Raw genomic sequence first — 53,987 nt, forward strand, 5'->3', positions numbered from 1 at the left:
CCGGGATGGCGACCGGGACCTGGGGCGAGCAGAGCGTGGACACCAAGGGGAACACCGTGGTGAAGGTATACGACCAAGCCGGCCGCCTGAGCCAGGTGAAGCACGCGAGCCAGACGACGACATACACCTATCTGGACAACGGCGCGCTGCAGAAGGTGACGTACCCCGGCGGGGCGTACGAGGAATACACCTACTACGACGACAACAAGCTGCACACGCTCACAAACAAGAAGGCAAACGGAAGCATCATAGACGCGTACAACTACGCCTACGACGGCGCGGGCAACCGGACACAAATCCTGGACGGACACGGGACGACGACGTACACCTACGACGTGCTGAATCGTCTGCTCACCGCGACGGAACCGAACGGACGCGTGACGGCATACACCTACGACGGCTCCGGTAACCGAACCATAGAGACGGTGACGCAGAGCGGCCAGAGCACCGTTACAACCTACCAATACAACGAACAGAGTCGGCTGACGGCCACGGAGATGGAACAGCCGGACGACACCGTGCGCCTTGTGGACTTCTACTACGACAACAACGGCAACATGGTGGGCCGCACAAGCGCCCTGCTGACGGACGGCACATCCGCCGCGGTTCTGTCGCTCTCCGAGACAGAGGACGAGGCGGCTCTGTACGACTACGACGTCTGGAACAACATGGTTTCCTCCACCGTGGACGGAGAGACGACGACGCACACCTACAACGGCGACGGCCTGCGCGTGAGCAAGACGGCAAACGGCTTGACAACACGGTATGCCTACGAATATACTGAGGTTGTACTGGAACTGGACGGCAGCGGGAACCAAAAGGCACTGAACGTCCGCGGGCACAAGCTGCTGTCGCGCGTAACCTCCGCCGGTTCGTCGTGGTTTATGTACAACGGACACGGAGACGTGACGGCGCTGGTGGATGGGGCGAACACGGTACAGGCGACATACTACTACGACGCGTTCGGCGTACACAAGGAACAGACCGGCACAGCGGACAACCCCTACCGCTACAGCGGGTATACATTCGACGAAGAGAGCAGTTTGTATTATCTGAAGTCACGCTTCTACGACCCAGAACTGGCCCGGTTTATGCAGGAGGACACGTATCGGGGGAACTCCGCAGACCCGTTGAGTTTGAATTTGTACACCTATGTGAGCAACAATCCAATCCGATATTGGGATCCTACGGGACACGTTTTAACGGAAACGGATAAAGCTAATCTATCATTAGCTAATCAAACAAAGATTGAGAATGCAACGATTGCCTGGAACACGGCGAACGAAGATTACAAAAAAGCTACCACTCAGGCTCAAAAAGATGCCGCCACCAAAGCCATGGCAAACGCCAATGCGGCGGCCAATGCCATCCGAGCCTCTGCGGGTTACTCCGGCGGCACTAACGGCAGTACGGTCACTGTGAGCAGCGGCAGTACCGTGAAAGCTGTGGTTGTCACCGGTATTACAAGCTTAAACAATAAAGGCACTGTAACTACAGTGAGTGTGACCACTGGCGCTGCTTCTACTATAACCAACAGCGGTACTATTGGAACGGTAAACAACCAAGGAACGAGCATAATAAACAACACTGGTTCTATCAGGACAGTGAACAACAGCGGCACTATCGGGAGTATAAACAACGGCGGCACTATCGGGACACTGAACAATAGCGGCGCTATCGGGAGCATAAATAACAGCAGTATTATTGGCATTATCAGCAATAGCGGTACAATCGGGAGCGTAATGAATAGCGGCACCGTCAGAACGACAAACAACAGCGGCACGATTATCCGCATAAATAGCACCAATGGTGGTACTGTTGGCATAATCCAAAATAGCAATATGATCAGCAATATAATGTTGTCGAAAAACACTACCATCAGAAACGAAGGCTCAATTAAAAGCATTGTTACAGGTATAGGCACCACTGCCAAAGTATACAACACTGGCTTGATCAACAGCATTGCGGTTGGTGGAGATGGAATTCTCGATGGCGATAATGCTGGATTTGTAGAGAAAGCGACTTGCGGTCCTCGCAGTAAAGCCACGATTCAATGGGATAACAGCTCAGCGGAAACTTTGCTCTTGATGCAGAATCAATTTATCTTGGACCATCTTGTAACAACTGCGGATCGCAATGCAGGTGTTGCTGTTTCAAGAATAAACGGAATGCTGTATAAAGATTTCACAAATCCTATAGACAAAGCTTTAATAAATGCAGAGCCAGAATTCAAAAAACATCGGTTAGACTTTGGTTGGTTCAAAGATCAAGTCAATCATGGAAAACCTTGGGATATTAAAGTGCCCGAAAGTTGGAATAAAACTATTGCAGATGATACCTTCCCCGGTAGATATGATACAAAAATAGTGGTGGACGGAGCGCTCAGAACTCCCGAAGAATTAGGTAATATGACATATGGATATTTAGGCACAGCGGCAGGATTTCGACAATGGGTTTTACTTGCCGGTGGTGATTATGCGGATGGTGGAATTTGGGGTGTAATCACAAGTTCAGACTCCGCGACAGACAAAGAATTTATAAAATTAGGTGTCCAGTGGTATAAAAACAAATAGTGGGGTGTAATAATTGAAAATATTTGTTAAAGTAACACTTATTATTTTAGCACTTATCGCTTTAATCTTAATCGCAGTGGTGATATTCTTGCGCATTCTGTTTCCAGCACCGCTTTCAAAAGAAGCAACAGAAAAAGATTTTGTAAAAAATCAAGATAATATTTCATTAGTTACTCGCTACTTGATTAATTGTAAAGATAGCATATATATTCCTGTTGCCGATTCAAAAGAAGTTGCCAATATTGAAGACTCGCAAGTCGTTAACGCAATAGAAATATTGTTTAGCAAAGGCTATAGTGTAATTTCTAAGGATAAGAATACCATTCAGTTTCAGCGTTCTACAAGATTTATGGACTTTGGAAGTGGAATCGTCTATTCCATTGATGGCAGTGAACCGCAGTTGCCATTTCTCACAAAATTGGATTCATTGTCAGATCCGAATTGGTATTATTATGAAGCGGATTTTAACGAATTTAAGAAGAGGGAACAATCGCAGTAGATGGATCGCCGCAACACCTGTGCTTTGCACATTGCTCATGACTTTTGATTATGGTGTGCCTTGTTGCAGTGGTTTTTTCGAGACCAGCGGAGCGGTTGAGGATGTGAAGAGCAACGGACGCATCTTACGATCTGAACGGGAACAAACTATCGAAGACGGATTGGCGCGGGAATAAGTATGAATACGTGTACGACGAACGGGACCGGCTAGTGGAGAAACGGGATCCGTTTAAGAACAGATTATGTACTCAACCTGGATTTCAACCTGGACTTTTACAGCAAAAATTAATCTTTCAGTTTGAGTTATTCAGCAAGGAAGGTCTGAGTTTCAATGAAAAAAGTGTGGAAAAAGATGGGACACATCTTATACAGTTCCCTGGCGATTTTGCTCTTTCTGGCCCTGTGGGAGGTGTTGGGGCGGACGGGCGTGTTGGTCAATCCGCTGTTTTTGCCTCCGTTCACCGGGGTGCTGGCCGCCCTCGTCAAAGAGACGGCCAGCGGGGCGCTGTGGCGGCATGCGGCCATCAGTTTGCAGCGATCCCTGCTGGGGTTTGGCCTGGGGTTGGTGGTCGCCATCCCGCTGGGGCTGGCGATCGGCTGGGTCAAGAAGTTCGGGCGGTTTTTAAACCCGTTGCTGCAGCTTTTCCGCAATATGCCCGTGCTGGCGCTGCTGCCCGTGTTTGTCATGTTTTTCGGCATCGGCGAGGTTTCCAAGGTGGTGGTCATCTTCTGGGGCGTGCTCTGGGCGGTGCTGCTGAACACGGTCTCCGGCGTGCGAAGCGTGGACCCTCAGCTCATCAAGGCGTCCCGATCGATGGGGACGAAGCCGATCCGGCTGTTCGCCAGTGTGATTTTGCCGGCCGCGCTCCCACATATCTTCACGGGCACGCGGATCAGCGCGACGAACTCAATTGTCATCCTGATCGCGGCGGAGATGATCGCCGCGAACCGAGGTCTTGGGTACGCGCTCTATTTCTACCAAGCCAACATGAAGGTACCGGAGATGTTTGCGTATATTGTCGTGATGGCCGTGATGGGTGTGCTGCTCAACTACTCCCTGGAGGCCCTTGAGCGGCGCAGCTTCCGATGGCGCGACGAGGCGGGCACCACGGCGGCCGAACCGGCGGCCTGAAAAGGCGACCGGAAAAGAGCGGGCACAGGTTGACCGGAAGACCGGAAACCGACACCTTTGATTGGGGTGTCGGTTTTTGTTTTTATGGTTCAGGTGTCAGAAGTGCGCCTGACGGCGGGCGAGGCTTTTGACACCCAAACCATTCACAGGTCGGCGCCGCGGGAAAGCGGCGCAAAAATTATGAAGGAGGCGACAGAAATGGAAAAAACAGGGAAATATAGGAGAGGCGGGGTGAGGTTGCCGTGTCTGTGTTTGGCTGCCTGTCTACTGCTGGCGCTGACGGCATGCGCGACCGGTGCGCCGGCGCCGACCAGGAATGGTGCGGCGGACAAGACGACAACACAGACGCCGCCGGCGGCCGGCCGGTCGGCGGAGACGGGGGATACCGGCGGCGCGCCGGCGGAAAAGACGCCTTTTACGCTCCGCGTCGTTACACAGACGGGCTTCAACGAGATCAACGTGGCGGACGAGCTGGGTTTCTTTTGGGAAGAGGGCATTGAGCTCGAATACATCGGCGCGCTGGCCAAGGGCGTCACGGAGTTTCAGCTCATCGAACAGGGCGAGCTCGACGCCTTCACGACCGTACACCCGCCGACCATCGCGCAGGCGCGGCTGGCGGGCATCCAAACCAAGGCGGTGGCGCCCGGCATGGTGGACAACGAGGAATACCCGCATGTGCGCTACCTTGTGAAGGTGGACAGTCCGATCCAATCGCTGGAGGAGGCGGTCGGCAAAAAGGTGTCCATCACCAGCATCGCGCCCTGCTCGGACGGGTATGTGAAGTACTATCTGCAGAGCAAGGGGCTGGATCCCGAACAGGTGGAATTTGTGACATTGAGCACGCCCGGCCAGCAGGAGCAGTCTCTGGTGCAGGGGCTCGTCGACATCACGACGTCCCACCCGCCCTTCGCCGGCCCGGTGGTGGCGAGCGGCGAGGCGCGCGAGATTTTGAACACATGGGAGATCTTCCAAAGCCCGGGGGCGGGGCTCTCGACGCGCGGTTTCTCAGAGGCGTTCATCGCGGAGCACCCGGACGTGGTGCAGGGCTTTGTGAACGCGATGTACCGAGCGCGGCGCTGGATCAACGAACATTTTGACGAGGCCAAAGGCATCGTCGCGAAGTATCTGGACCTCGCCCCGGAGGACCTCAGTTCCTTCTATTACGACGGGAACAAGAACATCACGCCGGCCTATGTCGACAAGTGGTTTGAGATCTCGGAGACGATAGGACTCTGGAACTCTGGCGACGTGCAGCCGGAGGATGTCTATACGAACGACTTTGTACCGAAGGACGCGCCCGCGTCCGACGCCGCGATCACCTGGAACGGCTGACCGGCGAGTCGGGGCGGACCTGGCCGCGTTGCCGGGCCGACGCGGCCAGGTCTGCCCCGGCGCGCGGCAAAAATTGTTGTCTATAAAACGGTAGCAGAGAAACAGAACGTGTTGGGGAAACTGGCCCACTCCAGCAAACAGGATAAGGTTCTAAAGCGCCAGGACAATCAGAAGGTCGATCTGCTTGTGTACAACAGGGATGTGGAGGAGCAGCAGGCGGTGGAGGATCTGCAAGAAGACGGGTCATGGTGGACTATGTGCAGTTAGACTACGAGGTGTTCATGTCCTGCTGACGGACAGCACATCCGCCGCAGTCCTATCGCTCTCCGAGACAGAGGACGAGGCGGCTCTGTATGACTACGACGTGTGGAACAACATGATCTCCTCCACGGTGGACGGAGAGACGACGACGTATGTATACAACGGCGACAGCCTGCGCGTGAGCAAGACGGCAAACGACTTGACAACACGGTATGCCTACGAATATACTGAGGTTGTACTGGAACTGGACGGCAGCGGAAACCAAAAGGCGATGAACGTCCGCGGGCACAAGCTGCTGTCGCGCGTGACCTCCGCCGGTTCGTCGTGGTTTATGTACAACGGCCATGGAGACGTGACGGCGCTGGTGGACGGGGCGAACACGGTCCAGGCGACATACTACTACGACGCGTTCGGCGTGCACAGGGAGCAGACCGGCACAGCGGACAACCCATACCGCTACAGCGGGTACACATTTGCAGGAAGAGAGCGGTTTGTACTATCTGAGGTCATGCTTCTACGACCCGGAATTGGCCCGCTTCATGCAGGAGGATACATATTGGACAAATAAAGCGCTGAAGATGAATCAACTGAGCCCTGGGAATGAATGGTATAGGGATGAAGAATATTTAAGTTTGGCGGAAAGCCAAATGGAATGGGAACTGGGGAAAGGTTCCATACAAATGAACAACGGGATGAAGACGGAGTTCAATCAACTGTAAAATGAGGTTGGGATGGGAATGATTATACTATGAAGAGCAATTTAAAGCAATCTTTCTTAGCAGCTTTTCAAATTCTTGATGAAGTATTTGATGATACAAGAAATGAACAACTTGGCAACCTGCTTAGTGAGATGAATCCGTATTTATTTGCGGATTTGATGTCGGCTGACCCCGCCATTTGGAACGAATGGATTGATTGTGCGAAAAAAATAAATAAGGACGAAGTTTATAGTAGTGACGAAGTTTTTGAAACACTCAATATATTCCTGGAATTAAATAGTGAACAATATTACTATGACATGGATTTGCTTTTATGCTTAATCAACGATAAAATAACAAATGGAAGATGGGAGCGAATTTTTAAAAAGGCATTAACTATTTCATAGTATAAGGACGTAGAGGGATTCGGTCGAGTAAAATCCGCGCTTCACAACACGAAAGTCCTTGCAGAGCCAGACATGCAGTTTTCCGCATCCGACTCTTCGGCCGTTCTTCATATACGCATCAATCAGTCTTTGACTGTCAATGACAGCCACGTATCTCCCCTTTTTCGTCAGATGAAACGAATTTTTTCGAGTCTTTCCGATTCCTCCTACTACTCCATCCGGCCAGAAACTGTATCTCCATATAATGGGGCCATACACGGCGCACATCAGATGACGAATGACGGTCGCTTCAAAAACACACCGGATGGGGTACTGCCTCTGTGATTGACTTCGGATTGACTAAACCTTTTCGTTTGAAAACAATCTTAGTCAATCAAAAATCCAGTAACTACGCCGTTTTATGGTTTTTAATTGGTTTTGGATTGACTTGACGATTGACTAAAAAATCATTTTGCAGGATTCTTGTAGTCAATCGTCAATACCCAATAACCGGTTCGCTGATTGCCGTCGGCGCGTTCAATTATGCCGCCCTGCCTCATGTTGGTCAGGATATTTCTCACCTTATTCTCTTTCTGCTTTGCGTCAAGGACGTCGGAGAGCTTACTGAACAGCAGCTTAATAAAATCGCTTTTCCTGCCCCGCTGGTACTGACACAGATAGTTGATTATCAGTTGTGTGTAATAGTCGTCGTCCATTGCCTTGTTCTTGATGTACTGCGCCCGCTCATTTACGATATCGGCAATCCCTGCCGATACAAACACATTTGGCCTTTTGCCCTCGATAACGCCGAGCTTTTGAAGCTGTTTGTACTGTTCTGTTTCAAGCGGGATGCACTTCTGCACGCAGTCAAGCAGGAAAATCGTTTCCATATCCAAATCATCACGCCCGAACAACAAGCGCGTGTAGTTTTCGTCAAGCACTTTGCCGTAGACCCTGACGGCGACTTCCTTCGGCTTGGTCAAGTCGTAGTCCGGCATAGGGAAATAGCGCTGGCGCTGTATGTTGAACATCATTCTGATCCCCATTTGCTTGGTGTCAATCATATTGAAGTTCATCATCGCGTCCGCCAGCAACTGGTTCAGGTAATACGGCGCTGTGTAGCCGGGCTTCAGCACCTCGCGGATGTCGCCGGGCAGGAACGTGCCCGCATTGGAGATGACGACTGTATCCTCGAACTCGTCAAGGTAGATTCTGCGTCCGGCGGTATAGTCTTGATGCGCAATGCAGTTGTTCAGAAGCTCACGGAGCAGCTTTGCGTCGTATTGCTTGGTTTCTTTGGGAAACAGGGTCATCTGGTTCGGCATATAGCGGTAGGTCAGGTTGCGAATCTTCTCATAAACCTTATCGACCACAGTGATAAACGGAATGCGAAATTCTTCATAGTCCTTGTCCGCGCCGCTCTCGCTGTACAGCCGCCACATCACGCGGGGCGACCAGTCAAGCAGATAGTCAAAATCGGGATTACCGAGCAGCACCATTGCGGCGTTGGTCAACTTGCCGCCGATGGTGAGTTTCAGCTTGGTGAGGAACTGCTCATCGGTGAGATGGTCTATCTCTGAGCCTGTGTGCTCGTTCTTTTCCTTGAACTGTTCCCGTGCTATGCGGATGGCCTCGGCGTCCAAGTGCTGAATGCCGGAACCGTCTATCAACTGTTTTGACCAGTCGCGGCGGGCCTGCCCGCGCAAACGCCCCAGTTCCTCCGGCGACAACGCTCCAAGGGACTCGCCCTCGCGCCCGTACCAATGCCCTTTCCAAGCGGTAGGCACATTGGGGACGGCGGCGGGGATTTTGAACATCACGATACGGCGGTTTTCCTTATCATAGACCTCGAATATGTCAATGAAGGTGATTCTGTCTGTGGTATTGTCGGCAATCTCGTGTTTCAGGCTCTCTAATCCCTGCTTGTCGCGGTAGTCGCTGCCCTCTATCCTGCGGGTCTTATTGTGGACACCGAAAACAAGCCAGCCATATTGCAAACCTTTCAGATTCGCCTCATTGCTGATGGCGGAAAAGTATTGGCCGATAGTATCTTGCTTGTAGTCATTGCTCGCCTGTTTGAACTCTATGACCTCATTTTCCCAGTTGGCGATGAGTCCGCGCAGGGTCTGGAGCAAATCAGCGTTCAGGTCAATATCCCTCATTCCTCATCGCCCCCTTCCGCAGCGCCACTCAAGCTCATACGGTATTTTATTCTGCATTGGCCTGCCAATGGTCAACTGCTCCGCAAATTCTTCCGCGAGCCGCAGTCGCATTTCTTTTGCCCGCGCATTGTCCATCATGAGCCTTTCAGGGTCGGCAAATATCTCAATAATCTCCCGCCTTGGCGTTTTCGCCGTGCCAACCAACAAGCGGCAATAACGCTTGCGACTACATTGAAGCATACCACAAGCGTTAGCAAATGTCGAGATATTTTTTGCGATCAATTCCATAATCCTACGGAGATTGAAGTGAAATTTGACGGACTTATAAAACTAAATCTTGAGCCTGCTAATTTGGACGATACCTGCGAAGTGCATGACGTATCCTTCTTTTTCGAAAGCGGTATGTTTCATTGGGGGGACTCGAAATATTTTGAAAGCCAGCGAGACAAATATTTAGGAACTTGTGTGCAGGCAGAAGCAGCAAAGTAGTTTTTCTATCTATATGAATTGCGAATCGCCTGCACTGCAACGAGCTTTGGCTGTAGATTGAAACAGCTAAAGCAATGCTTTAAGTAATAAAGGTGCCTGTATGTTGGCTTTATGTGCCATCAGACGATTGAAAAGGAAATCGAGGCGATTGCTGTTCGGGACTGTAAAAAAGACGAAATACCGCCGAAAATCCACGACCTTTCTGTGGCGCCGCAAGGCTTGCGGCGGTTTTGTGCTGTCAAACGCGGGGAGGGAAAAGTATCCTCTTGCCAAAGGCGAAGTCATGTGGTATGCTATAGTCTGGGGGAGGAGTTGACGATATATCGCGCAACAAAAGCCCGAAGAGAGGTACGAGAAGAGGGAATCAGAAAAAATGTTTTCGGTTTTGAATCGGAAAGAACTGTATTGCACTTTTTCGCGCGAAGAATATGTCAAAGTCAGGGATTTGTTGGGGATACACAAGATCCACCACTATGTGACGACCGACGACCACCATCATCCGGTGGCCTACGCCGCCGGTGCGGAGGATGTCCACGCCCCGATGGGCGCGTTTGGGGAGAATCCGTCGGTGCCGCAGGAGTACAGGATCTTTGTGCCCCGCAAGGAGTACGCGCTCGCGCAGAGTCTGCTCGCGCTGACACCGCTCCGGTGAGGCGCCCGGCGCCGCTTGACGACTGAGACAAAAATTGTGGACCGACAAAGGAGCCGTGTCACACGAAGCGTGTGATGCGGTTTCTTTGTCGTGGACGGACACCTCCGTCATGATATGTAGCGGGACAAATGCCCCGTCGGTGCCCTGTTACTCGAAATCTTCGCGAAAAACATGGTTGAAGTTGTAAAACATTCATGATATGATAAAAAATAATAGGATGCTTACGCACTTCTGATACCTGAACCATCGATCGCCTGTTTGCGGCGGGCGAGGCTTTTGACACTTGAACCATCAATACAGGAGGAATCGGCATGAAGTGTCCGTATTGCAGCTTCCAGGAGAGCCGCGTCATCGATTCCAGGCCGACGGACGAGGGCGGGAGCATTCGGCGGCGCCGGGAGTGCTCTCATTGCGGCAAACGATTCACCACCTACGAGAACATCGAGAGCCTGCCGTTGATCGTGATCAAAAAGGACGGCTCCCGTCAGTCCTATGACCGCAACAAGCTCCTCAGCGGCGTCCTGCGGGCCTGCGAGAAGCGGCCGGTGAGCCTGCAGCAGATGGAAGCCCTGGTCGGCGAGGTGGAGCAGGTGTTGCAAAACAACTTGGAGCGCGAGGTCACTACATCACAGATCGGCGAACTCGTTATGGAGCGGCTGAGAAGACTGGACGAGGTCGCCTACGTGCGGTTTGCCTCCGTGTATCGCCAGTTCGCCGACATCAAGACCTTCCTGACGGAGGTCAACAAGCTGCTGATGGAACGACCGTGATTGTGAGAGGCGCCCCGTCACAGCACCGTCTCCAAACTGGGGCGGTGACCGCGGATCAGGGCGCGTAGCTGCGCCGCTACCACGGCGCTGTCCGCCAAATACTGCGCGCGGGCGGCCATGGCGGCCTCCGTGTACAGCCGGTATAGGCCCGCGTTGATTGCCTCAATGTCGGCGGCGGGGTAGAGCGCCTCAAACAGCCCGATCCGCGTTTCCCACAGCGATAGGGCGGCTTGCATGGTCTCACGCGCCTCGGCCCGGCGCTCCGCGCCGACGGACTGTGCGCCGCTCTCAAGCAGCGTCAGCAGTTGGCCGACGTCCGCCTCCGCGCGCGCGCTGACCCACAGCCCGGCGCCGATGAGCCCGGCCAGCAGTACGCAGGTCAGTAAGATCGGTTTCATCATTCCGGCTCCTTCACTTCGGCTCCTTCGGCAGGCAGTAGACGCGGTTTTGTTCGTCCACGATCAACAAAAACACATCTCGCACGTCCGTCAGCCCGTTTCGTCTCAGCGCGTCGGCCAGAAACGACGGCGAGAAATTTCGCAGCGCGCAGTTCTCGCGCAGCAGCGCGCCGTCGTTCACCAGAATAACAGGCAGACCCTGGGCGGACGTGGCGGCGCCGACGTCGCGGCGGGTGGCCGGCTGGTACACCGGGTAGAGGATCGTGCTCAGCGTCCCGTTGGTCTCTAAAATGGCGTACTGCACCGTCGAGAGGTCCGTGATGTTTTTGGCGCGCAGGGCCTCAATGAGTTCGTCGGTGGTCATCCGATTTTTGCGCAGTTCACGCTGAAGAATGCGCCCGTCCTTCATCAAAATGCTCGGTTTGCCGCACAGCAGCGCGCGAAACCGCAAACTGGCGACCAGGGCGCCCGAGACGACCAGTGAGAGGCACAGCAGCGTGGCGATGGGGACCAGCCCAAACACAAGCGGGCTGCCCAAGTCCTGCATCGGCACGGCGGCGAGTTCCGACATCAGCAGGGTCACGACAAGTTCGGACGGCTCCAGTTCGCCGATCTGCCGTTTGCCCATCAGGCGAAGGGCGGCGATGATGACGACATAGAGGATGACGGTGCGTAAAACGGCCACAAGCAAAGAAAAACACCACCGGTTTTGGCAGATAACAGTTTTTGGAGTGCGGGATTTTCCGAGGGTTCTGTGTGAGGCGCGGGGCAGACGGGCGGACCGCTTGCCGACAACCTTTCGATGACACAGCCTACTCGGTACTATGGGCGGAAATCGTTTGGATTATGCGTGCGGCTCGCCGCCGGCTTGCTTTTTGGCCGGCAATCGGTTATACTAGGTGCGTCGTAATAATGTGGGTTGCACCTGCAACCCACAACCCAAATTCTTGTTTTTGTTGCCGCTTCGCGGCAACAGCCTACTAGGGGACAATGGAAACACAAAACAGAGTAGGGGCCGGCGCGTCAAGTGTCGGGCGGACGGGGAGTTGCCGCTCGAACGAAGGGAGTCTTCCTGCGGTGCCGGTTCCGCATCCCGCTGTTGCCATGAAGTTTCATGCGCAAGAGCACACGGCCGGGGTGAACCCGGCGCCGCACCACGGGGCGGGCGGGCGTCAGGCGCATGGAGATCGGGACGACGGACTTAAACGCTTCTTAAAACGGGGCGCGATCTCTTGGGCCGTGCAGCGCCGGCCGTGCCCGTGACACACGGGAAGGAGAGGTCGCTTTTGTTGTCATTTTGGAGACTTCATGGGGTGTTTGCCCCCAGGAAACTGGCCCAGATGGGCTTGTTTGTCGCACTGACGGCGCTGTTTAGCCTTCTGTCGGTCTATGTGACGGAGAGTTTCCGCCTGGTGAGCTTTGTCTACCTGCCGGGCGCGCTGGGCTCCATGCTGTACGGTCCGTGGGCGGGGCTTGTTATGGGCTTCGCGGGGGACTTTGTCGCCTACATTGTCAAACCCATGGGGCCGTATTTTTTTGGGTATGCGCTCAGCGCGATGCTGCAAAATTTTATCTACGCGGTCTTTTTGTACCGGCGCGGGCCGTCGCTGTGGCGGGTGGCCGCGGCGCAGGCGCTCGTGGCGGTCTTTGTTTCGGTCGGACTCGGCTTCTTGTGGCTGCGGCTTCTGTACGGCGCCACGGCGGCGGAGTTCTTCTCTGGCGCGCGGATCGTCAGGACGCTTATCCAGTACCCCGTCGATGTGGCGCTGCTTTACGGCGCGTGCCGCCTACTGGCGCGCACCGGGCTGGCGGAGAAGGCCGGGGCGGGGGCCGGGCTGTAGTCGGGGCCGAAATGGGAGACGGGGAGAGGCCATGCAGGAAAACCCTTTTGACAAGCCGCTGCGTTTTTTGAAAGGCGTGGGAGAAAAGCGCGCCCAGCTCTTTGCCAAACTAGGTCTCGCGACGGTGCGCGACTTGCTGACGCATTTCCCGCGCGACTACGAGGACCGCACGGCGGTGCGCACGATCGCCCGGCTCGTGCCGGGGGAAGCGGCCTGCGTCGTCGCAATGGTGGCCGAGCCGCTGCGCCATGTCCGCGTGCGCGCCGGTCTGGAATATGTCCGCACGCGGGTGGTGGACGAGCGGCGTGGGCTGTCGCTGGTCTTTTTTAACGCACCCTACGTGAAGGACGCCCTGCGCGAGGGCGAGACCTATGTCTTCTTTGGAAAGATCGAAGAGGGCCGGCGGGAGATGCAAAACCCCGTCTTCGAGCCCATCGGGCGCGCCGGGCAGCTCACCGGGCGCATCCTGCCGGTGTACCGCCTGTGCGCGGGGCTCTCCCGCGGGCAGGTGCTCTCCGCCGTTCGGCAGGCCCTGGACGAGGTGCGCGAGCATTGGACGGAGACCTTGCCCGACCCCATGCGGGCGCGTTACGGGCTCTGTTATATCCGTTATGCGTACGAAAACATCCACTTCCCGGCCTCCTTGGAGGACCGGGAAGTGGCCAGAACCCGGCTGGTGTTTGAGGAATTGCTGACGCTCTCCCTCGGACTTCGCCGGCTGAAACAGCAGGTCGCGCACGCGGCGGGCGCCGTTATGTCGCCGTGTGGAATGGAAGAATTTTACAAATCTATCCCCTTCGCGCCGACGGCGGCGCAGCGGCGCACCGTCGAAGAGATACTCGCCGATATGGCCTCCGGCCGCCCGATGAGCCGGCTGGTGCAGGGAGACGTGGGTTCCGGCAAGACGATGGTGGCCGCGGCCTGCGCGGCGGTCGCCGTGAAAAACGGATATCAGGCGGCCCTGATGGCGCCTACAGAGCTCCTGGCGGAGCAGCACCACAGGACATGGCGGCCGCTGCTCGCACCGCTCGGCGTCGAGACGCTGCTTCTGACCGGCCGCCTGACGCCCGCCCAGAAGCGGGACATCCGGCGGATCCTCCGGAGCGAACTGCCGCTCTTTGTCATCGGCACGCACGCGCTGCTCTCGGAGGGCGTGGATTTCGGACGGCTGGGGCTGGTCATCGCGGACGAGCAGCACCGCTTCGGGGTGGCCCAGCGGAGCCGCCTGACGGAGAAGGGCGACGCGCCCCACCTGCTTGTCATGTCGGCGACGCCGATCCCGCGGACATTGGCGCTCATCATCTACGGAGACCTGAACGTCTCCGTCCTCGACGAGAAACCGCCCGGGCGGCAGAGGGTCGACACCTTCACGGTGGACGAGAGCTTTCGTCCGCGCATCGAAAACTTTGTTCGCCGGTTGGTGTCGGAGGGGCGTCAGGTGTACATTGTATGCCCGTTTGTCGAGGAAAGCGGCGGCGCGGAGGGCCCGCGCGCGGTGGAGGCGTACGCCGAGACATTGCGCGGGCAGGTCTATCCGGCGCTGCGGGTGGGTCTTGTGCACGGCAAGATGCCGCCCGCCCGGCGGGAGGCGGCGATGCGCGCGTTTGTGGAGGGCGCGCTCGACATCTTGGTGGCCACGACGGTCATCGAGGTGGGCGTCGACGTGCCGAACGCCGCGCTCATGGTGGTGGAAAATGCCGAGCGCTTCGGACTCTCGCAGCTCCACCAGCTCCGCGGCCGTGTGGGCCGCGGGCGGCATAAATCTTACTGCGTGTTGTTTTCCGAGGCGCTCACTGAGGCGACGCGCGCACGGCTGGCCATTATGGCGAAGACGGACGACGGCTTTGCCATCGCCGAGCGGGATTTGGCGCTGCGCGGTCCCGGCGATTTCTTCGGCCACCGGCAGCATGGGCTGCCCAGCCTGAAGGTGGCCGACCTTGCCACCGACATGACGGTGTTGTCTCTGGCGGCCGAGGCTGCTGGACAGCTTTTGGAAGAGGACGCCGCGCTGTCGCAGTGCCCCGCCCTGCGTGCGGCGGTCGACCGCCTGCTGACCGGACAGATCGCCGTCTAACGTGGGTTGCACCTGCAACAAACAACCTAAATTCTTGTTTTTTGTTGCCGCTTCGCGGCAACAAAAAACTGACGGACGCTCACGGGAGCTGCTCGGTCAGATAGTCGCCCAGCACGGCGGCAAACTGCCGGGCCGCGGCCAGTGCTTCGGGCAGGGTGTTGCCGCTGGCGCCCACCTCCAGGAGCAGCGCGCCGGGCGCGGCGTGCTGGTTAAAGCGCTCCCGGCGCAGGTTGATGGGGCGCATGAGGCCGGGGGCGTGCGCGTCGGCCGCTTTTTGCAGGTGTGCGGCCAGCGACAGATTCTGTTTCCAGTTCGGGTGGGTGAGGCCCGCGCCGTCGGTGCCGACGACCAGCATGAGCTGAGCCATTTTTTCCCCCGCCACGGTGACGACGGTTTTGCAGGTGACGTCGTCCGACGTGACGATCGAGTCCCGGTGTACGTCGAGGATCACAAGGAGAGACGGGTGCTCCGTCTTCGCCTTGGTGACGGCCTCCAGCGAGCGTCCGTAGGAGCCCGTGTAGCTGGGGAAGTCGTAGATCTCCCGGTCGTGGAGAACAGACAGGCCCCGGGCCGTGAGCGCGCCGGCAATCTCGTCGCCCACGCGCACCACGTTGTACCGGCGGTCCTCCGTGCGTTCCACGTCGCTGGGCGTATAAAGGTTCTGCGGGTCGGGGCAGTAGGCCTCGCTGCCGTGGGTGTGCACGATCAGCACCTGCGGCTTGCCGCGCACCAGCGGAAGCGAGGGGGTCTGCGCAAGGAGGGCTTCCATGTCAACGGACAGGCCGCTCTCGTTTTTTACATAGACCCCTTGGGCCGTGTCATAGCCCTCCGTACCGGCGGGCCGGAGGGTGATCTCCCGAATGTGGGCGGTTTCCGGCGCGGGGCCGGCTGGGGTTTCCGGCGCGGTCGGGCCGGTCGGCGTGATTTTCGGCGTGTCCGCCGGCGTCGTCTCCGGCGCGGTGTGCCTGCCGGGGGTCGGGGCCGCCGTGGGGGCGGCCGGCGCCGGGGTCTCCGGTAAGACGACCGGCAAAGCATCGACGCCGGCCGGCGTCGCTTGGTATGACAGCGCACGGACCGACAGCAGCGCCGACGGCTCCGCCAGCAGGGTGAGCAGGTCCGGCGGCGCGGCGGAAAATCGCCCGGTTTCGAAGCCCAATGCGGCTGCGGCAAAGGCGGGAGCCTGCCCGGCGCGGGTCAGCAGGGCGTCCAGCGACGCGCCCGCCCGAGAGACGAAGAACAGTCGCAGCAGCAGCGCGGCCGTCAGGATACGCAGGATTCGCCGGAGAGGGGACAGAGAAAAGCCCGTCCGCCGCCCGGCCGCTCGTGTCGTCGCCATAGGACTCCCTCCGGTTCGTTCAAAATTGGAATATTATAGAATTTTTATCATGCAAGGCCGGCCGCCGTGTCAGGGCCGACGGTCGTTTACACAGTCTATGTGCCGTCTCGTCCCGCTATGCCGGCGCGCGGACTGTTCGGCATATAAAGAGGGGGTTTGTGCGTGTCGATCGAACGGGCCCTGCAGGGTGTCCTGATGATTCTCGTCCTCGTCGGGACGGGGGTGCTGATGGCGCGCCTTGGCTATCTCACGGAGGAACTGGAGACGTCGCTGTCCCGTCTCACCATCCATTTCTCCGTCCCCGCGATGCTCTTCGGCAGTACTGTCTCCCATATCTCAGGGGCGTTTTTGCGGCGGGCCGGGTGGCTATTGCTGATCCCGCTCGTCTGCATGCTGCTGGGGTACGGGCTCGGGTTTGTGCTGCGCCTTCTGTGCCGCATTCCGCGCGGCGATACGGGCGTGTTCCTCGTCATGTTCGCGCTGTCCAATTCGATTTTTATTGGCCTGCCGGTGGCGCTGGAGATCTTCGGTGAGTCGGCCATGCCCTATGTCGTCGCCTATTTCCCGTTCAACACGACAATTTTCTGGACATTGGGTAACCTCGGTATCGCCGCCGACGGCGGACGGCGGCCCGCTTCGGTGGGGGCGACGATCCGGCAGATTTTCTCGCCGCCCTTCTTCGGTTTCCTTGCCGGGTTCGCCGTGGCGCTGACGGGGCTCACGCTCCCGCCGTTTTTGACGCAGGCTGTCACCTATCTCGGGAACCTCACGGTCCCGGTGACGTTGTTGACGACGGGTGCAGTGCTCTCGCGCATGGGCCGCGCGTCGCTGCATCTCGGCCGCGCCGGCTGGCTGACCCTCTTTGGCCGGCTCGTGCTCATGCCCGGCGTCACGATGGCCGCCTGCCTGCTTTGCGGCGCGCCGCCCATGATGACCGGCGTGTTCACGATGATTGCCGCCATGCCGGTCATGAACCAGTGCGTCATCATGGCGCGGCTGCACGGCGCCAACCACCGCCTGGCCGCCCAAATGTTGACGGTGTCCACGCTGTTTTCGCTGGCGGGGATCCCGCTGTGGGTCCTGGTGCTGCAGTGGCTGACCTGAGACCTGCCGTGACGTCCCACCCGCTTGGGTGGGGTATTTTTATTTTTGAGAAATGCCGCGCGGGTGGGCCGGCCCTGGCGGGGGCTATGTTTGGACGAAACAACAAATTCATTGCCCGCAATTGGGAAATAAATTGACATAAATTTTAAAGAGGGATATAATAAAATACAGAGAAGTGTACGCAAAGAATTCAGAAGAATCAGAGAAGAATTGGGGACCTTTCGTCATATCCGCCGGGTGCGGCGGCATGAAGAGGTGCCCGGTGAAAAGAAGCGAAGGAGAAATCACCGATGAAGAGGAAACTGAGTCTGCTGCTCTCCCTGTTGCTGACGATATCACTCGTTTTCCCGGGCGCGGCGCAGGCACTGGCCGCGCGTCGTCCGAGCGGACGTCCCGCCGGCGCGGCTGTGGTGCTGCCGGATCTGTCCAATCTCAAGCAGCTGCCGCGAACGACGAATCGGGGGCGGGTCCCGCCCGACAAGAGGGGTCAGCGTCTTGTCGTCTCGCGGCACGGCAGTGCGCTCGGCTGCATCACGCCCCAACTCTCGGCCGACCTGACGGAGAGCCCCCTTGCCGCCCCCGCCGCCCCTGGTCTGGCGAGCGCGCTGCGTTTGCAGAGCGCGAATGCGGACGACCCGGATATCGGAGATACGAAGGATTTCTATCTCGATGTGGACTCCGACTACAACCGGCCGAAGAAGACGGGCGAGCTCATCGCCATTGGAGAGCACTGCTACATATACGTCATTCAAGACGCCGCCGTTTTTGAGAACAACAGGGACCTCGCATGCGAGAACGCGGCGTACATCGCCGAGACATTTGATGAACAGATCTACCCCATGATGACGGACGAGGAGCGGGAGACCTATTTTGGGCAGCCGCGGGATGTGGATGGGAACGGCAAGCTGACCATCCTCTACTACGACATCAGCCCCGCCAGCACAGGCGGGTATTTCTGGGGCGGGGATTTCGCTGCGCCCGGCGGGAGCGGGGACTATCGAAATTCGAATTATGCGGACATCGTATATTTGCAGAGCGTATATCTGACCACCGGCCTTACTGTCGGATTGGGGACGCTCACGCACGAGTTTCAGCATGTAATCAACTACTCGGAGTACGCCGCGCACTACGCCACGCGGGCCATGGCGGACGACTGGCTCGACGAGGGTCTCTCCGAGCTGGCGCGGGAATTCTACGAGGGCGGGCTGGACACCAGCCGCATCCCCTACACCTGGGTCAGCAGCCAGATCGTAGGGCCCGGTCTGACACCGGGGTCCGGGTATATCAATTGGAATGGGACTCTCGGCAACTACGCCGCCGCCTCGCTGCTGCTCCACCAGTACTACTACCAGCAGAGCGGGCATGATCCCATCCGCGCGCTGGTGACGGACGGACGGGCGGCGAACCAGTATGTCAATTCTTATGTGGAGCACTACAAAGACACCGCCCTGCCGGACTTCAAGTCGCTGTTTCGCCAGCACGCTCTGCTGATGACTGTGGACAGCTATTATGAGACCGAGAGCGGCGTATACGACTACGACTTCCGGGGGCTGGACGTGTGGGGGACGATGGCCACGAACGCCAGCGCCTGGCCGACCACGACGGGGCTGGGGTCGATAGTCCGGCTACCGCTGCAGATCTCCAGTGGTTATTACAGCAACGGGCCGTACCGCTACCACGTCCGGCTGTTCCAGGCGCCGGCCGATGTATCCCATGTGAGCATCACCATCGGGAGCCCGGGCAGCGGCGAGTACTTTGTGGTCACGCCCTACAACGCGGCCAACATCGACACCCAGCAGGAATTCATCGCTGTGAACAAGATGGCGGCGCAGCTCGGCACGGAATCGGCCACCACGGTGACCGTCGGCAGCGGCAACCTATTCGCGGTGGTCGGCGTCGCCTACGCCTCCGCCATTTCCGCGACGGCACGGGCCACCGAGACCACGCCGCCCGCCGAACCGACACTGCAGAGTATCGCGATCACGGCGCCGGCGAATAAGCTGATTTACACAGTGGGCGACGCGCTGGATCTGACGGGACTTGCGGTGACGGGGACGTACTCCAACGGGACGACGAAGGCGGAGACAATCACGACAGCCAACGTGACGGGCTTCGACAGCAGCGCGGCGACAGCGTCGCAGACGCTGACGATCACAGTGAGTGGCAAGACGGCGACGTACACGATTGAGATTGTTGAGCCGACGCTGCAAAGCATCGCGATCACGGCGTCGGCGAATAAGCTGATTTACACAGTGGGCGACGTGCTGGATCTGACGGGCCTTGTGGTGACGGGAACATACTCCAACGGGACGACGAAGGCGGAGGCAATCACAACAGCCAACGTGACGGGATTCAACAGCAGCGCGTCGACAGCGTCGCAGACGCTGACGATCACAGTGAGCGGCAAGACGACGACGTACACGATTCAAATCGTCGAGCCGACGCTGCAAAGCATCGCGATCACGGCGCCGGCGAATAAGCTGATTTACACAGTGGGCGACGCGCTGGATCTGACGGGGCTCGTGGTGATGGGAACATATTCCAACGGGACGACGAAGGCGGAGGCAATTACGACAGCCAATGTGACGGGGTTCAACAGCAGCGCGTCGACAGCGTCGCAGACGCTGACGATCACAGTGAGCGGCAAGACGGCGACATACGTGATTCAAATCGTCGAGCCGACGCTGCAAAGCATCGCGATCACGGCGCCGGCGAACAAGCTAATTTACACAGTGGGCGACGCGCTGGATCTGACGGGGCTTGTGGTGACGGGGACATACTCCAACGGGACGACGAAGGCGGAGACAATCACGACAGCCAACGTGACGGGCTTCAACAGCAGCGCGGCGGCGGCGTCGCAGACGCTGACGATCACAGTGAGCGGCAAGACGGCGACATACGTGATTCAAATCGTCGAACCGACGCTGCAGAGCATCGCGATCACGGCGCCGGCGAACAGGCTGATTTACACAGTGGGCGATGCGCTGGATCTGACGGGGCTTGTGGTGACGGGAACATACTCCAACGGGACGACGAAGGCGGAAGCAATCACAACAGCCAACGTGACGGGATTCAACAGCAGCGCGGCGACAGCGTCGCAGACGCTGACGATCACAGTGAGCGGCAAGACGGCGACGTACACGATTCAAATCGTCGAACCGACGCTGCAAAGCATCGCGATCACGGCGCCGGCGAACAAGCTGATTTACACAGTGGGCGACGCGCTGGATCTGACGGGACTTGCGGTGACGGGGACGTACTCCAATGGGACGACGAAGGCGGAGACAATCACAACAGCCAACGTGACGGGTTTCGACAGCCACGCGGCGACAGCGTCGCAGACGCTGACGATCACAGTGAGCGGCAAGACGACGACGTACACGATTGAGGTTGTTGATGAGCCAGCGCCGCCGCCGGGGCAGGGACGCTTCACGGTCACGGCGGACAAGGCGGCCAAGATGGTTAGGATCGAGGGCGCCGGCTACGCCCCCGGACAGACGCTGACGCTGTGGATGGCGTATGACAGAGAACCCACACGGCAGGACAACGATTACGCCGCGCAGGTCACGGCGAACGGCCAGGGCCTGGTGGACTTCGTCCTGCCGGAGGAGGCCGTGCGGGATCAGCCTTGGCTCGGCGGCCATGTCTTCCAGGTGGCTCTGGATGGGGATGTGCAGTCGTCTGAGATGCTGCTTGCAACCCAGGTCAGGGCGCACTCCTCCGCGCGCGTCTCCCTTCGCATCAAAGGCAAGGCCATTCTGCACTTTGCGATTGACGGTGTCCTTTACGAGTTCGTCTCTAGCAATCCGACCATCGTAAAAGTGGATCAGAAAGGCGTGCTTACGGGTGTCAGAGGCGGTACAACCATCGTCACTCTGCGCGCTACAGACGGCAGCGATCTCATGCACTTGGTTGTGATCAGCGTCTCGTAAAGTATAAATACCCCGGCGGAGACGATGGTAAATGTAAAATATTGGAAAATCACGCCAGAGGAGAGGGCCTTGCTCTCTCCTCTGGCGTTTCGATTCGAGGATGCAAGTGTTGAAATGCCTCCGAAAGCGCCGGCAGACTGCGAAAGCTCACAGTTTCCTTCGCAGTCTGTCGGCGAGATAGAGGAGCGGCGGGAGACCGAAGGCGAGGAGACCGTCGCCCCAGGGCAGGAGAACGGTGGCCAGCGCCCGCAGGTCCGTGCTGCCGAGGGGGATGACCAGCGCGCCCAAAAATAGAAGGACATGGAGTGGGATCGCCAGCGGCCTCAGATTGGTACGCCCTGTGACGGCGCCAAGGAGAGACATGGCGGTCAGAGAGGTGAGCGCGAGGTGTAGAAAGTCACACAGACTCCAAAGAGAAAGAACAAACGGCGCGAGCCGCGCCGTACCGCCCGGGCCGGACAGACTCCCGGCCGCCGCCGGGAAAGGCTCCGGCATACGGGCCGCCAGTGCCGCGCCGAATACTTGGTAGCTGAACAGAAGGAGTAGAGCCGTCGCGCCCGCACAAAGGAGCAGCGGCGGTACGCTTCGCCGCCCTGTATTGGTGCGGTCGTCCACCTGCCCGGAGAGGAAGTTTGTGAGGACGGCAAAGCCAAACAGCGCCGCGAGCGGCCATGCGCCCTGCAGAAGCCGCGTTGCATCCGCCGGTTCCGCAGGCAGGAACGGCATGAGCCGCGCGCTGGGCAGCGCCGGGAGCCACAGGAGCAGGAGCCCCACCGAGACCAGCAGCAGACAGAGCACGCCGGCGCGGCTGAGTACACTCAGCCGGCCGCGGGCGGCCCGAAGGGTGACGAGCAGCAGAAGCAGCATGAGGCCGGCGGGGTGGGTGCGCGGAAACAGGAGCTCGACGCCGCGCGCGCCATGGAGCCGCAGCACCAGCGCGCCGCGCAGCAGACACCAGAGCGCGGCAAGCCCCAGAAAAGCGCGCCCGGCCACGGGACCCAGCGCCGAGAGGACGATCCGGTCCAGCGGCGCGTCGGGGTGCCGGCGATACAGAGCCTGCAGAAGAAACAGCGCGCCCAAGGCGGGCAGCACGGCCGGCAGCGGCGCCAGCCAGCCCGCGACGCCAGCCCGTTCGGCCGTCAGAGCGGCAAAGAGACCGCCGGCCTGGGGGAGCAGCGAAAACAGACTCAGGGCCGTGAGCTGCCGCGCCGTGATCATGTCCGGTTTCAAAAAATTCCCATCCTCCACGCCACACCAAATCAAACGCGTATAGTCCGCCTTGCCCGTCTCAGTTGACGACCGTCGTCACACAGATCTCCACCGGCAGTCCGGCAAATACGGCGTCCCAATCCCGCGTCCCCCGTTGCCCATGTTCCGTCAGATAGTCCACGCCCAAAGCCTGCGCCCGCGCGAAGGCCGCCCGCAGGCGCTGCGCGACCCAGACATTTTGGGCCCGCAGCAGCGCTTGCGTCTCTGCCGGGCGCGCTGTGTCCGACATCGTCTGGGGCGTGAAGCGCTCGCTTTCCAAGGTTACCTCCAGCCGTAGGACTGTGATCTGGCCGTCGGGGCGCCGGTGCAGGCGCCGGCGGACTGTGTGGTCGCGCAGACGCAGCGCCGCCGTGCCGCCGCCGGGCGCGGGAAACTCCAGGGTGTCTGGCGTCCGGCGGCCGGACGCTAGCAGGTTCACCACCCAGCTGTCCTCCGGGCTGAGCTTGGCCGTGAGTCGGCCGTCGAGAAGGACGGCATAGCCGGCGAAGACCGGGCCGGCGCCGCCGGACGGGAGAGGGGCGGCGCGCAGGAGAGGGGCCAGCAGCGGCGCGTGCGCGGCCAGTCGCCCGGCCGCCTCGCCGAGGCTCGGCGCCACGGCGGGCGACGACAGGAACCGGTCCGCCTCCATCGAGGCCAGCGCTTCCGCCGAATCAGCGCCGCCGATGCCCGTGAGCAGCGCGTGTGCGGTGGCGTCCTCCACGAGATAGAGGGCGGCGCCGCAGTGCGCGTCCGGCGCGCGGGTCAGAAAGTCGAAGTGGATGCCGAGACCGTCCCGCGCGGCCGTCTCCCCGAACAGATAATACTCGGTGTGCCCCAGAAATAGATAGCGCGTCTCGTACGCCTGCGCCTCCTGAATCGCCCGCGCGAGGGTGTCCGCCGTCCATGTCAGGACGGACGGCCCCTCGCCGGAGCCCCCGATCCGGCCGCTGAAGGTCACGGTGACGCGTCCGTCCGCCTCTCCTTTGTCGATGCCTACGACGCGAACAAGCTCATAGTCGCAGAGGCGGCGCGTGTAGGGCAGCGCCGTGCGGCCGTCGCAGCCCGTAAAGACGGTGATGAACGCCGCCAACAGGGCCGCCGCCCGGACCAGACGACCCCGCGGTCCCGCGGCCGTCCCGGGGGCGCGTCTTCGCCGGCTCATCGCTGGTTGCGCCGGTTGAGGGGGTCCAGCGCGTGGGAACGCTCCTTGACGAGCCACAGCGGCGGGCGCAGTATGCGCACGATGGCGTCCCGGTGGCAGCCCAGGGCGAAGGAGGTGAGGTAGGGTACGCCAAAGCTGGACAGACCGGCCATGTGGTGGATCAAAAAAAGTCCGACGGCGGACAGCCCCGGCAGCCCGGCGACCCGGGCGCCCAGAACGAAGAGAAAACGGAAGCACCGCACGGCCAGCGAGAAGTCGTAACTCGGCATGACGAAACCGCAGATGCCGGTCAGCGCGATGACGATGATGACGTCGGGCGAGGCGATGCCCGCCGCCACGGCCGCCTCGCCGATGACGAGTCCGCCGACGATGGAGACCGTCTGCCCCACCGCCTTGGGCAGGCGCAGCCCGGCCTCGATCAGCAGTTCGAAGATCACCAGCATCGTGATGACCTCGATCAGCGAGGAGAAAGGAACGGCGCGCTTGGTGGCGATGATGGCGGCGGCGAGCTGCGGGGGCAGAACCTCCACATGGAAGGTGACGACGGCCAGATAGAGACCCGGCAGCGTGAGCGTCAGCACGAAGGCGATGTGGCGGAACACCGTAATCAGGGAGGCGACCAAGTAATTGTGTGCGTAGTCCTCCGGCGCCTTCATCAACTGTGCGAAGGTGATCGGCAGCAGGTAGGCAAACGGGAGACCGTCCACGAGCAGGCCCACTTGCCCAGCCAGCAGGCCGCTGCACAGACGGTCCGCGCGTTCGGTGGAGAGCACCTGCGGGAACAGGGTGTACCGGTTGTCGGCGATGTATTCCTCCACATCACAGGCCGTGAGGACGCCGTCCACGTCGATTGCGTCGACGCGCCGGGCCAGCGCCTGGACCAGCGCGGGGTTCGTCAGCCCTTCCAGGTAGAGGAGAGACAGCGCCGTGCGCGTCTGCCGGCCGGCCACGCTCTCGCGGCACCGCAGATCCGGGGTCTTGATGCGCCTGCGCACCAGCGCCGTGTTGATGCGCAGGCTCTCGACCAAGCCGTCCTTCGCGCCCTTGAGTACGTTCTCTCCCGTGGGTTCCGAGATGCCGCGGGTGGGGAACGCCCGGGCTTCGAATGTGACGACGGTGTCGGCTCCGTCGACAAACACGGCGCAAGCCCCCGCCACGAGGTCGCCGGCCACATCGTCCGCCGTCGTCCGCACCTGGCAGACGGCGCTGGGGACGCCGCCGTTTTGAAGCAGCGCCATCAGTTCGGCGCGGCGGCGGCAGTGCCGGAGCCGGGGGTGGGTGGAGAGAGGACGCAGGATCTCTTCGGAGATCCAACGCCCGTTTGTGAGGCCATCCAAAGACAGCACGGTGACCAGAAATCCCCGCCCGCCGCCGACACGCACCTCGCGCCGTTGAAGGTCCGAGCTGCCGCCGAAGGCCTTTGTCAGCCCCGCCGGCGTCGGCGGTTCGGTCAGGTGCGGCACACGCCGCGGGTGGTAGGGCGTCTTTGGCCGCAATGCCTGTCTCAGCCGGGCAAACATCCGCATGGCCTCCCTTCAAAAAAGATGAATACCATAAAATGTAAATTTAAAACAAGGGTGGATGGGGCTTGACAAACCGATACGAATGCCGTATAATGAAAAAAATTCAATATGGCTATGAAACCGTTGAAGTGGAGATAAAAACAACTGTGCACTCACAGAGAGCCGGGGGGGTGGAATCCGGCAGGACGCAGGTTGTGCGGGCGGAGTTTGCGGGCCATCGGCCGCGCCGCCCCGAAATGGACCACGGAGGGCGCGGTCAAAGGCTTCGGCTGAGTATTCCGCGACGTGAGGGCATACGTGAGTTGCCGGGAATATGTTGGTATTCCGCAGAGTGTGGGGCTTGTCCCCCGAAGCAAGGTGGCACCGCGGGTTGTTTTTTCAGCCCGTCCTTGACAGTTTTGTCAGGGACGGGCTTTTTTATGTGCCGAAACGGCCGGCTCGTCCCGCGCCCGGCCCGGATGCCGGGCGGAGCAAAATCGAAAGACCGCTGTCCGCAGGAGAGACGGCGGGAGAAAGGGGCGATGTTTGATGTATACGCCGGACAAAGCGCAGGCGGCGGTTCTCGCCGAGGGATATCGGTCGATTCCGGTCTGTCGGACGCTGGACGGGTGTACGCGGACGCCGGTGGAGATCTTTCAGGTTCTCAAACACCTGAGCCGGCAGTGCTACATCCTTGAGAGCCTGGAGGACCCGCAGGCCAAAGGGCGCTATACCTTTCTGGGGTATGACCCCAAACTGGAGATCACCTGTCAAGACGGGGCGCTGCGGATCCGAAACGGTTCCGAGATCCGCCTCTCGACCCGGGATCCGGGCGCGGCCGTCCAGCAGGTGATCGAGGAGAACCGGTGTCCGCGTCTGCCGGACCTGCCGCCGTTTTCGGGCGGGCTCGTCGGGTATTTTTCCTACGATTACCTCAAGTACGCGGAGCCCTCGCTGCGGCAGGGCGCCGAGGACCAGGAGAATTTCAAGGACGTGGACCTCATGCTGTTCGATAAAGTGATCGCTTACGACCACCTCAAGCGCCGGCTCCAGCTGATCATCCAGGTGAAGACCGATGCGTTGGAAGAAAATTATAATCGGGCGGTCAGCGAGATCGAGTACATGTCGTGGCTGATCGAACACGGGCAAGCGGCGGAGATGCCGCCGCTGCGTCTGCTGTCGCCGCTACGCGCGCTCTTCGACCGGGACCGCTACTGCGCGATGGTGGAGCGGGCCAAGGCGCACATCCGGGAGGGGGATATCTTTCAGGTCGTGCTGTCGAACCGGATGGAGGCGGAGGTGTCGGGCAGCCTGTTTGACACCTATCGGGCGCTACGCACAATCAATCCGTCCCCCTATATGTTCTACTTCAGCAGCGACGATATCGAGATTGCGGGCGCCTCGCCGGAGACGCTGGTGAGACTCCGGGAGCGGGACGTGTATACCTTTCCGCTGGCGGGCACCCGGCCGCGGGGGCGGACGGAGGCGGAGGACCGCGCGCTGGAGCAGGAACTGCTGGCCGACCCAAAGGAACTGGCGGAACACAACATGCTGGTTGACTTGGGGCGCAACGACATCGGGCGGATCAGCGAATTTGGCTCTGTCGACGTGGAGGAATATCTGGGGATCGAGCGCTTTTCCCATGTGATGCACATCGGTTCCACCGTGCGGGGGACGCTCCGTGCGGACAGGACTGCGCTGGACGCGATAGGAGCACTGCTGCCGGCCGGCACGCTCTCGGGCGCGCCGAAACTCCGGGCCTGCGAGATCATCCGCGCACTGGAGGGCAACAAGCGGGGCCTGTACGGCGGCGCCATCGGTTATCTCGGCTTCACCGGCGACATGGACACATGCATCGCCATCCGCATCGCGTTCAAGAAAAACGGGAAGGTCTTCATCCGCTCCGGCGCGGGCATCGTCGCGGACAGCGTGCCGGAGAACGAATTTGAGGAGTGCAACAAGAAGATGCGGGCGGTGATAAACGCGCTGTCGCTCGCGGAAGGGGGGTATGAGGCGTGACGCTGCTCATCGACAATTACGATAGCTTTTCTTACAATTTATACCAAATGATCGGCGCACTGGACCCCGACGTCCGGGTGGTGCGCAACGACGCGCTGACAGCCGGGGAGATCGGGGCGCTGCACCCGGCGCGGATCGTGCTCTCGCCGGGGCCGGGCCGTCCGGAGGACGCCGGTGTGTGCGTGGAGACGGTCCGCAGCCTGGCCGGGCAGATTCCGATTTTGGGGGTGTGCCTGGGGCATCAGGCGATCTGCGTGGCCTTTGGGGCTGTCGTCTCTTACGCGAAGACGCTGATGCACGGCAAGGCCTCTCGCATCACGCTGGCGGAGGACTGCCCGCTGTTTTGCGGATTGCCTCCCGTCATCGAGGGGGGGCGGTACCACTCGCTGGCCGCGCGGTCAGAGACGCTGCCGGCGGCGCTGCGTACCGCCGCGTACGCCGACGACGGAGAGGTGATGGCGGTGTGGCGCCCAAACTGCGAGGTGTACGGCCTGCAGTTTCATCCGGAGTCCATTCTGACGCCCGAGGGGCGGGCCATTTTGGCCAATTTTATCGAGAGGAGACGATCCGTGTGATCCAGGAGGCAATTCGCAAGGCGGCGGCCCGGGAGAATCTTCCCTACGAGATGGCGGAAGCCGTGATGGATGAAATCATGGGGGGCCGGGCGAGCGGCATTCAAATGGCGGCGTTTTTGACCGCGATGGCGCTCAAAGGAGAGACGATTGAGGAGATCACCGCCTCGGCGGCGGGGATGCGCAAACATTGCATCCGTCTGCTGCACGACATGGACGTGCTGGAGATCGTCGGGACAGGGGGCGACCACTCGAACTCCTTCAACATCTCGACGACTTCGGCGCTCGTCGTGTCCGCCGCGGGGGTCCCTGTGGCCAAACACGGCAACCGCGCGGCCTCCAGCCGCTCCGGTGCGGCTGACCTGCTGGAGGCGCTGGGCGTCGACATCACGGCGCCGCCGGAGACGAGTCTGCTGCTGCTGCGGCGCATCCGCCTGTGTTTCTTGTTTGCGCAGAACTATCACATCGCGATGAAGTATGTGGCGCCGGTCCGCCGTGAGCTCGGCATCCGCACGCTGTTTAACATTTTGGGGCCGCTTGTAAACCCCGCGGGCGCCAACCGGGAGCTGCTCGGGGTGTATGAGGAGGAGCTCGTGGAACCGATGGCGCGGGTGCTTTCGAACCTCGGCGTGACGGACGCGCTCGTCGTGCACGGGCAGGACGGGCTGGATGAGATCTCGCTCAGCGCGCCCACCAGCGTCTGCGAGGTCCGCGGCGGCATCTTCCGGTCGTATGTCATACGGTCCGAGGATTTTGGCCTGCCGCGGTGTCGCAAGGAGGACCTCGTCGGCGGGACGCCGGCGGACAACGCGGAGATCACGCGGGCGATTCTCAGGGGCGAGCGGGGGCCGAAGCGGAACGCGGTCGTGCTGAATTCGGCGGCCGCCCTCTTCCTCGCGCGGCCCGCGCTGTCGATTCGGGCGGCCGTCGCCCTTGCCGAAGAGGTGATCGACAGCGGGCGGGCGCTGGCGCAGCTTGAGCGCTTCATCACGCTGTCAAACGGCGTGCCGTCGGCGGAAGCGGACAGGGCGGCGGTCCGATGAGTACGATCTTGGACAAAATCGCGGCCGACGCGCGCGCGCGCGTGGCCCGGGCCAAGGAGGCAGACCCGCCCGGCGCGCTGGCGGCTCGGGCGCAGGCGTCGCCGGCGCCCCCCAAGGGGTTTCCGTTCGAGCGGGCGCTGGCCGCGCCGGGGTTGTCGTTCATCTGCGAGGTGAAGCGGGCTTCGCCGTCGAAGGGCGTCATCGACGAGGTCTTCCCTTACCGGGAGATTGCCCGAGAGTACGAACGGGCGGGCGCGGCCGCGCTGTCGGTACTGACGGAGCCGACCCGTTTTGGCGGCCGGGACCACCACCTGCGCGAGATCGCCGCCGATGTCGCGTGCCCCGTGCTGCGCAAGGATTTTGTCGTGGATGACTACCAGATCTGCGAGGCCCGGCTGCTCGGCGCGTCCGCCGTGCTGCTCATCGCCGCGCTGCTGGACGAGGCGTTGCTGCGGGCGTATCTCGCATGTGCGCATGGCCTTGGGCTCTCCGCGCTGGTGGAGGCGCGCACCGAGGCGGAAGTGGACGGCGCCGTGCGCGCGGGCGCGCGCGTTGTCGGCGTAAACAACCGGGACCTCAAGACCTTCGAGGTGGACTTTGCGACCGCCGCGCGGCTGCGCGGACGGGTACCGACGGGGGTGCTCTTTGTCGCGGAGAGCGGGGTTCGCACGGCGGAGGACGTCCGCGCGCTCGCGGACGTCGGCGCCGACGCGGTGCTGGTGGGAGAGACGCTGATGCGCGCCCCGGACAAGGGCGCGCGTCTCGCCGAACTCCGGGCGCTGCTGTGAACCGACAGGGGGGCTGAACCTGTGCCGAAGATCAAGATCTGCGGGCTGTGGCGCGAGCAGGACATCGAGTACGCGAATGAGGCCGGGCCGGATTACATCGGGTTTGTGTTCGCCGAGAGCCGCCGCCGGGTGTCGGCGGCGCGGGCGGCCGCGCTGCGCGCCCGCCTGCGACCCGGGATCATTCCCGTCGGCGTGTTTGTGGACGCGGCGGCGGAGGAGATCGCCGCGCTGTGCCGCGGCGGCGTCATCGAGGCCGTGCAGGTCCACGGACGCGAGACAAACGGCGATGTTGCCGCCCTCAAGGCACGCTGCCGCGTCCCCATTATCCGGGCCGTGCGCGTCGGAGACGGCGGCGGGCCGTGCACGGCCGCCCTCGGCGCGGCGGACTTCCTGCTGTTCGACAGCGGCGCCGGGTCCGGCCGTCCGTTTGACTGGCGCCGGTTGGAGGCGCCGCGCGCGCCGTACTTTCTGGCCGGCGGTATCGGGCTCCACAACCTCGCCGGGGCCCTCGCGCTTCGCCCCTACGGCGTCGACGTCAGCAGCGGCGCCGAGACCGGCGGTGTCAAGGACCTGCAAAAGATGCGGGCGTTGGTGAAAACATTGAGAGCGGAGAGTTGAATCTGAATCAAGTAGGAGGTGTTTGGGGATGACGGTAGGACGGTTTGGAGAGTTCGGGGGCCGGTACATTCCGGAGATTTTGATGAACGAGGTCATACGGCTGGAGGAGGCGTACGAGCGCTGCCGGGCGGACGGGGTGTTCACGGGCCGGCTGGAGCGACTGCTGGCGGAATACGCGGGGCGGCCGTCGCTTCTGTACTGCGCGGAGAAGATGACGCGCGACCTCGGCGGCGCGAAGGTGTATCTCAAACGCGAGGACCTAAATCACACGGGGTCCCATAAGATCAACAACGTGCTGGGCCAGGCGCTGCTGGCGCAGTGGATGGGGAAGACCCGGGTCATTGCCGAGACCGGCGCGGGCCAGCACGGCGTCGCGACCGCGACGGCCGCGGCGCTGCTGGGGCTCGGCTGTGAGATCTTCATGGGCCGGGAAGACATGGACCGTCAGGCGCTCAATGTCTACCGGATGGAGCTGCTCGGCGCGAAGGTGCGCGCCGTGACCACCGGCACGATGACGCTGAAGGATGCGGTGAACGAAGCGATGCGCGCGTGGGCAAGCCGCGTATACGACACCCACTATGTGTTGGGGTCGGTGATGGGGCCGCATCCGTTTCCCACGATGGTGCGGGATTTTCAGAGCGTCATCGGCCGGGAGGCGCGCCGGCAGGTACTGGCGCTTGAGGGCCGGCTGCCGGCCGCTGTCGTCGCCTGCGTCGGCGGCGGCAGCAATGCGATGGGGATCTTTCACGCCTTTTTGCCGGACGCGCCGGTTCGGCTCATCGGCTGCGAGGCGGCGGGGCGCGGGCTTGAGACGGGAGCCCACGCGGCCACCGTCGCACGAGGCGCGGTGGGTGTGTTCCACGGCATGAAGTCATACTTTTGTCAGGACGAACACGGCCAGATAGCCCCGGTCTATTCGATCTCCGCGGGGCTCGATTACCCGGGCATCGGCCCCGAACACGCGCATTTAAACGACGTGGGGCGCGCGCAGTACGTGCCGATCGATGACGAGCAGGCGGTGTCCGCGTTTGAATATCTCGCGAGGACGGAGGGCATCATCTGTGCCATCGAGAGCGCGCACGCCGTCGCGCACGCGCGGGTGCTGGCGCCGACGCTCCCGAAGGAGCAGAGCGTCATTGTCTGTCTCTCCGGGCGCGGGGACAAAGATGTGGCCGCGATTGCGCGGTATCGGGGGGTGCAGGTTCATGAGTAGGCTGTCGCTGGCGTTCCAGAACGGCAAAGCGTTCATCGGTTTTGTCACGGGCGGGGACCCGTCGCTTGAGGCGAGCGCGGAATTCATTGCGGAGATGGCGCGCGCGGGCGCGGACGTTGTAGAGATCGGTGTGCCGTTTTCCGATCCGATTGCCGAGGGGCCGGTGATCCAAAAGGCGAATCTCCGCGCGCTCGCCGCCGGGACAACGCCCGACAAGCTCTTCGCGCTGGTGACGGACGTCCGACGGCGGGGCGTCACGGTGCCGCTCGTCCTCCTCAGCTATGTGAATCCGCTCTTTCGCTACGGGTACGACGCTTTTCTTAGGCGCTGCCGGGAGACCGGCGTAGACGGGCTCATTCTGCCGGATCTGCCGTTTGAGGAACAGGGCGAAGTGCGCGGCCCGGCCCAGGCGCACGGGGTCGACATCATCACCCTCATCGCGCCGACCTCCGAGGACCGTGTGCGGCACGTCGCCGCACACGCGGCCGGGTTTGTATACGTCGTCTCCTCAATGGGCGTCACCGGAGTGCGCCGTGAGATCGAGACGGACCTGGCCGGCCTGCTCACCCTTGTCCGGGCGGCGACGGACATCCCGGCCGCGGTGGGGTTCGGCGTCCACACCCCAGCCCAAGCGGCCGCCATCGCCCGCCTAGCGGACGGCGTCATCGTCGGCAGCGCCATCGTCGCCCTTATAGAAACCCACGGCCCCGCCGCCGGGCCGTATATCTACGAATACGTACGAGAAATGAAATCGGCCGTGCTGAGCGCAGAATAAAATTGGTAAAAACTGTAAAAACCGGGCAGGGAGATCGATGTTCTCCCTGCCCGGTTTTTACAGTTGGGGTGACGCTGTGTCAGTCTACGCTGACGTGAATCGGTCCAAAATTGGGGACGAGGATGTTGGTGCGATCAATGAGGCTAACGCGACGATCATCCCCTATATAGTGGCCGCTTGTGGCTGGGTTGTACTCTAGTGTCACCGAAGAGGCACTGGAGAGGCGTTCGGCAAGCCGGGAACTGCTTGCCAGCAGCAAGATCCAATTGGGGTGGTCGTTAAATGAGTAACTATGTCCATGCAGCAGAAAACGGTCGCCGTCAATGGTCAGTATGAAACTGCATGCGGAAACGTATGGGTTGCCGAAATATCCATGTAGATTTACCCTGTCCGGAAGCATCACTACGATTGAACCATCCAGTTCGTTACCCAGTTCAGTTAGAGCGACTGCAAAGATGTTTTCCCAATCCAAACTTTCGTATGCCAGGATGGAAATATTGACATCTGAGGTTGAAAAAGGTTCGAGAGCCATACTGGTAAGATTGAAAACATCAGAAGCGATTGCAGCGGTAAAATCATCGCTTGTCAAATCAGTGTACGCGATCGGCTCAAACTCAAAAAGCAGCTCGGTGTGCTCGACAAACCATTGATTTCCGATGCATTCGGAAAGCTCGATGGATGTACTCCTGTAATTCAGTGAAGGGATTAAATGATTCAGAAACTCTAGGGGATTCTCTACAGGGAATTGGAGGCCAGGTGTGAATTCGAAAGAAACTTTCCCATCGAATGGACTGATGTAGACGGAAACGGTCTGGGCACCCGGTGCGATATTAGACCAAGTGATGGAAGAAGCTGGAACTCCATGCGTATCATAAAGTGGATTCTCGCCACTGCTCTCATAAGTCACATAGATGTCGCTTTGGTCGTCAATGTCAATAGGGGAATCAAGCGTGAGAATAAGCCATGAAGCATGTTGCTCATTCTCACCCAGTTCCGGATTGTGGCCGATCTCTAAAGCTGCGATGCTTACATTGAGTACACCTTCATCTGTAGTTATCTCAAAATCAGAAACTGAAGGCAGATCGGCGGCAGTGTTGCCTGCCTTTTTGCTGAGATATGCGTAGATTTTGTCACCCGCAGAGTTGAAAGTAGCGCCATTGTCTGTGAGAGACCGCGCGGCATCGTAGTCAAAATCGATATCGTTGGCACCATCCGTAGTTGCCGAAAACACGGTCGCGCGAGCATTCGGGTCGTCAATCTTGTCATCTGCAAGTAAGACAATGCCAGCATTTGTGACGTAGCCATCAAGCAAAAAGTTTTCATAGGAAGGGAATGAATATTCGGTGTCAGCCTCAACGATAAATTCATAGACAATACTTGTCCAATAGATGAATCCACTTGGAGTATTTACATGTCCATACAAAATGGACTCCTTGTCCAGCACATCATACTCTTTTGTGCCCCACTCATCCATGACAAAGTACGCGATCACGGGATGTGTGGCCGATGCCACACCGGGATTTAGCTTGACCTTCAGCGTGGCGCTATTTACATCGTCAAAAACGACCTTGGGATATCCGGGGGCGAAACGCGGATCCACACCGTTCAGCGAGATGTCCGCGATGCCCTGCTTGCGGACGATGAGATCGAAGGTCTTCGTCTCAGTCGCGCCACTATACGTGAGTGTGGCGGTGAGAGTTACCTCCGCGTCGGCTTCGGTATCGAGTGGGCGTGTCACAATACCGTCGGCGGAAATGACGTCTGACCGGGTGGAAGTCCAAACGATGGGAACACTTGGATAAGCTGCAAGGCTTGGGGGCAGAGTGAGGCCCGTCAAAATACCTTGTTCGTGTACGTTCACGCCCCGGATGGTGTTGAAAGTCAGCGCGGCCTTTGCCATGGCGAGTGTATTGTCGCCACCGCCGCCACCGCCGCCGCCACCGCCACCGCCACCGCCACCACCGCCGGTACTGCTGCTGGCTGGGGGTGTGGGGAGGGTCACGTCGGCTTTCCCGTCGCCGATGAGCGTGGTGGGCGCGGTTTCAAACTTTGTACCCTGACCGGCCCCGGCTTTGACCTCCGCCGTGGTGATGCGGCCGGTTCCAGTTACCTGGGCGGGCGCGTTCAGGGTGAGCTTGCCCACCGTGCCGGTGACCGCGATGGGTGCGTCCTTGCCGTTGTTCACGATGCTCTCAAACGTGCCGTCAAACGCGAAGGCGGAGCCGGCGGGGGCGTCCGCCGCGATCTCGGCGCTGAGCGTCGCGCCGGCGGCGAGATTCTGCGTCACGAGGGTGGCGCCGGACTGTAATTGCACGGTGCCCAAGTCGCTGGTGCCCGACACGACAATGCGGACCTTGTTCTCCCCCTCGGACTTGCGGACGACCAGATCCCCGTCCGCGTGAACGTCCGTCAGGGTGAGAGAGTTCTGCCCGCCCTCGACGTAGAGGCGGCCGCCCACCGTGACATGGCTGAGGCTGGCGGCGCCCTCGCCGACGCCCGCGGCGACGGTCAGGTCTTTGGCCACGGAGAGGTTCTGCAGACTTACGCCGGGCACGGCGATGGTCAGGTCGCCGTCAACGGTTTCCGTGCCCTCCTCCGGGCCGTAGGTGCCCGCAAAGCCGTAGACGCGCGAGCCGGTGCGGATGCGGTCCAGCAGGACAATGGTCTCCGCGCGGGTGATGGAGGACTTCGGGTTGACACGGCCGTTGTGGCCGGTCACAAACCCCGCGCGGATGGCGGCGGCCACCGGCGTCCGCGCCCAGTCGGCGATGGTTCCGCTGTCGCTGGCCTGGGACAGGATGGCGGTGTCCGAAGAATCCAAATTTTGGATACGGCTGACGATCGTGATGGCCTGCTCGCGTGTCAGCGGACGGTCCGGGGACATGGCGTCCGCGCCGGTGCCGTTGAGGTAACCCGCCGTGACGGCGATGGCGATGTCGCGGGCGTACCAGGCCACGGCCAGTACGTCAGTGTAGGCGGAGACGTCGCCCGAGGCGTCCGTGTAATTTTTCAGGCCGTTCACCAGTTTCGCGAATTCCGCGCGGGTGATGGAGCTGTTGGGGCGGTAGGTGCCGTCGTTATACCCGCCCAGCAGGCCCAAGGAGATCCACTCTGTGAGCGTACTCTCGGCCCAGTGGCCGCCGATGTCGCTCTCCGCGGCCAGCGCCGCCGGCAGCGCGAGGGAGGTCAGCAGCACAAAGGCCAACGCCAGCGAGAGAAGTTTGCGTGTAATCATGCGTTTCATAGAGGTTCCACTCCTTCTTCTTTCTCCATATGTGCCTGCGAACAATGGCAGGCAACAGTCGTGGGGCTGTCTGCGTCATTGATTACGTACATCTTATAGGCTTTGCGGTCATTTGTCAATCCACAAATGACCGCTCCACATGAGACGCCTTACGTATACGAAAATCCATTTTCTGTATTTTTATATTGAATTAAAAGCGGGCAGGGAGATGGATGCTCTCCCTGCCCAATTTATCAGTCGGAACGGTGGGTTAACCCTCGGGCGACAAAGCATGGTCTATGTCAGGTATGTCGACGGGGATCGGTCCGAAATTGGGGACATAGACCCAAGAGCAGTCGACGAGCATGCTATCGGGGTCATCATGGCCGCTTACGGTAGGGTTGTATTCGAGTGTTACGGAATTCGCATGAAAGAGGCGTTCCGTAAGTCGCTCACTGAGTAGAGGCAATATGAACGCGTTAGGAACGAGCGCATGCGTATACCCGCGCAACAGAACACGCTCACCATCAACTTTCAAGATGAAATTGCAGGCAGGGATGGTTGCATTGCCTAGATATCCTTGCAGATTCACATCGGACGGGAGTCTTACTAAGATGGAACCTGCAAAACTATCTATATAAGATGCACTACTGTCCTCTATATTTTCAAATGACAGAACAGAGATACTGGGTTGCAAAGACAAAAAAGGATCGAAGGTGACACTAATAAGGTCGGAAGCGAGTGTAAGAGTAAAATCATCGCTTGTCAAGTCATCGCCCAAGATCGGGTCAAAAGCAAAAAGCAGATCGCAATGGTCAACGGCGCGCTGACTGGGAGCCACAAGATACTCAGGTGCGACACATTCAGCAAGTATAGGTGTATTTTTATAGCGCAATGAAGAGATAATATGGTTCAGAAATGCTTGAGGATTCTCTAAAGACATTTGTAGGGCGGGCCTAAATACGAGAGAGAGTCTTCCAAATTCCGGATTGATATAGGCAGAAACGCTCTGAGTACCCGAGATAGGCCAACGAGTGAAGGCAATCAGATAAGTCCCATTTGCGTGGAGGGCATGCTCTGGTATAGCATGCCCTGGATCGTCGTAGCTGTCCGTATAGGTCAGTTGGACGTTGTACGGGGCATCAATTGTGATAGAACGGCTGAGTGTGAGAATGAGCCATGAGGCATGTCGATCATTTGTCCCCATCTCCGGATTATGACCAATGTCCAGATCAGTGACAGTGACATCAGACACGCCAGTTATCTTGAAATCAGAGGCCAGGGGCAAATCGTCGATTGTGTTATCCAACTTTGTATCAAAATATAGGTAGATTTTTTCGCCCGAAATGTTGAGTATGGCTTCAGAGCCAAAGTGAAAGAAATCATTGTCATCTGTAGCTGCTGAAAAGACGGTAGCACGGGCATTTGAATCGTTGAGGTTGTCATCTGCAAGTAATACAATACCAGTATTTGTGACGTAACCATCGCGCAAAAATTCATCATAGGAATGGAATGAGTATTCGGTGTCAGTCTCAATGAAAAGTTCATCGACAATGCTTGCCTGATAGATGTGCCCATCCGTACTGTTTACATGTCCATACAAAATAGAGTCTTTGTCAAGAATGTCATATCCTTGTATGCCTTGATTATCCATCACAAAGTACGCGACCACAGGATGTTCCGCCGACGCCACGCCGGGGTTCAGCTTGATCTTCAGCGTGGCGAAGTTTTCTTCGTCGAAGATGACCTTGGGATATCCGGGGGCAAAACGCGGATCCACGCCATTCAACGAGATTTCTGCGATGCCCTGCTTGCGGACGATGAGATCGAAGGTCTTCGTCTCAGTCGCGCCACTGTACGTGAGCGTGGCGGTGAGCGTCACCTCCGCGTCAGCCGCGGTGTCGGCCGGGCGTGTCACAACGCCAGTTGCGGAGACGATGGCTGATTGGCTGGAAGCCCAGGCGATCGAAACACCCGGATAGGCCGGAAGGCTTGTGGGTAGCGATGTAAGGTTTGTTAAAATGCCCTGTTCGTAGGTATTCGTGCCCCGAATGGTTTCAAAGTTCAGCGCGATCTTCGCCGCAGTAAGGGTGTTCTCAAAATTGATAAGGAAGGGGAAAACAATGTCAACCCTGTTGTTGACTTGGTCGTCTAATCCGTCCGGGAGAATATAATTACCTGTTTTGTTCTTTTGTATGCCTGTGTTGTCGTATTCGCCGAGCTGTTGCTGTGTAACATACCCCATGGCTTTAAGCTGTCCAAGCGAATGACCCGGCGGGTCCCAACTTGCCCCGATATAGGCAGTTCCGGAATGAGTATATAGTGGGTCCCCTGTAACATCGCCTAGATAATAATTAATTTCAAACTTCGCTCTATCCCACCAGAAAAACGAATCCGTAAACGGAAAAGAGTTTATGCCTCCGTTGTCTCCCGCAAACAAAGCCACTGAGACAGTATATTCTCCATACACATCGGCTTTTATCGGACAGAGTATGGATAAATCTGAAGTGAGGACAGAATAAAGAAGCTCGTCTCCCAATTGATATTCAGGCCCTGTGATTTCAACCCAATAAACGGCTTGGTCATTTTTTGCGGCTGACCAGGAAGCGGAAATAAGGCCATCTGCGGTTATCTCGATGTTTGATCTGGGAGCGGGATATATCACAAGCAACCTGCCATAACAATCCTTTGAAGCTGTTGCAGCTTCCGAGTCGGTATATAGTGGCGATTCGCCGGAAAGCGCAACAACAGATACAGTGTAAGAGACATCTTTATAGGCGGTAACTGACTTAAATGAATGGCTTGCCGCATCAGGGTCATCAACGTCAACGGATACATTTGTTCCCTCGGAATCCGTAAGCGTCAACTGGTATCCCTTCGCATTGGCGACTTTATCCCAACGTACATCAGGCCATCCGTAGGCAAAGCTGATCACGATATTCTGCGGAGAAGTCAACTTTTGTTTGGGATTATCACCGCTGCCGACCGCCTCCAATACCGTGACGGTAACGCTGATACTGATGGGGACCCATGATATGGACGCGTTGGATAGAGTGCCGGTGATGATATAAGCACCGGCTACGACGGGATTGTAGCTGCTGAAATCCCATGCCACGCTCGCCGTACTGGTCGCGCCGGTATTAGCAGTCAATATAACAGCCGAGGGCAGACCAATATCACCGGGTTGCATACCGAACGGCACAGATATGTTTTGTACGTTATGGCTCCGGTAACTTGGGCTTCCGCCGTCACCCGATCCGCCGCCACCTGATCCGCTGCCACCTGATCCGCTGCCGCCGGGGGGCGATGCGACAGGTGGCATTGATTCGGGTGTTTCCTCAGTATTTGGACGCAAAATCATATTCCCGCTGACGACGACGTCAAGCTCACCGTCCTTGCCTTCGGTCACGGTCAATCCGTCAATCTTGCCCAAGTCCAGGAAAAACGTCACGGCGTCCCCGGTCACACGGATGTGTACCGGTTCGCTCGGTTTGCAGATTTCCATTGCGGTAAAACTGGATTTTCCGCCTATGTTGATAGAATCCATGCCACCGCCGTATACCACAGTCTTTCCTTTTACGGTAACGCTGTCAAGATTTACGTCGCCCTCGGCGATGCCGTCGGATAGGTACAGGTCGCTGGCAATGTTCATATTTTTCAGCGTGACCCCGATGGTATTGATCAGCACATTCCCTTCGACATCACCAGTATTCTCTCCCGCTTCCGTTATGTATACGTCGATCAGGTTGTCCAGTATTTTAACAACTTCGGCGCGGGAGATATGGTCCCGAGGTCGGAACTGTCCTGAGGAACCGGAAACATATCCTTTTGCCTCCATGCCGAACACAAGAGGCTGCGCCCATGACGAAATGGTTCCAGCATCGAAAAAACGGGTGGACGCGCTTGTGCCTTCATCGACCCTGAAAGCCCGGCCGAACATCACAGACGCTTCCTCACGGGTGATGTTGTCCTCCGGGCGGACGTTACCGTTTGCGCCTTGCATCACGCCGGCGGCGTTGAGTGCCAGAATATCTTTGGTGTACCATTTCTCTGGCAGATCGGTAAATGTGTTGTCCGCGATCTGCTGATAGCTCATAACGCGATTGAGGATAGCGGCTAATTCCGCCCGTGTAATGAGATCATTGGGACGGAAAAGACCACCCGAGCCCAGAATGATCCCGCGATCAGACCATCTGCTGATTTCGGCGCCGGCCCAATGTTCTGTAGCGTCTGTAAAAGCGCCGGCGGCAAAACTGGCCGGGAACAGACCCAATAGGGAAACAACGGCCAAGATCAGTGATAGCACGGTTTTCAAAAGTTTCATACTTCTTTCCCCTTTTCGTACGTACTCCCCAACGGCGGATAAAAGGAAACACTCTCGCGCCTGTTCGGCGCTTGATATACAGCCGCAAGAGCGGCATGGAAAGGATTTAACCAACCACCATTATCCAGTCCCTTGGAGCCGAGGCGGTGACGTGAGGTTTAAGCGTAGGGCGAGGAGTAAGCGAGCCATGTGATAAAGCCTCGTTACCTATAGTTCCCGAGAGAATTAACACTACGCCGAACTTGTTGAGTCAATCGTTGTTGGGCAGTCGATTGCAAGAAGCTTGTAAATCTCATTGACGTTCTTGACCCGCTTCTGCGGTATGATGCTCTTTGCGTAGACCTTGTATTTTTGACCCCGAAGATCTATGAAAATCCAGGATCCCAGAAAATGCGTCTCATTCGCACGAGACGAGATAATAGTACACCGGCTGGCCGCCTTCGATGAGTTGGATCTCGGCGCCCGGACAGTTCTCTTCGAAGACGGTTCGCGTCTGGGCCGCCTCCTCCTCGTCCACGCCCTCACCGGAGAAAATCGTGACAAAAGAGGGCATTTCGTCTCCAAAGGCGCGGGCCAGGTGCGTGACGACTTGCGCGCGGTCGTGGTGGTGGTAGAGCAGCGCGCCGTCGACAAGCGCCATGTGGTCGCCGGAGGCGATCCGGCGGCCGTCAAAGGATGAGTCGCGCGCCGCGTAGGTGACAGAACCGCTTTTTACCCCGGAGAGGGCCGCGAGCATCGCCTCGCGGTTCTCGGAGACCCCGGCGCGGGTGTCCACGGCCAGCAGCGCCGCGACGCCCTGGGGGATAGACGTGGTCGGGATGACGATGAGTTCTTTTTCAGACAGCGGCAGACATTGCTCGGCCGCCAGGATGATGTTCTTGTTGTTGGGCAAAATGAAGACCATCTCGGCCGGCGTCGCGTCGACGGCCTGCAAAATGGCCTCCGTGCTCGGATTCATCGTTTGACCGCCCTCGATCACCTGGTCGGCGCCCAGGTCCCGTAGCACCCGCGTGAGCCCGTCGCCCGCGCAGACGGTCACAAAGCCGTACCGACGCGTGGGCGGCGCGACGACGCGCGCCGCGGCCGGCTGTGCCGCCGCCTCCGGCGGCGCGGCGCCCTGCCGGATCACCTGCTCCGTGTGCTGGATGCGCATGTTCTCGATCTTGATCGACGAGAGCGGTCCGTATGTCAGCGCCTCCTCCAGCGCGCGGCCAGGGTGGTTCGTGTGGACATGTACCTTGATGACCTGCTCGTCGTCCACGACGACCAGGCTGTCGCCGATCGCTTCCAGAAAGGCCCGCAGGCGCACGACGTCACGTTTCTTTTTTCGGGTGACAATGAATTCCGTGCAGTAGTCAAATTTGATGTCCTCGGCCATGTACTCCGAAAAATCCGCCCGCGTGCGCAGAGACTGCCCCTCCACGGCGGGCACGGCGACAAACGGTTCGCCCCGCAGGGCGGCCAGCATGCCGGAGAGGATCACGCAGTACCCCCGGCCGCCGGCGTCCACAACGCCCGCTTTCTCCAACACGGGATTCTGATGTACGGTCTCCGGCAGCGCCGCCTCGGCGGCGGCCAGCGCCTGCGTCAGGACAAACTCGGCGGCGGGGTTCTCCTCCGCGGCCTTCGCCGCGCGGGCCGCCGAAACACGGGACACGGTGAGAATGGTGCCCTCCGCCGGCTTCATAACGGCGCGGTACGCCACGTCGACGCCGGTGGAGAGACCGTCCGCCAGATCGGTGCCGTCGAGCGAGGCGCGGTCCTTGACCGCCTTGGCAAACCCGCGGAACAACAGGGACAAAATGACGCCCGAGTTGCCCCGTGCGCCGCGCAGCAAGGCCTGTGAGGCGGCCTCGACCGCCCGCCCGGCCTCCGAATGGGTGTGCTGAGAGAGCTCCGCCGCCGCCGCGCCGAGGGAAAGCGACATGTTGGTGCCGGTGTCCCCGTCCGGCACCGGAAAGACATTCAGTTCGTTGATCTGCTGCCGCTCGGCCTCGATGGCCGCGGCGGCGGACAGGATCGCTTTGGTAAACAGGGCGCCGTCAATGCGCTCGATCAAAGCAGACACCTCCCGAAGGGGAAAAGATTACGCATCGGCGATTATAGAATCCACGCAGACGTCCACGTGGGCCACCCGCACACCGGTCAGTTTCTCCACCACATAGCGCACCTCGGAGATGATCGACCGGCTGACGGCGGGAATGTTGACGCCGTGGTCCACGGCGATGTGCAGCTCGATGTTCACGGTGTCGTCGCAGGCGGCGCTCACTTTGACGCCCTTGGACAGGCTGTCCCGCCGCAGCAGATAGACAAAACCGTCCGATACCGAGCGGGTGGCCATACCCTTGACGCCAAAGCAGTTGTTGGCCGCCCAGCCGCTGATGGTGGTGAACACGTCGGCGCTGATATCGATGACACCCAGGTCCGTTTGTATCTTCATCGCAAAAGCCGCCCTTTCCTTGTGATTCGGCATGACTGGTTATGGTTCAGGTATCAAAGGCCTCGCCCGCCGCTGGCCGGCGGGTTGCTTCGCCGTCTCAGTCCAGGCTCTCCGCCAAGCGGGCGAGTTCCTCCCGGGCCGACAGCCCGTCGGAAAACAACGCGTCGGGCCGGTCGGAGAGGTATGCGTCGAGGCCCGCCTCCGTCATGGCCGCCAGCGTCTCTCGGGCCTGCGTGTGTCGCCGCGCCGCGACAAGCCGCTCTAACCGCCACAGCAGATCGAGCGCCCGCGTCCGGTTCTCCGCCTCCGCGGCGGCCGCTTCGGCGGCAGAGCGCTCCTCCGCCTGCCGCGCTGTCTGCGCCTCGGCGGCGGCCGTCAGGTCCGCCTGCGCACGGCGCAACGCCGCGGCCTCGTCCTCCAACGCGTCGATCCGCGCGGCGTCCCGCGCAGTCTGCGCGGCGAGGGTCTCGTTTTTTTCTCGCAGTTTTTCCATACTCTCAAGCGCCGACACGGAAAACTCCGCCTGCCGCTCCACCTCGGCCCAACCCAGCTCACTCTGCCGCTGCATATGGGAGAGATAGGACAAAAATACGAAGAACAGCGCGGCGCCCATCAGGACTATCACATATTTGAACAAAAAACGCGCGTTCCCGGGCGTCCGGGCCGGTGTCTCCGATTCGAGACCGCCCTCCGGGGTCGGCGGACACGGGAGCTTCACAATCTTCGAATCCGGTTTCATGCCATCACACCTTCACCGGCCGGCCGCTGCCGGCCGTCGTCTCATTCGGATCGGATCAGTTGTTCCATTAGCGCGTCCAAGTCCTCCGGGCCGTAAAATTCGATCGTGAGCCGGCCCCTCTTCGGCCCCGCGGCGATGGAGACGCGGCGACCCAACCCTTCGGAGAGACGGCGCTCATGCTCCGCGAGGTAGTTTGGTTCGCGGGGGGCGGGCGATACCGCGGGTTCCGTCTGGAGCCGCCGGCAGAGCGCCTCGGTCTGGCGCACCGACAGCCCGTCGGAGACGACGCGCGCCGCGGTCCTCTCGATCAGCACCGCGCCGGGGAGCGGCAGCAGTGCGCGGGCGTGTCCGGCCGAGAGACGCCCTTCGATGAGGTGCGCGCGCACGGCCTCGGGCAGAGACAGCAGCCGAAGGCTGTTGGCCAGCGCCGGGCGGGAGCGACCCACCCGTTCGGCGGCCTCCTCCTGCGTCAGCCCGTATTCCTCCACCAGGGCGCGCAGTCCCTCGGCCTCTTCAATGGGATTTAGATCTTCGCGCTGGAGATTTTCGATCAACGCGATCTCGGCGGCTTTACGGTCGTCGGCGTCCACGATCAGCGCAGGGATCTCCGCGAGGCCCGCCAGCCGGGCCGCTCGCCAGCGGCGCTCGCCCGCGATGATCTGGTAGTAGCCGGTAGGCAGACGCCGCACGAGCAACGGCTGCAGTACGCCGTGCGTGCGGATGCTCTCGGCCAAATCCTGGAGGCCCGTCTCGTCAAAGCGCCGGCGCGGCTGCGCCGTGTTTGGCTCCACCTCGGCCATGCGCAGCGTCACGCTGCCGCCCTCCCCGGCGCGCAGCGCGTCGCTGCCAAGCAGCGCGCCCAGCCCCCGGCCCAGTCCCGCATTTTTTGAAGCCACGGCCATATCTCCCTTCGGGTGTCACGGGGTCCTGCGGACCCGCCGTGCAGGGGCGGCGCGGCGCCGCCCGCGGTGGGGTGTCACGGGGCCGCGCGGGCCCGCCTCTCGGATGGTTCGGCCAGCAGCAGACGCCCTTGCAGGGGGCCCATAGCCGGCGAGACGACGCCATCCCGCGCCGCAAAGATCTCGCCGCTCAGCAGATCGCGGGCGGCGGCTTTTGGCCAGGGCAGAGCGCAGGCGCAGGCCTCCTCGGCCCGGTTTGTCACCGCCGCCAGATACATCCCCGCCGCGGTGCGCGCGAAAGCCAGCAGCGGCCCTTCGGCCCGCAGGTAAGAGAGTACCCCGCACTGCAGCGCCTCGTAGCGGCGCCGGTACGCGCCGAGCGCCGTGTACCATGCGGTGAGGGATGCATCCTCCCGCCCCCAGGGGAACCCCCGGCGGTTGAAGGGGTCCTCGAACCCCTCCATCCCGGCCTCATCTCCGTAGTAGACGCAGGGGGAACCCGGAAAGGCGTACTGGATGAGAGATGCCAGTTTGAGACGCGCGCGTGCGCGTGCGTGCGCCTCGGGCGGCAGCGCATACGCGGCGCGCTCTTCGCGCGGCTGGCCATACAGACGCTCGTCCACACCGAGGACCGTCAGCGCGCGGGGGGTATCGTGCGTGCCGACAATGTTCATCAGGCTGTAAAAGACCGGCGCCGGATAATTCTCGCGCAGCGTCTCCATCTCGTACCGAAAATGCGCCGCGTCCCCGCCGAGCAGGTACCCCAGCAGCGCGTTGCGGAAGGGATAGTTCATTACGCCGTCCAGTTCGTGCCCCAGCAGGTAGCGGCGGCGCACGCCGTAGGCAATCTTCTGGGAGGCGTCCTCCCAGACCTCACCGATGATGACGGCGTCCGGCGCCTCCGCCCGCACCGCGGCGCGCAGACGGACCAGAAAGTCGTCGGGCAGTTCGTCGGCCACGTCCAGCCGCCAGGCCGAGGCGCCCGCCCGCAGCCAGCGGCGGATTACGCTGTCTTCGTCGTCAATGATGTACTTGAGATAACCGGGGTCCGACTCGTTTACCTGCGGCAGCGTGTAGATGCCCCACCAGGAGGCGTAACGGTGCGGCCACTCCTGGAAGTCGTACCAGCTGTAGTAGAGGGAATCCTTCGACTGGTAGGCGCCGGTCTCGTCGTAGGTCCCGCGCCCGTTGAAGTAACGGGAGTCAAAACCCGTGTGATTGAATACGCCGTCGAGCATCACGCGCATGCCCAGTGCCCGTGCCGCGCGGCACAGTGCCGAAAACGCCTCCTCAGACCCAAACATGGGGTCGACGCGCTTATAATCGGCCGCGTCGTAGCGGTGGTTCGAGGCGGCCTCGAAAATAGGGCTGAAGTACAGTGTCGTGACGCCGAGAGAGGCGAGGTAGGGCAATTTTTCCTGTACGCCCGCCAGCGAGCCGCCGAAGAAGTCCCGGTTGTGAATCTCTCCGTGTTCGTCCGGCTGGAAATCTGGCACGTCGTCCCAGTCCTCATGCACCGTGCGCCGGCCCACAAGGCCGACCGGGTCGGGGACGGCGACGCGGCGGAAGCGGTCGGGGAAAATGTGATAGGTGACCCCGCGCCCGTACCAGTCGGGTACGGAGAGCGCCTCGTCATATACAGTGAGTTGAAATGGAGGCAAAATCTCCTCTGAGGATATACCCTTGCCGTCCATTGCCTCGATGTTTACACCGATGTAGAGGTCAGGCCGATCGAAGCGCTCCACGCGAAAGTGGTACCACACGGGGCCCAGCCGCCCTCCGGTCGGCAGCACGGCGCGGTAGACGTCTTCATCCCTGTCCAGCCCACACCAGTCCATCCGGGTCTCCGTTTTTTCCTGGTCGAACTCAAAAGAGGCGCACAGAAAGGCGTGGGAGACGGCCTGTGCGCGGGGCACACGGATGGAGAAGGAGACGTCCGTCCCGGCGGTCACCGCGCCGAAGGGGTTTTTGTAAGCACTGTCGCGGGCGTCGTAGAAAGACATGAGAGACACGCGAACCCCCCTTTGTTTTGCAAGGGAAATATTGTAAATTTTTGACACATGACGCGTTCAGAGTGCACAAGGCGGGGAAGCGGCCGTCAGCGCACCTTGGCGCCCGGGGCTAGGCCGTCGGGCGCGAACAGCACGAAGACTTCGTCGTCGTGATTTTCCCCGCAGAGGATCATGCCCTGGCTGAGGACGCCGCGCAGTTTGACGGGCTTCAGGTTCGCCACCAACAGCACGCGGCGGCCAATCAGGTCCTCAGGGGCGTACCACCGCGCGATGCCGCTCACGACCTGCCGCGGGTTTCCGCCGTCGAGGGCGCCCGTGTCCAGTTCGAGGCGAAGCAGCTTGTCGGACTTTGGCACCGGTTCACAGGCCGTCACGAGGGCGACTCGGACGTCCGTGCGGAAAAACTCGTCAATCGAAATCTCCGCGGACGGCGCGTCTACGTTTGCTGTTTTTTCTGTTTTTGTCGGAGCGGACACGGCGGAGGTCTCGGCCTGCGGAGCGGGTGCCGCAGGCGGCCCGTCGGGCCGCAGACGGGGGAAGAGAGCCGGGCCTTTCCGAACGAGGCCGGTCTCGGCGCCGATCTGTGCCCGCAGCGCCTGCGCGCTGCGGGGCATGATGGGATCGAGCAGGGGCGCGAGCCTCAGCAGCACGGTGCGCAGCGTGTGCAGCACGGCGGCCAGACGGGGGCGGTTCGCCTCGCTGCGGCCCAGCACCCAGGGCTCGGTCTCGTCGATGTATTTGTTGGCCCGCCCGATGAGGCGCCACAGATCGGCGAGCGCCGCGGCGGTCTGCAGGGCGTCCATCGCCGTGCAGTAGCGCCGTGTGATCTCCTCGGTCAGCGCCAGGACCTCGTCGTCCAGCGGCGCGTGAACCCGCGCCTCCGGCAGGCGCCCGTCGAAGTACTTTTCAATCATCGCCACCGTGCGGGAGAGCAGGTTGCCGAGATCGTTCGCGAGGTCGGCGTTGATGCGCGCGATAAGCTGGGTGCGGGTCAGTATGCCGTCGGTGGCGAAGGGCATCTCCCGCAGCAGATAGTAACGCACGGCGTCCACGCCGAATTCGCCTACCAAGTCCTCGGCGTAGATCACGTTGCCGAGGGATTTGGACATCTTGTCGGCGCCGGAGAGCAGCCACGGGTGGCCGAACACCTGCCGGGGCAGCGGCAGATCCAGTGCCATCAGCAGGATGGGCCAGTAGATCGTATGGAAGCGCAAGATGTCCTTGCCGATGATATGCACGTCGGCCGGCCAGTATTTTAAAAAGGCTTCGGAGGGCCCGTCCGGGTCGTAACCCAACGCCGTGATGTAGTTCGACAGCGCGTCGATCCACACATAGACGATGTGCCCCGGGTCAAAGTCCACCGGGATACCCCAGGTGAAGGAGGTGCGCGATACGCACAGATCCTGGAGTCCGGGGTCCAGAAAATTTTTGATCATCTCGTTTTTGCGCGACTCCGGCTGGATGAACGCGGGGTGGGCGTCGATGTGCGCCCGCAGCCGGTCGGCGTATTTGGACAGACGGAAAAAGTACGCATCCTCGGAGGCGGGCTCGACGGCGGCGCCGCACTGCGGACAGACGCCCTGGGCGTCCGAGACCTGCGTCTCGGTGTAAAAAGCCTCGCAGGAAAGGCAATAGAGACCCTCGTAGGCCCCCTTATAGATATCGCCCTGTTCATAGAGGCGTTTGAATTCCTTTTGTACGATCTGCTTGTGCGCAGGGTCCGTCGTCCGAATGAACTGGTCGTAGCTCACATCCATCAGGTCCCAAATGCGGCGCACCTCGGCCGCGATGTGGTCGACGTGCGCCTGCGGCGTACGTCCGTCGGCCTCCGCCTGTTTTTGGATCTTCTGCCCGTGCTCGTCCGTGCCGGTGAGAAAATATACGTCGTAGCCGCGCATACGCTTGTACCGCGCGATGGCGTCGGTGAACACGGCCTCGTAAGTGTTCCCGATGTGCGGGACCCGCGAGGTGTAAGCGATGGCCGTCGTAATATAATAGGGGCGAGCGCTCATGACAGTTTCCTCCCAACCCAGGCCGGACACCAAAAAAGGCCACAAATATGTTTTAGTATATCATTCTGACCGGGTGAAATGCAATAGCCTCCCGCACTCGACGCAGTATTGGCAACTGATTTTTTAAAATATGAGAAAACAAGAGCAAAACGAAGATGTTAAAAGTGAGAACAAGGAAATCGGACACAAAGCATGATTTCGCGAGAAAACGGCGGTTTTTTCGCACCGCCAAGGATTGCATAATCAAAACCGAGTCGATATGATAAGTAATGGCTTAGCACTTGGCGTCGCCGAGTGCTAATGAGATCCAATTTCGAATCGGGAGGACTGAGACTATGAAGCTGAAGCCTCTGGCCGACAGAGTCGTTCTGAAGATGCTGGAATCCGAGGAGACCACGAAGAGCGGGATCATCCTGGCCGGCACGGCCAAAGAGAAGCCGCAGGTGGCGGAGGTGCTCGCCGTGGGTCCGGGCGGCAACGTGGACGGCAAGGACATCGTCATGCATGTCAAGGTAGGCGAAAAGGTCATCACCAGCAAGTACTCCGGCACCGAGATCAAAATCGACGGCGAGGAACGGGTCATCGTGCGCCAGAGCGACATTCTGGCCATTGTCGAGTAACGCCGAGGAACAACAAAGTTAAGGAGGATCACGAGACTATGGCAAAGGAAATTCTGTATGGTGAAGAAGCGCGTCACGCGCTGGAGCGCGGAGTCAACCAACTGGCCGACACGGTGAAGATCACCCTGGGTCCCAAGGGTCGCAATGTCGTACTCGACAAAAAGTTCGGCGCGCCGCTCATCACAAACGACGGCGTGACCATCGCGAAGGAGATCGAGCTGGACAACGCGTTTGAGAACATGGGCGCCCAGCTGGTGAAGGAAGTGGCCACCAAGACAAACGACGTGGCCGGCGACGGGACCACGACGGCTACGTTGCTCGCGCAGGCGATGATCCGCGAGGGCATGAAAAACGTGGCGGCCGGCGCGAATCCAATGATCATGAAGCGCGGCATCGCCAGCGCGGTCGAAGCGGCGGTGGCGTCCATCCTAGGAAACTCCCACAAAGTGGGCGGCAGCGAGGACATCGCCCGCGTGGGTACGATCTCCTCCGGCGACGAGACCATCGGGCGGCTGATTTCCGAGGCGATGGAAAAAGTCGGTTCTGACGGCGTCATCACGGTGGAAGAATCCAAGACTTCAGAAACTTTTTCTGAAGTGGTCGAGGGCATGCAGTTTGACCGCGGCTATATTTCGCATTATATGGTGACGGACACCGAGAAGATGGAGGCCGTCATCGATGACGCGCTCATTCTGATCACCGACAAGAAGATCTCCAACGTGCAGGACATCCTGCCTCTTCTTGAGCAGGTCATGAAGCTGGGCCGCAAGCTCGTCATCGTGGCGGAGGACGTGGAGGGCGAGGCCATTGCCACCCTGCTCGTCAACAAACTGCGCGGCGTCTTCACCAGCGTCTGCGTCAAAGCCCCGGGCTTCGGCGATCGCCGCAAAGACATGTTGCGCGACATCGCGGTCCTGACCGGCGGCGAGGTCATCTCCGACGAACTGGGCCTCGACCTGAAGGAGACGACGGTCGATCAGCTGGGCCAGGCCCGTCAGGTCAAGGTACAAAAGGAGAATACCATCATCGTGGGCGGCGCGGGCGACCAGCAGGAGATCCAAAACCGCATTGCCCAGATCAAGGCGCAGATCGAGCTCACCACCTCCGACTTCGACCGCGAGAAGCTTCAGGAGCGCCTCGCCAAGCTGTCGGGCGGCGTGGCCGTCCTCAAAGTGGGCGCGGCCACCGAGGTCGAGATGAAAGAGAAAAAGCTGCGCATCGAGGATGCGCTGAACGCCACCCGCGCGGCGGTGGAGGAGGGCATCGTGGCCGGCGGCGGCACGATCTTTGTCAACGCCGTTCCGGCTGTGGAGAAGCTGCTGGCCGATGTGGGAGGCGATGAGAAGACCGGCGTCGAGATCGTCGCGCGCGCCCTGACGGAGCCCTTGAAGCAGATCGCGATCAATGCCGGGCTGGAGGGCTCGGTGGTGCTCGAGAAGATCCGTGAGAGCGGCAAGATAGGCTGGGGCTTCAATGTGTTCAACGAGAACTACGGCGACATGGTGACCTTCGGCATCGTCGACCCGACAAAGGTCACGCGCTCGGCGCTGGAGAACGCGGCGTCCATCGCGGCCATGGTACTGACCACCGAGAGCCTGGTGGCCGACAAGAAGGAACCTCTGCCCCCCGCCCCCGCCCCCGGCGGCATGGGCGGCGGCATGGACATGTATTAAAGTAAAGCAGGTGTAGGGGACGCTGCCCACAGCGTCCCGCCGTCCCCCACACACACAGGGTTCAACAGAAAGCCGGGTTGCGGACATCACATCCGCAACCCGGCTCTTTTGCTGTCCACAATCCCCGCTGATTGCATCCAGCCCAGCCCGGCGCGGTAAAGCGAGATAGGCGCCATACTTGATTTTTTCCGACATTCGGCATATACTATTGAGTAGGAAAGTCGGAATATCAGAAAACAAGGAGATGAACGTATGTTAGCGGAACTGCGCGCGAAGTCGCAGATTACCATACCCAAAGAAATCGTTGATCGGCTTGGAATCGCGGAGGGCGACAAGCTGGAGGTGACCGAGAAGGACGGCGCGATTTGCCTGATGCCCGTCGTCGTGTACCCCAAAAAGTATCTTGACGAGCTCCGCGGGGAAATCCAAGACGCGAAGGCGAAGATCGCGGCGGGAGAGCGTCCCGCGTTTGACAGCGTGGACGCTCTATTTAGCAAACTGGAGGGCCATTGATGGCCTATCAGCTTACGTTTACCGAGCGGTTTCAGAAGCATTTCAAGACTTTGACAGAACAGGAAAAGCGGCAGCTGCGGCGAAAATTGGAACTGAACAAAAGGAGACGCGTCGCGCCTCCTTTTGTTCTCATCTATTACATTTGGTGTAACAGGCGTCGTCAGGCGTACTGTCAGCTGATCGTTCCGCTGGCGCTGCACGTCAGCGGGATATTCACGGAGGCAGATGTGACCAAGATAGACCCAAGCCATTTCTTCAGTGTGGCTGTAACGCGCGCGGTTGCGCCTGTCGTCGAAAGGCTTTGGTTCTCGTAGGTCCAGCTGCTGGCGACCCAATGACTGGCGGACGCACTGACAACCCAGGCGGACGAACCGTCATATCCGAACGTGGCGTTCAGCGTAACGGTGGCGATGGTGGTGCCGTTGTCCTTGTACGTGGATTCACGTGTGGCGCTTTTGGTGCTGCTTCTCAGGAGAGAATTGTGGACCGTTGTGGTGGTTTCAACTGTGATGCCATCGCCCAGATATTCAATATCCGTTGTTTGAGCATCCCCGGGCTCGGCGGCATAACTGAACACTGACACGGACATAAGGCACAACATAGCGAGGCAGCAGGCAAGAACTTTGACTTTTTTCATTGGATTATCTCCTTTCAAAATTTAGTAAAGGTAGGTGACGATCTCTTGGGTCAGCTCGATCTCAGATTGTGCTTTTGTTATGTAATAAATGAGTATGCCAAGAAAGATAATAATCGCAACAGGCAAGACAACAACAAGTATTTTGCAGATACTTCTCATTCGTTTGCTGTGCTGTATTTCCGCAGGATCTAATGTTTCCATAAAAGTCTCCGACAGCACCACCGGGTCGCCCAAGAGCGCAGAGAGCTCTTCAACAGTGGCATCCGGCTTGTCGATCAAAAAATCTGCTACAAACGCATCCGACTCTTTGATAAAGCGTGTTTTGGAAGCATGGGAACATATCAGCGTCTTTCGCAATGTCTTGTAGTAGCGGTTCAGCGCTTTGGTCATTTTCGATCTTCTCCCTCCAAATTTGCCAAATCCAGAGTTTCCCGTGCGAGAATGTTGTCGATCACATCCGTCACAGTTCTATATTCTGCGACCAATTGTTCAAAGTATACTCTGCCTTCCGCTGTGATGGAAAAGTACACACGCAATCTGTTGTCCTCAGAGATGGTCTTGTTTGCTTCAAAGATATAATGAAATTTTTGTAATCTGTACACAGCTTGGTAGAGGGTGTTGAAGGTAAGAACACCGCCGCTGATTTGTTCAATCAGGTTCATCATCTCATACGTGTACATGGGCTTAAAACGCAACACAAACAACACCAGCATCTCTGTCGTTGCTTTTTTGAGCAAGTCCTTGATACTGGCGGACGTTCCACTCCTGTTGGAGGTGGTGTCTTGCGTCTTGTCCACAAGAATCGCCTCGTATTGTAAATTTTCTTCCACTATGCCCTCGTACATAGGTTCCACGTTGCACAGTGTCTCCCAGTTTTTTCCATAAATTTGGTAAGTCGTCCTTGCCGCCCACGGCCAGCCCGCTGTCTCGGGACAGTGTTTCTTGGTTTGAGGAGATCATATTCAGAAAAAATGCACCTTGTCAACTATAATTGTTATTGACAATTATAAGTTCTGGGTGTATTATAAATTTCGATTGGGATCTGTAGCTGTGTGCAAGCGGTGTGAGAAGGGAGATGTTTAGCGGCAAATAAAGAATATTTTGTATAAAATATTACCATAAAATGTGCATTCTTTAAGTGTTGTGCTCAATCTGCTTCTTTCTGATAATATCATTGAGGTCAAAAATATTGAAGAAAAAATATAAGACAAAAAATGAAATTTGCTATTGACAAGTATAAGATCTTGGTGTATTATGGATTTCGACAAGACTTGCAGTCATGTGTAGCCGGCGTGACGAGGGTGCGTCCGGTGGAAGATGGGACACTTTCTTCGAGAGTGATAAAAGTGCGAGGATTATTTTGAAAAATTTGTAAAATACGATGAAATTAAGATGTTAGGTGGCGATAGCCCAAGGATTTGTCGTTTTGAACCGTTGGTTAAAGGAATTGCGAAGAAAATGGTTGAGCAGCGAGGTAGAGTTTTGCCCTTGCAGCAATTCGCAAATATTTTCGCACGCGAGTATAGGAAGGTTGATTTGATTGTGGCGCGTTTTTTAGATCTCTGCCACCCGGGGATTTGGATTGGATGTGATGCCGATGATTTGAGGAAGTTGCACCTGCGGATCCAGAAAAATATATGAAAAGACGGAGGTTCTTATGAAACATTCATTCAAGAAATGTGTGGCGCTCGCCGTGGCCATGGTGTGTCTGGTTTCTATCTTTTCGATCAACGTTTTCGCCGTATCGACGTCAGGTTCTTTAGGAGGAAACAGCGTATCCGCCACCCTGACAATGGGTTCGTCCAGCGCGACTGCCTTGACTACTTCCACTGCTACCGCATACTTGAAATCAGAGGTGTGGTACACTTATGGTTGGGGACAGGTAAGTGGTCAGTATGAAGTTTACAACAGTTATTCTGCCACTGCTGGGTACGCTTCGGCAACAGCGTCCGCGAGTCATTACAATCCTGAGTCAATACGCGCTAGATCTAAGCATTTGGTAGAATATGGGTCTTACGTTTGGAATCCAACACTCACCATAAACTGAGCGACACATTGAGGTTCTTGCATCCCGGGGTGGCAAAGCCACCCCGGGATAACTTAACAGGTGGTGGTTTTTTACATGAAAAAGATCGGTTCACGCCATTTGCAAATGGCGCTGTTTACACTCCTGTCGGCGATTTTGCTGACTGGATGTGCCCCGGGGCATTCGGAAACGAATACTTTTGTACCGGAAGATGATTTTCAGTACACATATTACGCGCAAGGCACACCGCAAATGATGGCCGAAACTGAAAACGGCTACTACATACTCCTG

The 53,987-nt window shown here is 59.3% G+C and carries 43 protein-coding genes and 1 pseudogene; 24 read left to right on the forward strand and 20 right to left on the reverse strand.

Annotated features, from left to right (window positions below; all coding sequences use genetic code 11):
• The 7 genes and pseudogenes from LBK75_04675 to LBK75_04705 form a co-directional block, all read left to right on the forward strand.
• Positions 1-2,573 (forward strand): hypothetical protein (locus LBK75_04675; protein ID MDR1157587.1); only part of this gene is annotated, 2,573 nt, incomplete at its 5' end.
• 13 nt (positions 2,574-2,586) lie between these two features.
• Positions 2,587-3,072: a hypothetical protein gene (locus LBK75_04680; protein MDR1157588.1), complete on the forward strand. Its 486-nt coding sequence runs from the start codon at positions 2,587-2,589 to the stop codon at positions 3,070-3,072.
• 131 nt (positions 3,073-3,203) lie between these two features.
• Positions 3,204-3,299 (forward strand): annotated as a pseudogene (locus LBK75_04685) (hypothetical protein).
• A gap of 103 nt (positions 3,300-3,402) precedes the next feature.
• Positions 3,403-4,203 (forward strand): ABC transporter permease, encoded by an 801-nt coding sequence (locus tag LBK75_04690; protein ID MDR1157589.1) that lies wholly within the window; start codon positions 3,403-3,405, stop codon positions 4,201-4,203.
• A 231-nt stretch (positions 4,204-4,434) separates the two neighbouring features.
• The gene (locus LBK75_04695; GenBank protein ID MDR1157590.1) at positions 4,435-5,535 is read left to right on the forward strand and encodes an ABC transporter substrate-binding protein; all 1,101 of its coding nucleotides are present in this window, start codon (positions 4,435-4,437) and stop codon (positions 5,533-5,535) included.
• A 184-nt stretch (positions 5,536-5,719) separates the two neighbouring features.
• Positions 5,720-6,364 carry a hypothetical protein gene (locus LBK75_04700; protein MDR1157591.1) on the forward strand — a complete coding sequence of 215 codons (645 nt, stop codon included), beginning with the start codon at positions 5,720-5,722 and terminating at the stop codon, positions 6,362-6,364.
• Positions 6,365-6,544: 180 nt separating this feature from the next.
• The gene (locus LBK75_04705; GenBank protein ID MDR1157592.1) at positions 6,545-6,901 is read left to right on the forward strand and encodes a hypothetical protein; all 357 of its coding nucleotides are present in this window, start codon (positions 6,545-6,547) and stop codon (positions 6,899-6,901) included.
• Between the two features lie 446 nt (positions 6,902-7,347).
• Here the strand turns inward: LBK75_04705 and LBK75_04710 are convergent, their stop codons facing one another.
• A complete protein-coding gene (locus LBK75_04710; GenBank protein MDR1157593.1) occupies positions 7,348-9,042 on the reverse strand; it encodes a putative DNA binding domain-containing protein in 1,695 nt (564 codons plus the stop codon).
• Between the two features lie 3 nt (positions 9,043-9,045).
• Positions 9,046-9,330, reverse strand: a complete 285-nt coding sequence (locus LBK75_04715) for a hypothetical protein (GenBank protein MDR1157594.1) — start codon at positions 9,328-9,330, stop codon at positions 9,046-9,048.
• Between the two features lie 574 nt (positions 9,331-9,904).
• Between LBK75_04715 and LBK75_04720 the strand changes: the two genes are divergently transcribed.
• A complete protein-coding gene (locus LBK75_04720; GenBank protein ID MDR1157595.1) occupies positions 9,905-10,183 on the forward strand; it encodes a hypothetical protein in 279 nt (92 codons plus the stop codon).
• A 311-nt stretch (positions 10,184-10,494) separates the two neighbouring features.
• Positions 10,495-10,953 carry a transcriptional regulator NrdR gene (gene nrdR, locus LBK75_04725; GenBank protein ID MDR1157596.1) on the forward strand — a complete coding sequence of 153 codons (459 nt, stop codon included), beginning with the start codon at positions 10,495-10,497 and terminating at the stop codon, positions 10,951-10,953.
• A 17-nt stretch (positions 10,954-10,970) separates the two neighbouring features.
• Here nrdR and LBK75_04730 read toward each other — a convergent pair whose 3' ends face one another.
• Together LBK75_04730 and LBK75_04735 are read right to left on the reverse strand one after the other, a co-directional pair.
• On the reverse strand, positions 10,971-11,351 hold the full coding sequence (locus LBK75_04730) for a DUF4363 family protein (protein MDR1157597.1): 381 nt from the start codon (positions 11,349-11,351) through the stop codon (positions 10,971-10,973).
• A 13-nt stretch (positions 11,352-11,364) separates the two neighbouring features.
• Positions 11,365-12,036: a DUF421 domain-containing protein gene (locus LBK75_04735; protein ID MDR1157598.1), complete on the reverse strand. Its 672-nt coding sequence runs from the start codon at positions 12,034-12,036 to the stop codon at positions 11,365-11,367.
• 628 nt (positions 12,037-12,664) lie between these two features.
• On the opposite strand from LBK75_04735, the gene LBK75_04740 reads away from it, so the two are divergent.
• Complete coding sequence (locus LBK75_04740; GenBank protein MDR1157599.1) at positions 12,665-13,192, forward strand: folate family ECF transporter S component; 528 nt, start codon at positions 12,665-12,667, stop codon at positions 13,190-13,192.
• Positions 13,193-13,223: 31 nt separating this feature from the next.
• Positions 13,224-15,266 (forward strand): ATP-dependent DNA helicase RecG, encoded by a 2,043-nt coding sequence (gene recG, locus LBK75_04745; GenBank protein MDR1157600.1) that lies wholly within the window; start codon positions 13,224-13,226, stop codon positions 15,264-15,266.
• A gap of 79 nt (positions 15,267-15,345) precedes the next feature.
• Here recG and LBK75_04750 read toward each other — a convergent pair whose 3' ends face one another.
• Positions 15,346-16,602, reverse strand: a complete 1,257-nt coding sequence (locus LBK75_04750) for a stage II sporulation protein P (protein ID MDR1157601.1) — start codon at positions 16,600-16,602, stop codon at positions 15,346-15,348.
• Between the two features lie 162 nt (positions 16,603-16,764).
• Between LBK75_04750 and LBK75_04755 the strand changes: the two genes are divergently transcribed.
• Both LBK75_04755 and LBK75_04760 read left to right on the forward strand, forming a co-directional pair.
• Positions 16,765-17,706 carry an AEC family transporter gene (locus tag LBK75_04755; GenBank protein MDR1157602.1) on the forward strand — a complete coding sequence of 314 codons (942 nt, stop codon included), beginning with the start codon at positions 16,765-16,767 and terminating at the stop codon, positions 17,704-17,706.
• Between the two features lie 290 nt (positions 17,707-17,996).
• The gene (locus LBK75_04760) at positions 17,997-21,638 is read left to right on the forward strand and encodes a bacterial Ig-like domain-containing protein (GenBank protein ID MDR1157603.1); all 3,642 of its coding nucleotides are present in this window, start codon (positions 17,997-17,999) and stop codon (positions 21,636-21,638) included.
• 147 nt (positions 21,639-21,785) lie between these two features.
• On the opposite strand, the gene LBK75_04765 is transcribed toward LBK75_04760, so the two are convergent.
• The 3 genes from LBK75_04765 to LBK75_04775 are packed head-to-tail and all read right to left on the reverse strand — an operon-like array spanning position 21,786 to position 25,568.
• Positions 21,786-22,868 (reverse strand): GerAB/ArcD/ProY family transporter, encoded by a 1,083-nt coding sequence (locus LBK75_04765; protein ID MDR1157604.1) that lies wholly within the window; start codon positions 22,866-22,868, stop codon positions 21,786-21,788.
• A gap of 58 nt (positions 22,869-22,926) precedes the next feature.
• A complete protein-coding gene (locus tag LBK75_04770) occupies positions 22,927-24,048 on the reverse strand; it encodes a hypothetical protein (GenBank protein ID MDR1157605.1) in 1,122 nt (373 codons plus the stop codon).
• Positions 24,045-25,568, reverse strand: a complete 1,524-nt coding sequence (locus tag LBK75_04775) for a spore germination protein (GenBank protein ID MDR1157606.1) — start codon at positions 25,566-25,568, stop codon at positions 24,045-24,047. The genes LBK75_04770 and LBK75_04775 overlap by 4 nt, the downstream gene beginning before the upstream one ends.
• A gap of 531 nt (positions 25,569-26,099) precedes the next feature.
• On the opposite strand from LBK75_04775, the gene LBK75_04780 reads away from it, so the two are divergent.
• The 7 genes from LBK75_04780 to trpA are packed head-to-tail and all read left to right on the forward strand — an operon-like array spanning position 26,100 to position 32,578.
• A complete protein-coding gene (locus tag LBK75_04780; GenBank protein MDR1157607.1) occupies positions 26,100-27,569 on the forward strand; it encodes an anthranilate synthase component I family protein in 1,470 nt (489 codons plus the stop codon).
• Positions 27,566-28,144 (forward strand): aminodeoxychorismate/anthranilate synthase component II, encoded by a 579-nt coding sequence (locus LBK75_04785; protein ID MDR1157608.1) that lies wholly within the window; start codon positions 27,566-27,568, stop codon positions 28,142-28,144. Before LBK75_04780 ends, LBK75_04785 begins: the two co-directional genes overlap by 4 nt.
• A complete protein-coding gene (gene trpD / locus LBK75_04790; GenBank protein ID MDR1157609.1) occupies positions 28,141-29,184 on the forward strand; it encodes an anthranilate phosphoribosyltransferase in 1,044 nt (347 codons plus the stop codon). The genes LBK75_04785 and trpD overlap by 4 nt, the downstream gene beginning before the upstream one ends.
• Positions 29,181-29,972 carry an indole-3-glycerol phosphate synthase TrpC gene (gene trpC / locus LBK75_04795; GenBank protein ID MDR1157610.1) on the forward strand — a complete coding sequence of 264 codons (792 nt, stop codon included), beginning with the start codon at positions 29,181-29,183 and terminating at the stop codon, positions 29,970-29,972. Before trpD ends, trpC begins: the two co-directional genes overlap by 4 nt.
• A 21-nt stretch (positions 29,973-29,993) precedes the next feature.
• Positions 29,994-30,590, forward strand: coding sequence for a phosphoribosylanthranilate isomerase (locus tag LBK75_04800; GenBank protein ID MDR1157611.1), 597 nt, complete (start codon positions 29,994-29,996; stop codon positions 30,588-30,590).
• 28 nt (positions 30,591-30,618) lie between these two features.
• Positions 30,619-31,803 (forward strand): tryptophan synthase subunit beta, encoded by a 1,185-nt coding sequence (trpB, locus tag LBK75_04805; protein MDR1157612.1) that lies wholly within the window; start codon positions 30,619-30,621, stop codon positions 31,801-31,803.
• Positions 31,796-32,578: a tryptophan synthase subunit alpha gene (trpA, locus tag LBK75_04810; protein ID MDR1157613.1), complete on the forward strand. Its 783-nt coding sequence runs from the start codon at positions 31,796-31,798 to the stop codon at positions 32,576-32,578. Before trpB ends, trpA begins: the two co-directional genes overlap by 8 nt.
• Positions 32,579-32,657: 79 nt before the next feature.
• Here trpA and LBK75_04815 read toward each other — a convergent pair whose 3' ends face one another.
• The 8 genes from LBK75_04815 to metG all read right to left on the reverse strand — a co-directional run bounded on the left by LBK75_04815 (position 32,658) and on the right by metG (position 48,227).
• A complete protein-coding gene (locus tag LBK75_04815; protein ID MDR1157614.1) occupies positions 32,658-35,822 on the reverse strand; it encodes an S-layer homology domain-containing protein in 3,165 nt (1,054 codons plus the stop codon).
• 250 nt (positions 35,823-36,072) lie between these two features.
• Positions 36,073-40,125 carry an S-layer homology domain-containing protein gene (locus LBK75_04820; protein ID MDR1157615.1) on the reverse strand — a complete coding sequence of 1,351 codons (4,053 nt, stop codon included), beginning with the start codon at positions 40,123-40,125 and terminating at the stop codon, positions 36,073-36,075.
• Positions 40,126-40,522: 397 nt separating this feature from the next.
• Positions 40,523-42,184 (reverse strand): DAK2 domain-containing protein, encoded by a 1,662-nt coding sequence (locus tag LBK75_04825; protein ID MDR1157616.1) that lies wholly within the window; start codon positions 42,182-42,184, stop codon positions 40,523-40,525.
• A gap of 27 nt (positions 42,185-42,211) precedes the next feature.
• Positions 42,212-42,565, reverse strand: a complete 354-nt coding sequence (locus LBK75_04830) for an Asp23/Gls24 family envelope stress response protein (protein ID MDR1157617.1) — start codon at positions 42,563-42,565, stop codon at positions 42,212-42,214.
• 97 nt (positions 42,566-42,662) lie between these two features.
• Complete coding sequence (locus LBK75_04835) at positions 42,663-43,304, reverse strand: hypothetical protein (protein MDR1157618.1); 642 nt, start codon at positions 43,302-43,304, stop codon at positions 42,663-42,665.
• Between the two features lie 41 nt (positions 43,305-43,345).
• Positions 43,346-44,206 carry a ParB/RepB/Spo0J family partition protein gene (locus tag LBK75_04840; protein MDR1157619.1) on the reverse strand — a complete coding sequence of 287 codons (861 nt, stop codon included), beginning with the start codon at positions 44,204-44,206 and terminating at the stop codon, positions 43,346-43,348.
• 74 nt (positions 44,207-44,280) lie between these two features.
• On the reverse strand, positions 44,281-46,206 hold the full coding sequence (locus LBK75_04845; GenBank protein ID MDR1157620.1) for a glycoside hydrolase family 13 protein: 1,926 nt from the start codon (positions 46,204-46,206) through the stop codon (positions 44,281-44,283).
• A 95-nt stretch (positions 46,207-46,301) separates the two neighbouring features.
• Entirely contained in the window at positions 46,302-48,227 is a 1,926-nt protein-coding gene (metG, locus tag LBK75_04850) for a methionine--tRNA ligase (protein ID MDR1157621.1), read from the reverse strand.
• Positions 48,228-48,562: 335 nt separating this feature from the next.
• Between metG and LBK75_04855 the strand changes: the two genes are divergently transcribed.
• From LBK75_04855 to LBK75_04865, 3 genes are all read left to right on the forward strand, one after another.
• Positions 48,563-48,847 carry a co-chaperone GroES gene (locus LBK75_04855; protein ID MDR1157622.1) on the forward strand — a complete coding sequence of 95 codons (285 nt, stop codon included), beginning with the start codon at positions 48,563-48,565 and terminating at the stop codon, positions 48,845-48,847.
• 38 nt (positions 48,848-48,885) lie between these two features.
• Complete coding sequence (groL, locus tag LBK75_04860) at positions 48,886-50,520, forward strand: chaperonin GroEL (GenBank protein MDR1157623.1); 1,635 nt, start codon at positions 48,886-48,888, stop codon at positions 50,518-50,520.
• Positions 50,521-50,772: 252 nt separating this feature from the next.
• Positions 50,773-51,033: an AbrB/MazE/SpoVT family DNA-binding domain-containing protein gene (locus LBK75_04865; protein ID MDR1157624.1), complete on the forward strand. Its 261-nt coding sequence runs from the start codon at positions 50,773-50,775 to the stop codon at positions 51,031-51,033.
• A 172-nt stretch (positions 51,034-51,205) separates the two neighbouring features.
• Here LBK75_04865 and LBK75_04870 read toward each other — a convergent pair whose 3' ends face one another.
• The 4 genes from LBK75_04870 to LBK75_04885 form a co-directional block, all read right to left on the reverse strand.
• Positions 51,206-51,670: a hypothetical protein gene (locus LBK75_04870; GenBank protein MDR1157625.1), complete on the reverse strand. Its 465-nt coding sequence runs from the start codon at positions 51,668-51,670 to the stop codon at positions 51,206-51,208.
• A 21-nt stretch (positions 51,671-51,691) separates the two neighbouring features.
• Positions 51,692-52,060 (reverse strand): hypothetical protein, encoded by a 369-nt coding sequence (locus LBK75_04875; GenBank protein ID MDR1157626.1) that lies wholly within the window; start codon positions 52,058-52,060, stop codon positions 51,692-51,694.
• A complete protein-coding gene (locus LBK75_04880) occupies positions 52,057-52,515 on the reverse strand; it encodes a PadR family transcriptional regulator (GenBank protein MDR1157627.1) in 459 nt (152 codons plus the stop codon). Before LBK75_04880 ends, LBK75_04875 begins: the two co-directional genes overlap by 4 nt.
• 709 nt (positions 52,516-53,224) lie before the next feature.
• Positions 53,225-53,500 (reverse strand): hypothetical protein, encoded by a 276-nt coding sequence (locus LBK75_04885; GenBank protein MDR1157628.1) that lies wholly within the window; start codon positions 53,498-53,500, stop codon positions 53,225-53,227.
• Between the two features lie 292 nt (positions 53,501-53,792).
• On the opposite strand from LBK75_04885, the gene LBK75_04890 reads away from it, so the two are divergent.
• Positions 53,793-53,987, forward strand: a 195-nt coding sequence (locus tag LBK75_04890; GenBank protein MDR1157629.1) for a hypothetical protein, incomplete at its 3' end; no start/stop codon positions are given.

Source organism: Oscillospiraceae bacterium (assembly GCA_031265355.1).
Taxonomy (GTDB): Bacteria; Bacillota; Clostridia; order Oscillospirales; family UBA929; genus JAIRTA01.

Excerpts from the sequence above, each read along its gene's own strand:
- LBK75_04690 (MDR1157589.1), top strand. The coding sequence starts at position 3,403 with ATGAAAAAAGTGTGGAAAAAGATGGGACACATCTTATACAGTTCCCTG.
- LBK75_04705 (MDR1157592.1), top strand. The coding sequence starts at position 6,545 with ATGAAGAGCAATTTAAAGCAATCTTTCTTAGCAGCTTTTCAAATTCTT.
- LBK75_04710 (MDR1157593.1), bottom strand. The coding sequence starts at position 9,042 with ATGAGGGATATTGACCTGAACGCTGATTTGCTCCAGACCCTGCGCGGA.
- LBK75_04715 (MDR1157594.1), bottom strand. The coding sequence starts at position 9,330 with ATGGAATTGATCGCAAAAAATATCTCGACATTTGCTAACGCTTGTGGT.
- LBK75_04720 (MDR1157595.1), top strand. The coding sequence starts at position 9,905 with ATGTTTTCGGTTTTGAATCGGAAAGAACTGTATTGCACTTTTTCGCGC.
- nrdR (MDR1157596.1), top strand. The coding sequence starts at position 10,495 with ATGAAGTGTCCGTATTGCAGCTTCCAGGAGAGCCGCGTCATCGATTCC.
- LBK75_04730 (MDR1157597.1), bottom strand. The coding sequence starts at position 11,351 with ATGAAACCGATCTTACTGACCTGCGTACTGCTGGCCGGGCTCATCGGC.
- recG (MDR1157600.1), top strand. The coding sequence starts at position 13,224 with ATGCAGGAAAACCCTTTTGACAAGCCGCTGCGTTTTTTGAAAGGCGTG.
- LBK75_04750 (MDR1157601.1), bottom strand. The coding sequence starts at position 16,602 with ATGGCGACGACACGAGCGGCCGGGCGGCGGACGGGCTTTTCTCTGTCC.
- LBK75_04760 (MDR1157603.1), top strand. The coding sequence starts at position 17,997 with ATGAAGAGGAAACTGAGTCTGCTGCTCTCCCTGTTGCTGACGATATCA.
- LBK75_04770 (MDR1157605.1), bottom strand. The coding sequence starts at position 24,048 with ATGAGCCGGCGAAGACGCGCCCCCGGGACGGCCGCGGGACCGCGGGGT.
- LBK75_04775 (MDR1157606.1), bottom strand. The coding sequence starts at position 25,568 with ATGTTTGCCCGGCTGAGACAGGCATTGCGGCCAAAGACGCCCTACCAC.
- LBK75_04780 (MDR1157607.1), top strand. The coding sequence starts at position 26,100 with ATGTATACGCCGGACAAAGCGCAGGCGGCGGTTCTCGCCGAGGGATAT.
- trpC (MDR1157610.1), top strand. The coding sequence starts at position 29,181 with ATGAGTACGATCTTGGACAAAATCGCGGCCGACGCGCGCGCGCGCGTG.
- trpB (MDR1157612.1), top strand. The coding sequence starts at position 30,619 with ATGACGGTAGGACGGTTTGGAGAGTTCGGGGGCCGGTACATTCCGGAG.
- trpA (MDR1157613.1), top strand. The coding sequence starts at position 31,796 with ATGAGTAGGCTGTCGCTGGCGTTCCAGAACGGCAAAGCGTTCATCGGT.
- LBK75_04815 (MDR1157614.1), bottom strand. The coding sequence starts at position 35,822 with ATGAAACGCATGATTACACGCAAACTTCTCTCGCTGGCGTTGGCCTTT.
- LBK75_04820 (MDR1157615.1), bottom strand. The coding sequence starts at position 40,125 with ATGAAACTTTTGAAAACCGTGCTATCACTGATCTTGGCCGTTGTTTCC.
- LBK75_04830 (MDR1157617.1), bottom strand. The coding sequence starts at position 42,565 with ATGAAGATACAAACGGACCTGGGTGTCATCGATATCAGCGCCGACGTG.
- LBK75_04835 (MDR1157618.1), bottom strand. The coding sequence starts at position 43,304 with ATGAAACCGGATTCGAAGATTGTGAAGCTCCCGTGTCCGCCGACCCCG.
- LBK75_04840 (MDR1157619.1), bottom strand. The coding sequence starts at position 44,206 with ATGGCCGTGGCTTCAAAAAATGCGGGACTGGGCCGGGGGCTGGGCGCG.
- LBK75_04845 (MDR1157620.1), bottom strand. The coding sequence starts at position 46,206 with ATGTCTTTCTACGACGCCCGCGACAGTGCTTACAAAAACCCCTTCGGC.
- metG (MDR1157621.1), bottom strand. The coding sequence starts at position 48,227 with ATGAGCGCTCGCCCCTATTATATTACGACGGCCATCGCTTACACCTCG.
- LBK75_04855 (MDR1157622.1), top strand. The coding sequence starts at position 48,563 with ATGAAGCTGAAGCCTCTGGCCGACAGAGTCGTTCTGAAGATGCTGGAA.
- groL (MDR1157623.1), top strand. The coding sequence starts at position 48,886 with ATGGCAAAGGAAATTCTGTATGGTGAAGAAGCGCGTCACGCGCTGGAG.
- LBK75_04865 (MDR1157624.1), top strand. The coding sequence starts at position 50,773 with ATGTTAGCGGAACTGCGCGCGAAGTCGCAGATTACCATACCCAAAGAA.
- LBK75_04870 (MDR1157625.1), bottom strand. The coding sequence starts at position 51,670 with ATGAAAAAAGTCAAAGTTCTTGCCTGCTGCCTCGCTATGTTGTGCCTT.
- LBK75_04875 (MDR1157626.1), bottom strand. The coding sequence starts at position 52,060 with ATGACCAAAGCGCTGAACCGCTACTACAAGACATTGCGAAAGACGCTG.
- LBK75_04880 (MDR1157627.1), bottom strand. The coding sequence starts at position 52,515 with ATGTACGAGGGCATAGTGGAAGAAAATTTACAATACGAGGCGATTCTT.